General features: G+C 61.3%; 58 protein-coding genes (1 of these 58 only partly in view). 39 read left to right on the top strand and 19 right to left on the bottom strand.

The features are described 5' to 3' along the window. Nucleotides 1-20, bottom strand: the 5' end (the start) of a protein-coding gene (locus tag HMPREF0326_RS17580; protein ID WP_008686247.1) for a hypothetical protein. The gene continues 223 nt to the left of window position 1, outside the view; the window shows 20 of its 243 coding nt (coding positions 1-20); the start codon lies at nucleotides 18-20; the stop codon falls past the left edge of the window. 93 nt (nucleotides 21-113) lie between these two features. Here HMPREF0326_RS17580 and HMPREF0326_RS06310 point away from each other — a divergent pair, with 93 nt between their 5' ends. Both HMPREF0326_RS06310 and HMPREF0326_RS15915 read left to right on the top strand, forming a co-directional pair. Then, nucleotides 114-749 (top strand): S24 family peptidase, encoded by a 636-nt coding sequence (locus HMPREF0326_RS06310; protein WP_008686248.1) that lies wholly within the window; start codon nucleotides 114-116, stop codon nucleotides 747-749. Nucleotides 750-825: 76 nt separating this feature from the next. Further along, complete coding sequence (locus tag HMPREF0326_RS15915) at nucleotides 826-1,350, top strand: TIR domain-containing protein (RefSeq protein WP_020990325.1); 525 nt, start codon at nucleotides 826-828, stop codon at nucleotides 1,348-1,350. A 47-nt stretch (nucleotides 1,351-1,397) separates the two neighbouring features. Here HMPREF0326_RS15915 and HMPREF0326_RS06305 read toward each other — a convergent pair whose 3' ends face one another. Beyond that, nucleotides 1,398-1,820, bottom strand: a complete 423-nt coding sequence (locus HMPREF0326_RS06305) for a hypothetical protein (RefSeq protein WP_035072826.1) — start codon at nucleotides 1,818-1,820, stop codon at nucleotides 1,398-1,400. A gap of 697 nt (nucleotides 1,821-2,517) precedes the next feature. Here HMPREF0326_RS06305 and HMPREF0326_RS16685 point away from each other — a divergent pair. The 19 genes from HMPREF0326_RS16685 to ggt all read left to right on the top strand — a co-directional run bounded on the left by HMPREF0326_RS16685 (nucleotide 2,518) and on the right by ggt (nucleotide 15,418). Next, nucleotides 2,518-2,712 (top strand): hypothetical protein, encoded by a 195-nt coding sequence (locus HMPREF0326_RS16685; protein ID WP_020990324.1) that lies wholly within the window; start codon nucleotides 2,518-2,520, stop codon nucleotides 2,710-2,712. 140 nt (nucleotides 2,713-2,852) lie between these two features. Next, nucleotides 2,853-3,101, top strand: coding sequence for a hypothetical protein (locus HMPREF0326_RS06300; RefSeq protein ID WP_020990323.1), 249 nt, complete (start codon nucleotides 2,853-2,855; stop codon nucleotides 3,099-3,101). Nucleotides 3,102-3,578: 477 nt separating this feature from the next. Continuing rightward, nucleotides 3,579-4,439: a YqaJ viral recombinase family nuclease gene (locus HMPREF0326_RS06295; RefSeq protein WP_020990319.1), complete on the top strand. Its 861-nt coding sequence runs from the start codon at nucleotides 3,579-3,581 to the stop codon at nucleotides 4,437-4,439. Then, the gene (locus tag HMPREF0326_RS06290) at nucleotides 4,436-5,470 is read left to right on the top strand and encodes a hypothetical protein (protein ID WP_008686253.1); all 1,035 of its coding nucleotides are present in this window, start codon (nucleotides 4,436-4,438) and stop codon (nucleotides 5,468-5,470) included. Before HMPREF0326_RS06295 ends, HMPREF0326_RS06290 begins: the two co-directional genes overlap by 4 nt. A 114-nt stretch (nucleotides 5,471-5,584) precedes the next feature. Continuing rightward, a complete protein-coding gene (locus tag HMPREF0326_RS06285) occupies nucleotides 5,585-5,971 on the top strand; it encodes a hypothetical protein (RefSeq protein ID WP_008686254.1) in 387 nt (128 codons plus the stop codon). 24 nt (nucleotides 5,972-5,995) lie between these two features. Further along, nucleotides 5,996-6,718 carry a hypothetical protein gene (locus HMPREF0326_RS06280; protein ID WP_008686255.1) on the top strand — a complete coding sequence of 241 codons (723 nt, stop codon included), beginning with the start codon at nucleotides 5,996-5,998 and terminating at the stop codon, nucleotides 6,716-6,718. Between the two features lie 149 nt (nucleotides 6,719-6,867). Then, on the top strand, nucleotides 6,868-7,314 hold the full coding sequence (locus tag HMPREF0326_RS06275; protein ID WP_020990318.1) for a hypothetical protein: 447 nt from the start codon (nucleotides 6,868-6,870) through the stop codon (nucleotides 7,312-7,314). 195 nt (nucleotides 7,315-7,509) lie between these two features. Next, nucleotides 7,510-7,785: a gp53-like domain-containing protein gene (locus HMPREF0326_RS06270; protein ID WP_008686257.1), complete on the top strand. Its 276-nt coding sequence runs from the start codon at nucleotides 7,510-7,512 to the stop codon at nucleotides 7,783-7,785. 174 nt (nucleotides 7,786-7,959) lie between these two features. After that, the gene (locus tag HMPREF0326_RS06265) at nucleotides 7,960-8,217 is read left to right on the top strand and encodes a hypothetical protein (protein WP_035072813.1); all 258 of its coding nucleotides are present in this window, start codon (nucleotides 7,960-7,962) and stop codon (nucleotides 8,215-8,217) included. 231 nt (nucleotides 8,218-8,448) lie between these two features. Beyond that, nucleotides 8,449-9,018, top strand: coding sequence for a hypothetical protein (locus HMPREF0326_RS06255; protein ID WP_008686258.1), 570 nt, complete (start codon nucleotides 8,449-8,451; stop codon nucleotides 9,016-9,018). Between the two features lie 194 nt (nucleotides 9,019-9,212). Then, complete coding sequence (locus HMPREF0326_RS06250; protein ID WP_008686260.1) at nucleotides 9,213-9,485, top strand: hypothetical protein; 273 nt, start codon at nucleotides 9,213-9,215, stop codon at nucleotides 9,483-9,485. Further along, a complete protein-coding gene (locus HMPREF0326_RS06245) occupies nucleotides 9,482-10,075 on the top strand; it encodes a hypothetical protein (protein ID WP_020990315.1) in 594 nt (197 codons plus the stop codon). The genes HMPREF0326_RS06250 and HMPREF0326_RS06245 overlap by 4 nt, the downstream gene beginning before the upstream one ends. A 154-nt stretch (nucleotides 10,076-10,229) precedes the next feature. Continuing rightward, nucleotides 10,230-10,364 carry a hypothetical protein gene (locus HMPREF0326_RS17485; RefSeq protein ID WP_269545619.1) on the top strand — a complete coding sequence of 45 codons (135 nt, stop codon included), beginning with the start codon at nucleotides 10,230-10,232 and terminating at the stop codon, nucleotides 10,362-10,364. 147 nt (nucleotides 10,365-10,511) lie between these two features. Next, nucleotides 10,512-10,985, top strand: coding sequence for a hypothetical protein (locus HMPREF0326_RS06240; protein WP_008686264.1), 474 nt, complete (start codon nucleotides 10,512-10,514; stop codon nucleotides 10,983-10,985). Nucleotides 10,986-11,002: 17 nt separating this feature from the next. Then, the gene (locus HMPREF0326_RS06235) at nucleotides 11,003-11,797 is read left to right on the top strand and encodes a Rha family transcriptional regulator (protein WP_008686265.1); all 795 of its coding nucleotides are present in this window, start codon (nucleotides 11,003-11,005) and stop codon (nucleotides 11,795-11,797) included. Next, a complete protein-coding gene (locus tag HMPREF0326_RS06230; RefSeq protein ID WP_008686266.1) occupies nucleotides 11,794-12,093 on the top strand; it encodes a helix-turn-helix transcriptional regulator in 300 nt (99 codons plus the stop codon). The genes HMPREF0326_RS06235 and HMPREF0326_RS06230 overlap by 4 nt, the downstream gene beginning before the upstream one ends. 559 nt (nucleotides 12,094-12,652) lie before the next feature. Next, complete coding sequence (locus tag HMPREF0326_RS17360) at nucleotides 12,653-13,216, top strand: EamA family transporter (protein WP_020990314.1); 564 nt, start codon at nucleotides 12,653-12,655, stop codon at nucleotides 13,214-13,216. Next, nucleotides 13,198-13,551, top strand: coding sequence for an EamA family transporter (locus HMPREF0326_RS17355; RefSeq protein WP_020990313.1), 354 nt, complete (start codon nucleotides 13,198-13,200; stop codon nucleotides 13,549-13,551). Before HMPREF0326_RS17360 ends, HMPREF0326_RS17355 begins: the two co-directional genes overlap by 19 nt. A 205-nt stretch (nucleotides 13,552-13,756) precedes the next feature. Further along, nucleotides 13,757-15,418: a gamma-glutamyltransferase gene (ggt, locus tag HMPREF0326_RS06220; protein ID WP_008686269.1), complete on the top strand. Its 1,662-nt coding sequence runs from the start codon at nucleotides 13,757-13,759 to the stop codon at nucleotides 15,416-15,418. Between the two features lie 338 nt (nucleotides 15,419-15,756). Here the strand turns inward: ggt and HMPREF0326_RS06215 are convergent, their stop codons facing one another. The 3 genes from HMPREF0326_RS06215 to HMPREF0326_RS06205 all read right to left on the bottom strand — a co-directional run bounded on the left by HMPREF0326_RS06215 (nucleotide 15,757) and on the right by HMPREF0326_RS06205 (nucleotide 19,543). Beyond that, the gene (locus HMPREF0326_RS06215) at nucleotides 15,757-16,206 is read right to left on the bottom strand and encodes a GlcG/HbpS family heme-binding protein (protein WP_020990312.1); all 450 of its coding nucleotides are present in this window, start codon (nucleotides 16,204-16,206) and stop codon (nucleotides 15,757-15,759) included. A gap of 207 nt (nucleotides 16,207-16,413) precedes the next feature. Beyond that, nucleotides 16,414-18,336, bottom strand: coding sequence for a TRAP transporter large permease (locus HMPREF0326_RS06210; RefSeq protein WP_008686271.1), 1,923 nt, complete (start codon nucleotides 18,334-18,336; stop codon nucleotides 16,414-16,416). 181 nt (nucleotides 18,337-18,517) lie between these two features. Further along, nucleotides 18,518-19,543, bottom strand: coding sequence for a TRAP transporter substrate-binding protein (locus HMPREF0326_RS06205; protein ID WP_009303456.1), 1,026 nt, complete (start codon nucleotides 19,541-19,543; stop codon nucleotides 18,518-18,520). Between the two features lie 865 nt (nucleotides 19,544-20,408). Between HMPREF0326_RS06205 and HMPREF0326_RS06200 the strand changes: the two genes are divergently transcribed. Both HMPREF0326_RS06200 and HMPREF0326_RS06195 read left to right on the top strand, forming a co-directional pair. Further along, a complete protein-coding gene (locus HMPREF0326_RS06200; RefSeq protein ID WP_020990311.1) occupies nucleotides 20,409-22,322 on the top strand; it encodes a sensor domain-containing diguanylate cyclase in 1,914 nt (637 codons plus the stop codon). 89 nt (nucleotides 22,323-22,411) lie between these two features. After that, the gene (locus HMPREF0326_RS06195) at nucleotides 22,412-23,965 is read left to right on the top strand and encodes a helix-turn-helix transcriptional regulator (protein ID WP_020990310.1); all 1,554 of its coding nucleotides are present in this window, start codon (nucleotides 22,412-22,414) and stop codon (nucleotides 23,963-23,965) included. Between the two features lie 177 nt (nucleotides 23,966-24,142). Here the strand turns inward: HMPREF0326_RS06195 and HMPREF0326_RS06190 are convergent, their stop codons facing one another. The 5 genes from HMPREF0326_RS06190 to HMPREF0326_RS06170 form a co-directional block, all read right to left on the bottom strand. Continuing rightward, nucleotides 24,143-24,427, bottom strand: a complete 285-nt coding sequence (locus tag HMPREF0326_RS06190) for a hypothetical protein (protein WP_008686281.1) — start codon at nucleotides 24,425-24,427, stop codon at nucleotides 24,143-24,145. 416 nt (nucleotides 24,428-24,843) lie between these two features. Continuing rightward, nucleotides 24,844-25,077 (bottom strand): hypothetical protein, encoded by a 234-nt coding sequence (locus HMPREF0326_RS06185; RefSeq protein WP_008686285.1) that lies wholly within the window; start codon nucleotides 25,075-25,077, stop codon nucleotides 24,844-24,846. 90 nt (nucleotides 25,078-25,167) lie between these two features. Then, the gene (locus tag HMPREF0326_RS06180; protein ID WP_008686287.1) at nucleotides 25,168-26,700 is read right to left on the bottom strand and encodes a fused MFS/spermidine synthase; all 1,533 of its coding nucleotides are present in this window, start codon (nucleotides 26,698-26,700) and stop codon (nucleotides 25,168-25,170) included. Nucleotides 26,701-26,838: 138 nt separating this feature from the next. After that, nucleotides 26,839-27,330, bottom strand: coding sequence for a tRNA adenosine(34) deaminase TadA (gene tadA, locus HMPREF0326_RS06175; protein WP_009303452.1), 492 nt, complete (start codon nucleotides 27,328-27,330; stop codon nucleotides 26,839-26,841). 11 nt (nucleotides 27,331-27,341) lie between these two features. Next, the gene (locus HMPREF0326_RS06170) at nucleotides 27,342-28,010 is read right to left on the bottom strand and encodes a TIGR00730 family Rossman fold protein (RefSeq protein WP_008686290.1); all 669 of its coding nucleotides are present in this window, start codon (nucleotides 28,008-28,010) and stop codon (nucleotides 27,342-27,344) included. Nucleotides 28,011-28,258: 248 nt separating this feature from the next. Between HMPREF0326_RS06170 and HMPREF0326_RS06165 the strand changes: the two genes are divergently transcribed. The 6 genes from HMPREF0326_RS06165 to HMPREF0326_RS06140 are packed head-to-tail and all read left to right on the top strand — an operon-like array spanning nucleotide 28,259 to nucleotide 33,168. Further along, the gene (locus tag HMPREF0326_RS06165; protein ID WP_008686291.1) at nucleotides 28,259-29,869 is read left to right on the top strand and encodes an MBL fold metallo-hydrolase RNA specificity domain-containing protein; all 1,611 of its coding nucleotides are present in this window, start codon (nucleotides 28,259-28,261) and stop codon (nucleotides 29,867-29,869) included. A gap of 7 nt (nucleotides 29,870-29,876) precedes the next feature. Next, the gene (rsmD, locus tag HMPREF0326_RS06160) at nucleotides 29,877-30,428 is read left to right on the top strand and encodes a 16S rRNA (guanine(966)-N(2))-methyltransferase RsmD (RefSeq protein WP_008686292.1); all 552 of its coding nucleotides are present in this window, start codon (nucleotides 29,877-29,879) and stop codon (nucleotides 30,426-30,428) included. Continuing rightward, complete coding sequence (coaD, locus tag HMPREF0326_RS06155; RefSeq protein WP_008686293.1) at nucleotides 30,425-30,964, top strand: pantetheine-phosphate adenylyltransferase; 540 nt, start codon at nucleotides 30,425-30,427, stop codon at nucleotides 30,962-30,964. The genes rsmD and coaD overlap by 4 nt, the downstream gene beginning before the upstream one ends. Further along, a complete protein-coding gene (gene miaA, locus HMPREF0326_RS06150) occupies nucleotides 30,964-31,923 on the top strand; it encodes a tRNA (adenosine(37)-N6)-dimethylallyltransferase MiaA (protein ID WP_008686294.1) in 960 nt (319 codons plus the stop codon). The genes coaD and miaA overlap by 1 nt, the downstream gene beginning before the upstream one ends. Before the next feature lie 4 nt (nucleotides 31,924-31,927). Next, on the top strand, nucleotides 31,928-32,500 hold the full coding sequence (locus HMPREF0326_RS06145; protein ID WP_008686295.1) for a GNAT family N-acetyltransferase: 573 nt from the start codon (nucleotides 31,928-31,930) through the stop codon (nucleotides 32,498-32,500). After that, a complete protein-coding gene (locus HMPREF0326_RS06140; RefSeq protein ID WP_008686296.1) occupies nucleotides 32,497-33,168 on the top strand; it encodes a B3/B4 domain-containing protein in 672 nt (223 codons plus the stop codon). Before HMPREF0326_RS06145 ends, HMPREF0326_RS06140 begins: the two co-directional genes overlap by 4 nt. A gap of 48 nt (nucleotides 33,169-33,216) precedes the next feature. Here the strand turns inward: HMPREF0326_RS06140 and HMPREF0326_RS06135 are convergent, their stop codons facing one another. The 5 genes from HMPREF0326_RS06135 to HMPREF0326_RS06115 form a co-directional block, all read right to left on the bottom strand. Continuing rightward, complete coding sequence (locus HMPREF0326_RS06135; protein WP_008686297.1) at nucleotides 33,217-34,266, bottom strand: ABC transporter substrate-binding protein; 1,050 nt, start codon at nucleotides 34,264-34,266, stop codon at nucleotides 33,217-33,219. Nucleotides 34,267-34,649: 383 nt separating this feature from the next. Then, entirely contained in the window at nucleotides 34,650-37,034 is a 2,385-nt protein-coding gene (locus HMPREF0326_RS06130; RefSeq protein WP_008686298.1) for a glycyl radical protein, read from the bottom strand. Between the two features lie 248 nt (nucleotides 37,035-37,282). Next, nucleotides 37,283-38,203, bottom strand: a complete 921-nt coding sequence (locus HMPREF0326_RS06125; protein ID WP_008686299.1) for a glycyl-radical enzyme activating protein — start codon at nucleotides 38,201-38,203, stop codon at nucleotides 37,283-37,285. A gap of 8 nt (nucleotides 38,204-38,211) precedes the next feature. Continuing rightward, nucleotides 38,212-39,015, bottom strand: coding sequence for an SDR family oxidoreductase (locus HMPREF0326_RS06120; protein WP_008686300.1), 804 nt, complete (start codon nucleotides 39,013-39,015; stop codon nucleotides 38,212-38,214). A 71-nt stretch (nucleotides 39,016-39,086) separates the two neighbouring features. After that, a complete protein-coding gene (locus tag HMPREF0326_RS06115; protein WP_008686301.1) occupies nucleotides 39,087-39,446 on the bottom strand; it encodes a cupin domain-containing protein in 360 nt (119 codons plus the stop codon). Between the two features lie 209 nt (nucleotides 39,447-39,655). On the opposite strand from HMPREF0326_RS06115, the gene HMPREF0326_RS06110 reads away from it, so the two are divergent. Then, nucleotides 39,656-40,432, top strand: coding sequence for an IclR family transcriptional regulator (locus HMPREF0326_RS06110; RefSeq protein WP_008686302.1), 777 nt, complete (start codon nucleotides 39,656-39,658; stop codon nucleotides 40,430-40,432). A gap of 99 nt (nucleotides 40,433-40,531) precedes the next feature. On the opposite strand, the gene HMPREF0326_RS06105 is transcribed toward HMPREF0326_RS06110, so the two are convergent. The 4 genes from HMPREF0326_RS06105 to HMPREF0326_RS06090 all read right to left on the bottom strand — a co-directional run bounded on the left by HMPREF0326_RS06105 (nucleotide 40,532) and on the right by HMPREF0326_RS06090 (nucleotide 44,935). Further along, nucleotides 40,532-41,698 carry a hypothetical protein gene (locus HMPREF0326_RS06105; protein ID WP_008686303.1) on the bottom strand — a complete coding sequence of 389 codons (1,167 nt, stop codon included), beginning with the start codon at nucleotides 41,696-41,698 and terminating at the stop codon, nucleotides 40,532-40,534. 60 nt (nucleotides 41,699-41,758) lie between these two features. Continuing rightward, complete coding sequence (locus tag HMPREF0326_RS06100; protein ID WP_008686304.1) at nucleotides 41,759-43,042, bottom strand: TRAP transporter large permease; 1,284 nt, start codon at nucleotides 43,040-43,042, stop codon at nucleotides 41,759-41,761. Between the two features lie 261 nt (nucleotides 43,043-43,303). Beyond that, nucleotides 43,304-43,816: a TRAP transporter small permease gene (locus HMPREF0326_RS06095; RefSeq protein ID WP_008686305.1), complete on the bottom strand. Its 513-nt coding sequence runs from the start codon at nucleotides 43,814-43,816 to the stop codon at nucleotides 43,304-43,306. A 90-nt stretch (nucleotides 43,817-43,906) separates the two neighbouring features. After that, nucleotides 43,907-44,935, bottom strand: coding sequence for a TRAP transporter substrate-binding protein (locus HMPREF0326_RS06090; RefSeq protein ID WP_008686306.1), 1,029 nt, complete (start codon nucleotides 44,933-44,935; stop codon nucleotides 43,907-43,909). A gap of 459 nt (nucleotides 44,936-45,394) precedes the next feature. On the opposite strand from HMPREF0326_RS06090, the gene HMPREF0326_RS06085 reads away from it, so the two are divergent. From HMPREF0326_RS06085 to ybgF, 9 genes are all read left to right on the top strand, one after another. Then, nucleotides 45,395-46,378 (top strand): nine-heme cytochrome c, encoded by a 984-nt coding sequence (locus HMPREF0326_RS06085; protein ID WP_008686307.1) that lies wholly within the window; start codon nucleotides 45,395-45,397, stop codon nucleotides 46,376-46,378. A gap of 15 nt (nucleotides 46,379-46,393) precedes the next feature. Continuing rightward, a complete protein-coding gene (gene hmcB, locus HMPREF0326_RS06080; protein ID WP_008686308.1) occupies nucleotides 46,394-47,497 on the top strand; it encodes a sulfate respiration complex iron-sulfur protein HmcB in 1,104 nt (367 codons plus the stop codon). Further along, nucleotides 47,498-48,712: a sulfate respiration complex protein HmcC gene (hmcC, locus tag HMPREF0326_RS06075; RefSeq protein ID WP_008686309.1), complete on the top strand. Its 1,215-nt coding sequence runs from the start codon at nucleotides 47,498-47,500 to the stop codon at nucleotides 48,710-48,712. It begins immediately after the preceding gene. A 16-nt stretch (nucleotides 48,713-48,728) separates the two neighbouring features. Continuing rightward, nucleotides 48,729-48,875 carry a sulfate respiration complex protein HmcD gene (hmcD, locus tag HMPREF0326_RS17175; RefSeq protein ID WP_009303442.1) on the top strand — a complete coding sequence of 49 codons (147 nt, stop codon included), beginning with the start codon at nucleotides 48,729-48,731 and terminating at the stop codon, nucleotides 48,873-48,875. Between the two features lie 309 nt (nucleotides 48,876-49,184). Beyond that, on the top strand, nucleotides 49,185-49,436 hold the full coding sequence (locus HMPREF0326_RS06070; protein ID WP_008686310.1) for a HypC/HybG/HupF family hydrogenase formation chaperone: 252 nt from the start codon (nucleotides 49,185-49,187) through the stop codon (nucleotides 49,434-49,436). 325 nt (nucleotides 49,437-49,761) lie between these two features. Then, nucleotides 49,762-52,605, top strand: coding sequence for an isoleucine--tRNA ligase (gene ileS / locus HMPREF0326_RS06065; protein WP_008686311.1), 2,844 nt, complete (start codon nucleotides 49,762-49,764; stop codon nucleotides 52,603-52,605). After that, nucleotides 52,602-53,132 (top strand): signal peptidase II, encoded by a 531-nt coding sequence (gene lspA / locus HMPREF0326_RS06060; protein WP_008686312.1) that lies wholly within the window; start codon nucleotides 52,602-52,604, stop codon nucleotides 53,130-53,132. Before ileS ends, lspA begins: the two co-directional genes overlap by 4 nt. After that, nucleotides 53,129-53,335: a PLDc N-terminal domain-containing protein gene (locus HMPREF0326_RS06055; RefSeq protein ID WP_008686313.1), complete on the top strand. Its 207-nt coding sequence runs from the start codon at nucleotides 53,129-53,131 to the stop codon at nucleotides 53,333-53,335. The genes lspA and HMPREF0326_RS06055 overlap by 4 nt, the downstream gene beginning before the upstream one ends. Before the next feature lie 12 nt (nucleotides 53,336-53,347). Continuing rightward, entirely contained in the window at nucleotides 53,348-54,334 is a 987-nt protein-coding gene (gene ybgF / locus HMPREF0326_RS06050) for a tol-pal system protein YbgF (protein ID WP_008686314.1), read from the top strand. Nucleotides 54,335-54,354: the final 20 nt, after the last annotated feature.

Below are 54,354 nucleotides of genomic sequence, written 5' to 3'. Positions count from 1 at the left end.
ATCAAATTTGTATATCTCATGACACTTATTGTCTCTAATTAAATACGATAGGTCAAGTTAATAGGCGCTTTTTATCAAGTTTACTTTTCGAGACAGAAGGTTAAGTAAAATCTATGGAAAGTTACGACATTCTCAAGAAGCAGGTAGGGGAATTGTTGGAGCGGATGGGAGGCAACAAGGCTGACCTTATGCGCCTCGCGACGGCTGACCCAGAAAATGAAAAATCAAAATTTTATAAATTCCTGGGGGGACAGAGCATCCCACAGGGAGACGCATTGGTGGAATGGCTCGTCCGTATGGGATTTACGATCACCCCACCAGACGAAAAACTCCAGGGCTATGCCATGATTCCCAAAGTCAGAGCGATAGCTGGTGCAGGTGAAAGTCTTGTCACATCAGGCAAGGTGACGGGACAGTATGCCTTCCGCGAGAGCTTTCTTGAGCGGGAACATATCCACCCTGAAAAATGCGTCCTGATGTGCGTAGCGGGCGATTCGATGGAGCCCTTAATTCGGGAGGGGGACACCATTTTAGTGGACGAATCCGAAAAAGGGAAAGAGTTGCGCGATGGGTATATCTTTGTAGTAGGGTTGAACGATGCCCTGATGGTCAAGCGCCTTGCCAAAATCCCCAATGGGTGGCGGCTTTGTTCTGAAAACAAAGAACGTCCGGATATTGATGTACAGGGGGATGACTTCAATACGTTCCGTGTTTATGGCCGTGTCCGCTGGTTCGGCCGAGTGGTGTAGCAGCCGCGCCATCTGGGCCTGGACGGACATGCGGGAGAAGTAGGCCGCTGGTTTCTTTTCAGGGGGGTATCATAATATGCCATATGGAATTAACGCATTGTTAGGACAAAATTGTCCTTTATTTCGTAAGGTGTTTCCTTCCTATGATTGGGATGAAGATGTTTGGCGCGTCAATCAAATAATCAATCTTCCTCATATCCTAGGCAGAGAAAATATGGGATTTATGAAGAATGTTCCCAATGAGGAAGTCAAAAGAAGTGATATTCTCATAAAAAAATGGATTGATGATAATATGAATGGATGTTCATGCCTTGTCGTATTTGTTGGAGAAAAAACCTATCAGAGCAAATGGGTAAAGTATGAAATAGAGCAGGCGCGTGAACGAGGCATGGGAAGAATTGTTGTCGGACTGGAAGGGATGAATAATCGCTATGGGATACCGAGTGCTGGTGGAATGGACCCATATATTGCACATGGGTTCTATACCTCCACGCCATCACCCCTCAACTACACAATTATGAAGTATTCCTGGATTAATGATAATGGTATAGAAAATATAAAGTTTTGGATTGAGGATGCATGCCAAAGGGCACGAAGATAGCGTACCCCCAATAGTAAGCCCCGGCAAAGTCGGGGCTTACAGTAGTTTCACGCAATCAAAAACAGGATAATTATCATTGCCGGATAGAGTAGCTGCGAAAAGGTAAACATAGTTCTTATCGTAGAAGGGACTTGATAACCGCTTGGGTTAAAATCCCAATCATCAAGGTACGGTTTTGTCCCCAAAACAATAGCTTTATGATGCTCCCGAAATTGACGTTCTAGGCGAAGGTATTTTGCATCCATGATCCAAAATGTTAGGGTGAGGATACAAAACGCAAGATAAGTATGTAAGCCTAGGCACACTACGCCACGGCCTAGCAATGCAAAAAAAATAACACACGCAACTAGAAAATAATTTTTTATTTTCTGCGAGTTATCAGCCATCCTTTTAATAATTTCCTGTGTTACCTTAATAGCCTCTATTTCTTGTGCTGAGAGCTGTGTATTTTTATCACGAACTTGATACATGTTAATCTCCTCATGTTAAGTTTTACTTACCTACATCACAACAAAAGCTCAACCACTTCCCCCCGCTCACTACGCCCCTCTCCCGAGGGGCTTTTTTATGCCCGTTCACTGGGCCGTCATCACGCCGAAATTCCCGGCGTGATTTTTTATATCAAGAGATTCACGACAACCGATTTTTTTCGCCTCAAAATCTCTTTGAGGCGATTTTTTTATATTTCAATTGTATAAAATAATCAACTTTTGGCTTGACAGTTTGTTTCTAATTAGAGACATTGGCTTTGCCAACGAGGAAGAGCGGCGAACACGGGCCACGGCCCAGAGTAGCACGAAAGCCCTGACCCGGAGGCGACCGCCTGGAGCAGGATTCCAGAGGCCCGAACGACGCGGAGCCCTATACGGAGGACGTGGATCAGTAGGAAACCGCGAGAGAAGCTCAGGGAGGCGGAAGGATCGGAAAAGAAAGCTGGCCCGGCAGGAAGGGGCACCCGCAAAAATGGCGCTCTATGAGAGTGCAGGCCGAAAGGCGGCGGGCGATGGCGACGAGAGCGCCGCACGGCCAAGGGCACGATGACCAGGCCGTGAAACCGAGATCAACAATAAATTTTGTTTCTGACCACCATTTTGCAGACACCAGCAAGATGGTGGGAATGGAGCGAAACTTACTAGGAGAACGCCATGAAGATCGCAAGGGGAAAACATGCTGAAAGAAGTAAGTAAGAAAGAATTTTTTGAGGTGATAGGCCCGCTTGACGTGAACCCCTACCCGCAAGGGAGATACGACGACTTGGGAGGATACAGAAATCTCTGGAAGTTACGAGACGGCACCCTTGTAGGTGTATCCGAACCGAAAACTTACGGCTCCCAGGAGAATAAATATTTTTTGAATCGTTAAGCCAATCAAGGCCGGGGGCATCGGATTTCCGGCCTTTTCTTTTGCCCCCCCCAACCCGGCAGCCCATGCTGCCTTCATCATACCGCCCCGGACTCCGGTCGGGGGCGGGATTGATGAAATTTTAACCAATGGAGGCGAACATGCCCTATGATTACTACGTGCTGTATGAGCACGGCGATGAGAAGTCTTTCCGCTCTTTCCCCACTTGGCCGCAGGCAGAATCATTCGCCGCCCGCATGAGCGACAATGGCTATTACACGATCACAACCCGCCAGTGCGCCCCGGCGTTGGAGCCTGTCACGGAAGACGAATCCAGGACAGCGGAAGACGAAAACGAAGGCATCTTCTGCCCGGCGACCATGACCCCGCCCGCTCGCGAGGCCGCGTGATGTGGGCCGAAATATCACCGTGCCGCAACTGGCGCGGCTGGCTTTGGGCCGTTGGCACTGTTCTGGTGCTGGCGGCCTTCAACTTTTTGGAGGCTGTGACATGGCCGTAATCACTCATTTCAGCTTCAGGTGCCGTCGCGTGATCGGCGTGCTGCCTATGCCAGATGGGGCGCGCAGGGCTTTTCAGGGAACCAGTGTGGCCCAGGTGTTACGCCTGTGGAATGAAGCGAGGTCGCGGCATGCGTTACGCTGTTTACGATAGGGCGGACAGGCTGACGGCACGTGCAAGGAACGCCGCATACATGCGCGAGCGGTATCAGGCCTTGCGCAGCGCCGGGATCTGCGTCCGCTGTAAAAATGCCGAGGCAATCCCCGGAATGTCTCTTTGCTGGGCATGCCGCCTGTACAACAATCAGCGGCGCAGCGGGGCGGACACGGCTCCCAAGAGTCCGTACAGCGACGGACGGAGGCAATGACATGACCAGGATGGAATGGCTCGAACTTCGCCGCTCCGGCATCGGCGGCTCAGACATGCCGTCACTGCTCGGCATCTGCCCATACGGCGGCACTCCTTACGGCGTTTGGCAAGCCAAGGTTTACGGGGCCGCCGACAAGGAGCCGACGCCCGACATGCAGCGCGGCAACTTCCTTGAGCCGATCATCCGCGATCTGTACCGGCAGGAAACAGGCTTCGAGGTGCAGACTCCGGGCCTGCAACGGCATCTGCTGGAGACATGGGCTATCGCCAACATCGACGGCCTTGTGACCCCCGGCCCTGATGAAAACGGACTTCCCCGGCCCCCCGGTATTCTCGAAATTAAAGCCCCACGAGCCAGGAAGTTCTACGCGCTGGAAGACGAAGGCGTTCCGGCGAACTATCAGGTGCAGATGCAGCATTACATGGGCGTTACCGGCCTCAAATGGGCTGATTTTTGCGCCTGGAACGCCGATGCCTTCCGCCTGCTGATTGTCCGCATCGAGCGCGACGACGCCATTATAAGCCTCATGTGGGACATTGCCCGCAACTTCTGGACCAAGCATGTGCTGACCGGCATTCCACCGGCTGCCGGTCCTGCAAAAGTCATCCACCTCCCGCCCCTTGAGCCGCGGCTGTGCGTCATGGATCCCCCGGAATGGACGGAGGCAGCCAATACGTGGCGGGAAGCAAAAACAATTTTCACGGAGGCCGAAGCCTATGAAGGGCAGTGCCGTGAGCGCCTTGTGCGCTTGGCGCTGGACTCCGGCAAGGCCAGAGTCAAAGGAAACGACGTGTCCGTAAGCATCGACAAAAACGGCGTTCCGCGTGTGCGGGACAGCCGAAAGGAGCAGGCAGCATGAGTGCTTTATCACCTGAAATCATGGACAGCGCCCCGGTTGTCCCGGGCGGCCCGGTTCCGGCGCTGATTGATCCGGCCGCCGTGGCCGCCGCAGAAGAGGCAAAGGCTCTGGTGCAGGCCGCCTATACGATGGCCATGCACCGCCCCCGCAACTATATGCAGGCCCGCCAGCGTATTCTGGACGCCTGCAAGCGCCCGGCGTTCGCGGGAACAGTGGAATATTCCAAGCCAGTGGGTAAAAACCGCCAAGGCCAACAGCAGTATATCAAAGGCCCCTCGATCCGGTTCGCGGAACTGGCAATTCAGCAGTGGGGAAATATCCGCGTGGATACGACCACCACCTTTGAAAACGATACCTTCCGCAAGGTGCGCATTCAGGTGCTGGACCTCGAAACAAACTCCAGTTTCGGAAAGGTCGTTTCCATTACAAAAACTGTTGAGCGCAGGGACAATAAGGGCCGTGAGGTAGTGGGCCAGCGCAAAAATTCCTACGGCGACACTGTCTATATCGTGGTTGCCACCGACGAAGAGCTTGCCATCAAGGAGGCGGCCGCAGTCTCCAAGGTGGTGCGTAATGAAGGATTGCGCCTGATCCCCCAAGACATCATCGACGAGGCCCTTGAGGTGGCGAGGGCCGCCCGGCGCGGCGACGTGGCTGATCCGCAAGAGCGTATTCGCAAGGTTTGTGATCTGTTCGCCGCCGTGCGCGTGACCCCGGAAGATCTCTCGCAATACCTCGGCTGCCCCGTTGACAAGGCCAGTCCGGCGCAGATTGATGATTTACAGACCGTCTACGCAGCTATCAAAGGCGGTGAGGCGAAGTGGAGCGACTACGTGCAGCACGATGACGACAAGCCCGACGCCGCGAGCACTGAAACAGCCGCCAAGCTCAAGGACAAGCTGCAAGGCGCGAAGGCCGCCAAGACGGCCGCCGACGTCAAGCAATACGCCTGCCCGCGCAAGAATGGCGACCCGGTAGAAAATGAAGACTGTTTCCACTGCCCTGAACGTGACGGCTGCCTGGCACGATAAATCCCCTCTCCATCCCCTCAGCCCGCGCCCGCCCGCGAAAGGCGGGCAAAATACCATATAGCGATATTGCCGCCTCCGGGCGGCTTTCTTTTCACCTAAAATCTGGAGGAACCCATGATTGAACTGAACGTGTCCACCTTGTCCGGCGGCGCTCTTGTCGAGCGTATTCAGGACGAAATTAGCAAGGCCATTGCAAACATTACCGATCCCAACACTCCGGCCAAAAAGGCACGCACGGTCACGATGAAAATGACCATCAAGCCCAACGAGCAGCGCAACATGGCCGAGGTGTCCGTGGCGACTTCTTCCACTCTCTGCGCCCCCACGCCGATTGAAACAGGCATCTACATCGGCATGAACCCCAAGACAGGAGAAATCGGCGCTTCCGAAATGACCAGCGGCGAAGACCCCATGCAGAATATCTTGCCCAATGTGGAGTCGGCCCTGCCGGGCAAGATCACCCGCTTCCCCGACGGCAAAACAGCCAGTGCCGGGAACTAATCTTAAAAAGGGAGAATTTTTATCATGCTCAAAGAACTGTATAAGGCTATCCGTGGTGATGCTGCCCCCACTATCATTGAGGTCAATGGTCGCCAGTATTCGGACTCGGAACTCTGGTCCGTGCGTACTCCGACGCCCGACACGATTGAGGTTAAAACTCTCACGGCTCTGGTGGACTATCTGAAAAACAATGTGGATGGCTTGGCCCTTGATAAACTCCTTTGCCATGTGGAATCCCCGCATGCGGTTTCCGTACAGTCCGCTCTTTTGGGAGACTTCGATGACCGCAAAATCTATATCAGGGCAGAACTGGATCAAATCAAGCTTCCCTTCAACAGTTGGACCGACGCCGAAGCCTTCAATATCGCTTTGCAAGCCTGCTTTGTGGATCCGGACGACGCCTTGCAGACAACTGACAAAGGGCTTGTGCTGAAATATGTCTCCAATATCAAGACCACCGCCGAAGCCGGGATTTCCGACGATGGGGTGAGTCAGGCCGTCACTATCAAAAAAGGCATTGCCAGCGTGGAAAATTCCGTGCTGCCGAATCCCGTCACCTTGCGGCCTTTCCGCACCTTCACGGAAGTGGAACAGCCCGCCAGCCGTTTTGTGTTCCGCGTTCGGCACGAGGACGAAATGGAATTCATGCTGGTCGAAGCTGATGGCGGAGCTTGGCGTGGTGAGGCCATGAAAAATGTGAAGGCCTTTATGGAAAAGGAAGTTCCTGGTCTGAGCGTCATCGCGTAATCATTTCCCGCTCCCGCGGCCGTGGAGGCACCGGCGAGGCTCTAGCCTTCCCTCTCCGACCCGCCGGGAGGAACAGAAGTCATGTATCATGGCCCGTATCGGCCCACAGAAGCGCTAAACGGCAAACCATATAGCATTAGGAGACAGAAATGAATCAGCAACCTTCCATGATAAACTGCGCATGTGCCATGCCCGGCATCCCGTATACCGGCATGCTCAGCTTTGCCCAAATCGCGCATGCGGCCATGCCGGACACGTCCCGTGCCATCCCGGTTCAGGACATTGCCATTGCCGAGACCCAGGAGGATCTCTATACCCCTTACACCCCGAAATATGATGGGTATCTCTCTGTTTTGGGACTTTCTGGTCCGAGCCCGAATGAAGGAGTCATCTCCATTTCCAAGGGCCTATCCATTGCCGATAATGATATAATCCAAAATGTACGGACCTGCACAACAGTTCGCCAAGGTCTTTTTGTCCCCCTGCTTGCGGGTGTGACCTACCACATCCGGACCCACAACATCAAATCCATCCGTGCGCAATTCTTTCCGCTGGTGGCCTATGCCATGGACGGGCGCTGGGTTATGGGTGTGTAGAGTTTCTCCGCAGAATCCCTTTTGAGCTCCCGCCGCGTCAAGTCACACGGCGGGAGCCGGACTTTTTAACCCACAGGAGATAAAGATGCCCGAAAATCAGGACCATCCCTGCCGGAGCTACTCCATGCTTCCCATCAAAGGCTTTGGCCTGGCGGTGGACACCAGTGCCCTGGGCGGTGATCTCCCTTCAGGCGATTGGAACAAAAGCTCGAAGACAACGGATGGGTCAAATTTCCCAATGGCCTGATCCTGCAATGGGGATGCTACACCGGCAATAAGATGGGCATGGTGTCAGTACCGTTCGAAAAGCAATTTGCCCAGCGAGCCTTCACTGCGGTGGCTACGTTCCTGAACGCCGATGGAAACGCAGATATTGGCGTACCTGAACTGGCTGTCGATCATATGGTGGTAAATGTGGATACAGGCAAGGTGGGAGTGTTGAACTTCCGATGGATTGCCTTAGGCCTGTAGCCCCGCCAAACATGTAAGCAGCCATGCCGGGCGGCGTTGTAGCCCGGCTTTACGGCAGGCGCGGCGCGGGCGAACCGCGATAACGTTGCAGCGTTTAGGACGGTTAAGCTGCATCCCGTCTTATGCCCGGTGCGAATCCGGGGCCTGCCATTCACAATCACATAGGGAACAACCATGCGAGGCGCAATTGAACAATGGAAGGACGCTGCCGAGTTCGAGGCGCGAGTGGCGGAAAAGATGGCAGGTGGGGAACCCTTCTGTCCACCACCTAGCGAGCCGGTTAAATGCGCCTGGGATATCTGGGGGGAGTCATACGAAAAAGACTTCCCCGAAGAAAAAGCAATACAGGTTTGCAGATGGTGCTCGCTTAGAGCTGGCCGCCTTGCGGTGGAAGCAGAAATGGATGCAGAAATGAAGGAGGTGGCGCAATGAGAAAGCCCAAATGGAATCCCCACGATGTTGAGAGCCTCCGCAGACAGTATCGGATTCCCCTGAAGAAGCATGCTCCTGTTGAGTATCAAGGGCGACGCGGTCAGGTAGTTGGAACAGACGGGCCATATATCTGGATTCAGCTTGACGGCGAAGCGCAGCCAATCGGCCCTTGTCATCCTACATGGGAAATGAGGTGGCTTGATACCGCCCACGCCGCCACGGAGGACCGCCATGACCAACCCTGACTTTTCCACAGAGGCCCTACTAACCCGCAAAACGGTAGCTGAGATCGCGTTGTGCGAGAATTCGTGTCAACATGATTTGACCCCCTACCTCATAGACACAGAACTCAGCCTGGAATGCATAGGGCACATCGCCGCCAACTCCCCAGATGTGGTCATCGCTACCATCGACGAACTGCTGCGGCTGCGGGAAGAGAACGAAAGGCTGAAAGAGGGTTTGGAGAATGCGTTGCATGTCAATGAACTCCGCCTTGCAGAGATCGCCAAGACACTAATCACGGGGCTGGCAGAAGGAATCACGGGAGATTCTAAAAGCGTCACGTCTCAGATTCGCGCGACATGCGTGCACTGCAATGCCAGCTTCACCAGAGCGGAAGAAGCAACCGCGCATGACAATGTGTGCCCCAAACATCCGGCAAATATCAGGGCGGGACGGCTGGAGAAAGAAATAGACTGGCTCGCGCAAGCCGCCGCAAACTGTGAATGGATGGGCCGCAGAGTGTCCCCAAAATTCATGCGCGAAGCCGCCCGCAGAGCTGTGGAGAGCGCTGATGAATAATCTTACGGAGGGCTGGACATGGCTGCGCAACTCTCGGAAGTGGCATTACTTCCGCAATAAGCAATCGTTATGCAATAAGTACATGCTGCTCAAAAAACCTTCTGAGGGATATGAGATGGACGTGGAAAGTTCTGATAACTGCGCTATCTGTGCCCGCATAAGAATTAAAGAGATAAAGAACGCTGGAGCATGGAATGAAGAAAACGCGTAAATTCTATGCTTCCCCGCCTAAAGTCTTACCTAACGACGAGGTGTACGTGCTGAACACGCGCTATAAAAATACCAGATGGGAACATGGGACAGTCATGCGTGTTGAGGCGCGCGTTGTCCCTGGCACCCGAGAAGACACGTACACGCTGTCGTACTGCTACGCCGTGAGAATCGATCTCAAAAACACAAAAAGTGGTTTCCGCATTATGCACGTCAGCGGAGAAGAGATCGAGCCCTGCACTGTGGAGGAAGTATGAAAGAGCGCCCCATCCTGTTCAACAGCGACATGGTTCAGGCTATCCTTGGCGGTCGGAAGACGCAGACGCGGCGGCCGGTGATGCGGACGGTTGCGCCTCCCACTAGATTGAGAGGGAATCATGTGCCCCCCTGCCCACTCGGGCAACCAGGCGACCGCTTGTGGGTCAAGGAAACTTTTTACAAATACTACCCGGAAGAAGGATGGCCATCGCCCAAAGCCCTTTACAAGGCTGACGGGCTTACTCTCGCCAAAGTGGACAGCGAAGGCAAAAAACAGCGCTGGACGCCCTCCATCCACATGCCCCGCATCCTGTCCCGCATCACCCTGGAGATTACCGATATCCGCGTGGGGCGGCTGAAGAAGATGACAAACGACGATGCAATTGCCGAGGGCGCATATGAGGTCAGCCGCGTCGGTGATGGACCGGCAAGCGCCACATGGACAATGGGCGCGAGTCAGGAATGGCGCTATGATTCCCCTTTGCAAGCATTTGAGGCCCTGTGGAATTCTATTTATGCTCAGCGCGGTTTTGGCTGGGACGTAAACCCGTGGGTATGGGTCATCACTTTTAAGCGTGTGGAGGATTAGAAATGCCAGAAGAATTGAAACCATGCCCGTACTGCGGTAATGATTATCCCGCCAAATGTTTCGATCCATCCTTGGGCTGGAAGTACTCCATCATATGTAATGTCTGCGGGATGCAAGGGCCACGAACGAAAGCCAGCGACGAAGCACATGCCGCATGGAACGCCCTTCCCCGCTCCCGCGCATCACCCCCAACGACGCCGACTGCGTCGGGCTGCCCCGAGCGCCGCGACCAAAGTCTGGTGTGGACGAAGGAGCCGCCGACGGTGCCGGGGTGGTACTGGCTTTATGAAGAGTCCAGTCCTTCCCGCCCAGTTGAGGTTGTGCCGTTTGGTCCAAAAGGCATCATGCACATACACGGGTACACGGAAATGCAGCCGGTAGCCAGCATTATGGGCTGGTGGGCTGGCCCCCTCCTCAGGCCGGAGGAACTCGTATCATGACCTACGCGCCCACCTACCCCAATCCCGGCGTCCAGCACACGCGCGCCGTCTTGGCCTTGACAGCCACCCAGGCTTGCCTCGAAGTCTTCCGGCCAGCTGCGAATTGCGGAATAGCCCTCAAGCGTCAGCTGGACAAGATCAGCCGGTGGATCGCGGCCTGCGCCCGGCAGACCAGAAAAAAGCCGCTGTCCGCAGGGGCCAAGCGCGATTTGGACAAGAAATTCCGCGTCCTCGAAGGGTACATGATCACCGAGAACATGGACGACGAGACGCGCTTCCGTCGCTGGGCCGCTCTGATCTGGGCGGCCCTCACTTTTATTGAGGACGTTTGCAACACCTGTCCGGTCTATGCCCGGTGCCCTCAGTGGAGATACCTACGCCAGACGGTCAACACACTGGCCGAACGGCTTCGGGAGCTGGATCCGGGCATGGATGAGGAAGGGACACGAATCTATGAGGAGGCGGCGTAGACGCCGAAGGAGATATAATGAACATTGGAATCGCGCTGAAAGAAGTCAACGGCAAGGAAATCCCCGCCGTCACCAGTCTCCAGGTAGCGGATGCGTTCGGAAAAGAACATAAGAACGTGCTGGCAGACGTACGTAAAATTTTGGATGAAGACAGCGACGGATTCGGAGCGCTGAATTTTGAGCGCTCCTCCTATCTGTCTGAACAGAATAAGGAAATTCCCATGTACGTCATGAGCAAGGACGGTTTTATCCTCCTTGTCATGAGCTACACCGGGCCGGAAGCCATGCGGGTGAAGAAGGCCTACATCGCCCGCTTCAACGAGATGGAGGAACGGCTCAGAAACAATGTCCCCGGTCTGCCAAACTTCCAGAATCCCGCCCTGGCCGCCAGGGCCTGGGCCGAGCAGTTCGAGCAGCGCCAAATCGCAGAATCCCAGAGGGACGAAGCCCTCAGGACCAAAGCCTGGATCAGCGACAAAAAGACGGCCACGGCCATGGCAACGGCTTCCGCTGCCGCACGCAAGGTCAGCGCACTTGAAGACGAATTGGGGCGCGGCAAGCGCTACAAGGCCGTCAAAGCCATTCCCTGGCTGCGGGACGTGTTCATTCCCAGCAAGGGCATGTATTCCATGGTCGGCAAAGCGCTCAAACGCTTGTCGCTGGATCTTGGGTACTCTGTGGAGAAGCTCGCCGCGCCTGAATACCCCGATGGCGTTAACGCGTATCACGTGGACGTGATTGCGGCTTTTGACCGTGAGCTGAACCAGAACCCCGGCATGCTGGACCGCTACCGCAGGAGGGATGCCGCATGACCGATCACCTGTTACGACGCAAAGACATCGCGGCCATGCTGGGCACAAGCCCCGGTGTGGCCGCTTCGATTTATATGGAGGATAAAATGGATGATCAAGGTAAAACCGAAAAACGTCTTATCCGCGCGGCGGAATTTATGGCGAGGCTGGGCATCAAAAAAACCAAGTTTTACGACGCTAAAAAGGCTGGGATCATCCCCCCTCCCGTACACGTTACTAAAACGGTTATCGCATGGCCCGCGTCAGTCGTCGAGCAGACGATAGACGATATCAGCCACGGACGGCTCTCTCTTTGAGGGCGTCAATATGATCCCGCCCAAGCCTGCACATGCGCCGCCTATCTTCGAGGTAGGCGGCGCGGGGGAGGGGACGGGGTCAGGATCATAAAAAGAGAGTAACCCCGCACAGTAGGGCAACGAAAGAAAAAAGGGGCAACTTTGGGGGCAACTATTTTCCATTTAAATTATATTTCATTTTATATCAATAAATTAGATATATTATTCAAGAGGTGGTGGGCCACCAATGCACATTCCGCCAAAGCCCGCCGAGGTTCGCAAAACCACGGCGGGCTTTGCTTTTGGGGGAATCAGTCTCCGGCACTGCTCATAACGCTCATTGACAGCCGAAAATTTTCCGGGCTATTGCCCAAGGGGCTGGCTGCGTTCACATCCCTGACGCCAGAGGCCCTGCCCCGCTGGAATGCCGCCCCGTGCGACAAGAGCCACGGGACAACAGCTCATATGCGTCCGCACGTCGGCGGCGCTCCGCTGCCGCACCGACGAGGAGCCCCCTTTCTTCCCCCACCTCCGAAAACATGCTTGCCAAGCCCCCGACGGCAAAACGACGGGAGACTACATGGGTTTTTTCTACAGCCTGCTGGCTGCGGCCACCTTCGGCCTGACGCCCTTTTTCAGCATCCCGCTGATGCGCAGCGGCCTCAGCCCGCAATCCGTGCTGTTCTACCGTTTTCTGACGGCCACCGTCATCATGGCTCTCATCCTCCTGCCCCGCCGCCGTCTTCTCCCGCCCTGCCGCAGCGACATCGCCAAGCTGGCCGGGGTGAGCCTCATGTACATGCTGGCGGCCCTGACCTTTTTCTGGAGTTTCGCCTATCTGCCCAGCGGCGTTGCGGCCACCATCCATTTTCTCTATCCGGTCATAGTCATGCTTTTCATGGTGTTCTTCTTCGGCGAGCGCTTTTCCCCATCCACCGCGCTGGGCGTGCTCCTGGCCCTGGGTGGAGTCTTTCTGCTGGGCAACGCCTCCCCGGACAACAGGGGCATCACGGATACGGGGCTGCTTCTGGCCCTGCTCTCGGCCCTGTGCAACGCGCTCTACATCACCGGCATCTTTGCCGCGCGCCTGCGCTGCAAAGACGGCCTGATCATCCCTTCTGGCTGTTGCTCTTCAGCACCCTGACCTCGCTGGGCAACGCCCTGGTCACGGACAACCTGCAATGGCTGGAAAGCCGCTGGCAGGTGGAACAAATCTGTCTCCAGGCCCTGGTGACGGCCGTCATTTCCAATCTGGCCCTGGTTCTGGCCGTGCAGCGCATCGGCTCCACCCTGGCCTCGGTGCTGGGCGCCACGGAACCGCTCACCGCCGTGCTGGTGGGCATCCTGGTCTTTGAGGAAGCCTCCACCCTGACGGTCTGGTGCGGCGTGGCTCTGGTCTGCCTTTCCGTGGCCGTGGTCATGCTCGGTCCACAGTGGCTGCGGCGGTCCCCGGCCCCGGACGGCGGGGCTCAGTCCTGAACCGGAATGCCGTCGTAACGGACAGCGGGCGCCCGCGCAACGCACCGGCCCGGAGATGCGGGTCAACGCCTTTACTGAGCCGGACGGATGAGCTATAGAAACGGGATATCTTCACAACCGGCCGCAATGGTTGAAAAATCGTCCTTCGAGGGCCTCCGGCCCACCAGAAGGCGTAAAACGCGGCGCAAGACCGCCTGAGGTGCGCATGAACACCACCGTCCGCTACTCCGCCACAATTCCCTCCGGCATCAATCCTCTGGGGCGTAAAGGCATGGTCAGCACGCCCCACTATCTGGCTTCCCAGGCTGGGCTGGACGCCCTGCGCCGGGGCGGCACGGCGGTGGACGCGGCCATTGCCGCTTCAGCCGTGCTGTCCGTGGTCTACCCGCACATGTGCGGGCTGGGCGGCGACAGTTTCTGGCTGATTTACGACGCCGCGCGCGGCGAACTCAAAGCCCTGAACGCCAGCGGCCGGGCGGCCGCCTCGGCCAGTCCGGAATTTTACGCGGCCAGGGGATTCAAAGCCGTGCCCGCGCGCGGCTATATGGCGGCCTGCACCGTGCCCGGCGCGGTGTCCGGCTGGGATGAGGCCTTCAAACTGAGCAAGACAAGCATGGGTTCGCCCCTGTCCTGGGCGGAGCTGCTGGACCCGGCGCGCGGCTACGCGGAAGACGGCTTTCCCGTGGGTCATTCCCTGGCCCACTGGCTGGCGGTGGACACCAGCGGGCAGGGCGCGGGGCGCGGCCTGCATCAGTTCCCGGCCTTTCTGGACGTTTTCTGCAAGGAAAACGGCCGTCCCTACACCCTGGGCGAGACCCTGCGCCAGCCCGATCTGGCCGACAGCCTGGCCCGTCTGGCCCAACACGGCGCGGACGAATTCTACCACGGCTCGATTGCCCGCGCTATTGCGGACAGCATGATGCTGCACAGCGGCCTGCTGACCGTGGGAGACATGGACGATCACCAGGCCGACTGGGCCGAACCCCTGCGCGTGCCCTACCGCGACCTGACGGCCTGCAGCGCGCCGCCCAACAGTCAGGGCATGGCCGCGCTGGAGATTCTGAACATCTGCAACAATCTGGATCTGGCCGCGCTGGGCGAAGGCAGCGCCGACTACTATCAGGCCATGGTGGAAGCCGTGCGCCTGGCCTTTCAGGACCGGGACCGCTGGCTTTCGGACCCGGCCTTTGGGGATATTCCCCTGGACCGGCTGCTCTCGCCGGAATACGGCCGGGAGCAGGCCAAGCGCATCCGTCTGGAACAAAGCTCCGGCCCCCTGCCGCCCCTGGCTCCGGGCGGGGATACGGTCTGGCTGGGCGCGGTGGACGCGGCCGGCAACGCGGTTTCCATGCTCCAGAGCATTTATCACGAATTCGGCTCGGGCATGGTGGCCACGGGCACCGGCATTCTGTTGCAGAACCGGGGCTGCGCCTTCTCGCTGGACCCGGCGCACGTCAACTGCCTGGAACCGGGCAAGCGCACCATGCACACCCTGACCCCGGCCATGCTGCTCAAGGACGGCAGGCCCCGGCTGGTCTACGGCAGCATGGGCGGCGAGGGCCAGCCCCAGACTCTGGCGGCCCTGACCACCCGCATTGTGGATTTCGGCCTGGCCCCGCAGGACGCGGTCAATGCCCCGCGCTGGCTTCTGGGCCGGAGCTGGGGCGCGCCCGACAACGACCTCAAGCTGGAAGGCCGCGTTCCCGAAAGCGTGGCCGAGGAACTGCGCCGTCGCGGCCAGCCCGTGCTCATGGTCGAGGACTATACGGAAATCATGGGCCACGCCGGGGCCATTCTCTGCGACGAGGACGGCCTGCTGCAGGGAGCGTCGGACCCGCGCGGCGACGGCCAGGCCGTGGCGCTGTAAGCCCGCATACGGCAAAAGAAGCCTGGAGGCGTGCGACCTCCAGGCTTCTTTCAGACTGATGACGAATCCCGCTTGCGCGATATGCGCGCCGCCATCGGCTCGTTTTCAGAAAAAACTCGCCGGGCGGAAAGGCACAAAAATCAGTCGGCCACGGCACGGCAAAGCCGTGATCTGCTTCTGATTTTTGGTCGCGTTGACAACATCAACGCTCTGTAAAGGAGCCTGGAGGCGTGCGGCCTCCAGGCTCCTTTTTTATGCGCGCCGCCAGGAATCCGGCGTGGATGGAAAGCGGGACATTGCCCGGATCAACATCTTCCCGCCTTTCGTGCAGGGGGATTTCAGTCTCTTGCTGTTGGATTGCCCTCTCCCAGCAGCGCGGCTGCCAGCCGCCCGGCCAGCACCTCGTCCTCCGCAGGCTTGCGGCCGCTGACGCCCACGCCGCCCACAGTCCGGCCCTCCAGGCACAAAGGCACGCCGCCCGCCAGACTGGTCAGCCGGTGTTGGGGGCCGTCGCAAAAATCCGCCAGGCTCAGATGCTCGCGCTCCAGACGGGCGTGCAGGGCACTGGTGGGCGTCTCCAGCACGGCGGCGGTATAGGCCTTGGCCAACGCGATGGGCGTGCCGCGCCGTTTGGCCCCGGCCATGCGCGTGTAGTGCAGCAGATCCCCCACCGCGTCGCAGACCGCGATGCAGAGAGGCGCCTGGCCGTCTCCTTCCGCCTCAGCGGCCAGATCGGCCACGGCGCGCAGGATGCGGGCATGATGCGGCATATCGGGCTGTCCGGACATATCGGATTCTCCTTCAGGCAATGAGGATGCCCGCCATTAAGTGGGAATCAAGCGTAGTGCGCTCCAGGGTCTGTTAACACTATAGCATTTTTGTTCGCCTGCAAGGAAGATAAATCTGCTTTGAGGGAGTGTACTCTTCTGGTACTCGACCGAAAAAGCAGGTGAAATCTAACGCAGCAGGCGGGCAAAAAGGCATAGTGTTACCCCTTACAGGAGGAAGAGCGACAGGCTCGGCCAATACGTCACCAGCAGCAGGATGACCAACATGGTCAGAATAAAGGGCACGGCCGCCCGCGAAACCAGCTCGATCTTCTGCTTGGTGATGCCGCAGGCCACGAAGAGGTTCACGCCCACCGGCGGCGTCACGAAACCGATGGCCAGGTTGACCACCATGATCACGCCGAAATGGATGGGATCCACACCCACCTTGGTCACCAGGGGCAGCAGGATGGGCGTGAGAATAACGATGGCCGCCAGGGCCTCCATGAAGGTGCCCACCCAGAGCAGCAGCACGTTGATCAGCAGCAGAATGGCGATCTTGTTGCTGGTCAGGTCCAGGATGGCCGCCGCGATGCGTTCGGGCACCTGCTCCAGGGTCATCACATTGCCGAAAATGGTCGCCATGGCCATCAGCATGATAATGACCGCCGAGGTCTGGGCCGACTCCACGCAGCACTTCCAGAGCGAGGCCAGGGACAGCTCCCTGTAGACGAAGAGGCCCACCAGCAGGCCGTACATGGCGGCAATGGCCGCCGCTTCGGTGGGGGTCATCAGGCCGCCGTAGATGCCGCCCAGCACGATGACCGGCACCAGCAAGGCCCATTTGGCTTCCCACACGGCGCGGCCGACGGTCTTCAGGCTGCGGGGGCGGGCCTCGCCGCGCCAGCCGTTTTTACGGGCAATGACATACGCCGTGGCCATCAGGGCCAGGCCGGTGAGAATGCCCGGAGTGATGCCCGCCAGAAAGAGCTTGCCCACCGAGGCCTGACCGGCCACGCCATAAACCACGAAGGGATTGCTGGGCGGGATCATCACGCCGATGGCCCCGGCTGCGGCCACCACGGCGGCGGCAAAGAGCTTGTCGTAACCGCGCTCGACCATGGCCGGGATGGTCAGGGTGCCGATGGCCGCCACCGTGGCCGGGCCGGAACCGCTGATGGCCGCGAAGAACATGCAGGTGGCGATGCTGGCGAGGGCCATGCCGCCGGCAAGGCCGCCCACCAGTTCATCGGCCAGGGACAGCAGGCGGCGGGAAAGGCCGCCCGCGCCCATGAACACCCCGGCGGCGATGAAGAAGGGGATCGCCATGATGGGGAAGTTGTCGATGGAGGTGAAGGCCACGCTGGCGATGTAGCTCACGGGCAGGGTGCCCGCGCCCACCACGGTCATCAGGGCCGCGATGCCCAGGGAGAAGGCGATGGGCACGCCGATCAGCAGCAGAACCACGAAATAGCCGAAGAGCAGCGCAATGGCGTTCAGATCGTCAAACAGCAGCACCGGCGCGAAAAGCAGGGCCGTGAAGGCCGCGCCCGCCAGCGCGTCCCGCCAGGAAGAGGCCCGCAGTTGGCGGACCAGGTCCTCCAGGGCGCGCAGGGTCATCAGGCCGAAGCCCAGAGGCAGGATCAGATAGGGAACGGCATAGGGAATGCGCAGGGCCGCCGTCACCTGGGGCATGGCGAGCTGCATGCTGATGTGTTCCACGCCCTCCGTAAAGACGAACGCGCTCAGGATCAGCAGACAGAGATCCACCACGATCCAGCTCAGGCCCTGAACGCGGGGCGGCAGCCGGTCGTAAATGATGTCCACCCGGATGTTGCTGCGCTGGCGGATGGCCAGGGGAATGGCCAGATAGGAGATCCAGATGAAGATATAGCGGGACAGTTCCTCGGACCAGACCGACAGGCCCACATAGTGGGAAACGGTTTCGCGGATCCTGCCCACCGGCAGGAAACTTCCCAGCCAGGCACTGAAACGGGGGCCGTCCAGCAGGGCCAGCAGCTCGGTGATGGAATAGCGGTAGACGGTCTGGTAGGTGATGATCCCGATCATCAGGAGCATGCCCACGACCAGAAAGGGTTTTTCCAGATTGGCGTCAAGCAGACGCAGAAGTTTACGGGCGGATGAGGACATGGGATACTCCGTACGGCAAACAGCCGGGAAGAACGCGCCGGATCGCCGGAAGAGCCGGTTGGTGTGAGCAGGCCCGCTCCGCCGCGCCGTGCGGACGCAGGAAATCAGGCGACATCATCAGAGGACCGTCGGGCCGGGTCCGAAAGCGCGGCCGCGCTCCCGGACCCGGCGGCACGGATGTTTACTTCTGGGTTTCGAGCACCATTTCCACCAGTTCGGGCGGGAACTTGTCCTGGAACTTGTCCCAGACCGGACGGGTGGCCTTGCGGAAGGCGTCAAGCTGTTCGTCGGTCAGATCCACGATCTTAATGCCGGCCTTGATGAAGCCTTCGCGGGCCTCAGCCTCGTTCTTGGGGTAGAGCGTGGCACGCTGATAGGCCAGGGCTTCGGCAGCGGCCTCGCGGATGACCTTCTGGGCTTCGGGGGGCAGCTTGTCCCACCAGGCCTTGTTGGCCATCATGACCTGCATGCCGTAGTTGTGGGCCGTGGTCACGGCGTACTTCAGCACTTCGTGGTGCTTGGCGCCGTACATATGGGGGAAGGTGTTGCCCTCGCCGTCCACGGTACCCTGCTGCAGGGCCGTGTAGGTTTCGCCCCAGGCCACGGGCGTGGGATTCATTTTCAGAATCTTGGCCACTTCCACTTCCACGGCGGAATCCGTGGTGCGCATCTTCAGACCGGCCAGGTCTTCCACCTTGGACACCGGGCGGTTGATGGTCACGAAGTTGCGGTAGCCGTATTCGGCGTACATGATCGGCTCCAGGCCGATGCTGTTGGCGACCTTTGTGAAGTACTCGCCCAGCTTGCCCGAATCGATGGCTTTATACAGCTTTTCCTGATTCTTGGGGCTGGTGATGTACGGCAGGTCAAAGACCTGATAGAGAGGAGAGAAATTGGCCATATTGGGAGTGGAACTCACGGCCATTTCCAGGCTGCCCTTCTGGGCGCCCTCCATCAGCACGCGGTCGCTGCCCAGAATGGCGTTGGGGAAGACCTGGACTTTGATCTTGCCGCCGCTCTTCTGCTCCACCAGTTCCTTGAACTTTTCAAAAGCCAGGGTGATGTGATTGCCCGGAGGCGTGGTATGGGCCACCCGGAATTTGATTTTGGGACCGTTGTAATCGGCGGCATGGGCCGTAATAGCCGGTCCCGCCATCAGGGACAACGCGGCCGCGAAGCCCGCTGCGAGGGAAAACATCCTGTTCATGGCAACCTCCTGCCTTTGTTCAGGTTATGGCGTGCGATAACGCCCAGGGCCGTATTCTCAAGCGCATGCGGCGGCGCGTCGCAAGGACGTGTTCCGGTCCTCCGGCGCGCGGCCCCCGGCCCGGAGGCCGACGCCGCACGGCTCGCCGACGCTTCCGGCGCCGGTTTTTCCGAGCGTGTTCTTTTCAGCACAAAGCCCGGAAGCCAACAATCGTTCAGGGAAGTAATTTGCGGCAAAAAGACGGAAATCCTTTTTGCGCGTAGCCCGCAAACAGCCTCATACCTAAAAGGATGACATGGATATCTCATTGAATTTCAAACAAAAACCAACTACAGTATGATCACGACGCCTGCGCGCCCTGTTCAGCGCCGAACGCGCAAGCTGAAAAATTCCGGCCCAGGCCAGGGGGCGGCATGCTGCTCGCAACGCCGGAAAAACATCCGAGGAAAAGCAACGGAAAGCGTCGGCAGTCCCGCGCCGCCGGACCCGCGGAAGTGAGGCCGCGGTAAGGGCCTTCCCATTTCCTAGTGTCTTCCTCAGGATTGGAGCCGTGCCCGCGTGATTCACGGCAGCCGGGCGCCGTGCTATCAGGATGTGGAAGACATGATGAACTGCTTGCGCGCCTGCGCGCGGCAGAGCATGGTCCGCGTATTTTCCGGGCTTTGTGCAATTTATCGCGAGAAGGGGTCCACTCGCCCGCTGCCGCCGCTACGCGGCATGGATGTTCCGCGCCGGGCCGCGGACATGCCCACCGGCTTTGCCGGGTCCGGTCCAGGGGCAGTTGCTGTTCAGAATTCCGGATGGAGATGCGGACCGCTTTTCCGGCCGACAGTGCCGGGTGGAAGCGGCGGGAGGGAAGAAAATATTGAAAAACGACCGCCTGCTGAAGATCAATTTCAACATCACGCTGGTTCTGGTCATCGGATTCACGCTGACCGCCATACTCAGCTATCGGGCCAATTACCAGGCGTCTCTGGACAATATCGAACAGGTCTCCTCCCTGACCGCCGAGGGCATCTACTATCGGCTGACCACAAAGTTCACCAAGCCGGTCAACATTTCACTGACCATGTCCCACGACAATCTGCTGGCCAGGCATCTCTCCGAGGAAAAGGAGCATCTGAAGGACAAGGCCTACACGGAAACCACGCGAGACTACCTGGAAACCTACCGGGAAAAATACGGTTTTGCTTCCGTCTTCCTGGTCTCAACGGCCACGCGGCGCTATTACACCTTTCAGGGCATCGACCGCATTCTGAACAGGGACAATCCGGAAAACGCATGGTACTTCCGCCTGATGGACAGCCCCCAGGACTATGCCTTGCACGTGGACAACGATGAGGTGTGCGGCGCGGACAATGAAATCACGGTGTTCGTCAATTGTAAGATCAAAAATCCGGATGGCAAGGTGCTCGGCATAGTGGGCGTCGGCATCCGCATCGATTCCCTGAAAGAACTGCTCAGGGGCTATGAAGAAAAATACCATGTAACGGCAAGCCTCATCAGCGAGAGCGGCGAGGTCGAAATCTCCACCAGCCACAGCGGGTATGAAAAAAAAGACTGGTTCGAGCTCCACCATCAGGAGGACATCCGGCGGGAACTCCTGAACTGGCGGGAAGATGCTTCGAGCCTGGAGCTCTGGACGCCCTCCGCGCCCCAGAGCGGAGAAAAAAGCTTCATCGTCGCCCGCTATATCCCGGAATTGTCGTGGTATCTGATAGTGGCGCAAAACACCGGGCTGCTGATCAGGGAAATGCAGACCCAGCTCTATCAGACCTGCGCGGTTCTCGTTGCCGTCATCCTTGGCGTGCTGCTCATCATCACCACCGTCATCCGCAATTTCAACAGGCAGATCACGCAATTGATGGAAGAACGGCAGGCTTTGTTCCAAAAGGCCACGGAACAGCAGTATGACAATATCTGCGAGTTCAATATCACCGGCAACCGCCCGGAAGGACGGCGGACCGAGGAATATTTCGCGCGCCACGGCGCCGGGGGTCTTCCCTATGACCAGGGAATGCGTATTCTTGCGGAGAAATATATTCTCAAGGAACATCAGGCGGAGTTTCTGGCAATCTTTGCATCCCGCAATGTTCTTCGGGAATATGAGGCCGGAAACAATCACCTTCGCTATGAGTTCATGATGCGCCGGGACGAGACCCCCTGCAGCTGGATGCGGATCGACGCGCATATTTTTTATTCGGCGGAAGATGCCTCCGTCCACATGTTCACCTACAGGAAAAATATCGACGGGGAAAAGAAAAACGAATGGCGGGCAGTGACGGATGAAATGACCGGCTTTTACACCAGGAAGGCCGGCGAGCGCATCATCGACGGCATGCTTTCCGAAAAACCGGATGCCGGATATGCCTTTTTCATCCTTGATATCGACAATTTCAAGCAGGCCAACGACCGCTTCGGCCATGTGTTCGGCGACCATTGCATCAGAACCTTCACGGCGATCATCAGACGGCATTTCACGGACAAGGCTGTGCTCGGCCGGATCGGCGGGGACGAGTTCATGGCCTTTGCTCCCGGCCCGGACAGGAAATGGGCCGAAGCCAGGGCCGGGGCGCTGTCCGAAGCGCTGCGCACGGTCTGCACGGACGGCACGGCGCGCTGGGACATGTCCGCGAGCATCGGCGTGGCCCTGGCTCCGCAGGACGGCACGGATTTCAACAGCCTGTATCAAAACGCCGACGCCGCCCTGTACCAGACCAAGAAAAAGGGGAAAAACGGCTTTTCCATGTACGACGGCCGCAAGGACGGACCGCATTGAGGCCCGCGGCGCGCGGACCCGTCCCCTGCGGCGGCCGCTCCCCGCAAAGAACGGCGGGACGTGGAACTTAACTCTGCCCGAGGTACGCCTTGAAAGAGCTTCGCTATATCCTGGGCGCGGGCTGCCTGAATGCCTGGCTCTGGCTGGTCTTCCGCAGCTACGGCGACCCGGAGCCGTTCCTTTTCAATGACGAATTCGGGCGGCTGTTCGCCGTGCTGCCCTGCGCCGCGCTGTTCCTGCTGCTGTTCGGCCTGTGGCGGGAACGCCTGCGCGCCGACGGCATGCTGGCCCGGCTCTGGATCGCGGGCTGCGCGGGCCTGATCAGCCCGCTGCTGCTGAGCCTGGATCTCGCCCTGTTCGACAATGCCCCGGCGGGCGCGGTGATCAGCGCGCTGGCGGGTTTCGGCTTTGCCGTGGGCTTTACGGTGCTGGGCATGGGGGTGGCTTCGCTCTCGCACGCGGGCATTCTGGTGGTGGTCAGCGGCGGCATCATCGCCAGCCGCGCCCTGATCCACGGCCTGCTGAGCCTGCGGCCGGAGAGCCTGCTGCTTCTGCCCGTGGTCTTCGCCCTGGCGGCCAAACTGCTGCTTGAGCCGCCCCCGGCTCCGCCCGCGCCGCCGGAAGCGGCGGGCAACCCCGCCCAAGGCGACCGGAGCGGCGCGCCGGAATCCGCCGCAATGCCCGCTCCGCCAGGCCTGACGGGCCCGGCGGGCCTGGCGCCGATCTACGCCGTCTACGCCCTGACCGGCCTCAGTCACGGCCTGTACTACAGCCTGCTGGCCGTCATGGAGCCCCTGCTGCCCCGTCCCAAGCCGCACCTGCTGCTCATTGTGGTGCTGAGCTGCCTGATCTCCCCGCTCTGCATCCACCTGGCGCGCCGGGCCTCCCTCTGGCGCACCATCCTGCTCATGGGCCCGCTGCTGGTGGTGGGCTATACGGCCTGGCCGCTGCTGCACCGCGAATCCCCGGCCCTCTCCCTGGACAGCCTGCACTTCGCCTATACCCTGCTGGGCGTCTACAGCTACACCACGCTGTTTTACGCGGCCTCCTGGCTCAACGCGCGCCGCCGGGGCAACGGCATCCGGCTGATCGGCTTCGGCGGGGCCACGCTGCTTCTCAGCCTGCTGCTGGGCACATACGCCCTGCCCGCCATCCGCGCCAGCCTTTCCCACGGCACCACGGTCAACTACCTTTTCGCCCTGCTGGCCGTCACCATTCTGCTTTCCAGTTCCGCTTACGTCTTCCTGCTGGAGCAGATGGGATTCTGGGAGGCCGCGCCGCCCGGCCGCCCGACCCGCCCCACCCGGCCCCTGCCGGGCGCGTTCTCGCCCGTGATCCAGATCGAGACAGCGGCGCAGGGCTCGCAGGAGGCACAGGAGGACGGCCCGCTTCCGCCGGAGGCCCTGAATCAGGAAGACTGCGAACGGCTTTTCCGCCAGCTCGGGCTGACCCGCCAGCAGGCCTGCATCGCGGCCATGCTGGCCCGGAAGCGCCATGACGCCGATATCTGCGCCAGCCTGAACATTTCGCCCAGCACGCTGAAAACCCATATCCGCAATATCCTGCGACGGCTGAACATCAACAGTCGTCACGAACTGCCCTGGCTGGCCTGCCGCGCGGCGGGCGGCCAGGGCGAAGAGTGAACGGGGAGGAAGGGACGACGCGACCGCGCCTCCCCTCGCCCGCCTGACGGAATGTACCACGGAAGACGGCGGAGCGCCCCTTCCCCGAACGGGAAAAGGGGCGCTCCCTGAAGCGGATCACTCTCGCCCCGGCCGGGTGGGCCGTCGCGCAGCCCCACCGAAGACAAGGGGAAAAGCTTATTTTTCGATCCAGGACAGCAGGGCGTCCACGATCTTGCGGGCCTGCTCGGCGCTGGAAATGGTGAATTTGGACTGCTGGCGGTATTCGCCGCCCGATTTTTTATAGCGCCGGATCACATATTTATCCGGGCCGTAATCGTCGGTTTCCGGCCGCCACTGCTGATAGCGGAACAGGATGGTGGTCCAGGCGCCCTTGCTCAGCACCACCTTGTCCAGTTCGTTGATCAGAACCTGGCCGTTTTCCTCATACTGTACGGTAAGATCGTCGATGGATTCGTTCAAAACATCCTCGCAATGGGCGCGGCGGGACCGCCTGTCCCCGCGCCGCGCTGTTTAAACCCATTTGAAATGCTCTGACGAGGCTGCGGGAGCAGCCCCGCGCTCTCAAGCCGTAAGCGCATTATTTGCTCTTTTGCCTCTCCCGCCGGCGAGCCTTCACGCTTTGCGGCGAGGACGGCACAGCGGCGTGCCGCGAAGACCGACCCGACGGGCGGCCCATAGGGCCGTGCCTGTAGCCCAAAGGGCGTACAGGCATCGAGAGCAACGCGGCGTGGATTCCGGCGAAACGACCGAAGGCAGCCCCAGGGGCTGTCATCGTTGGCGACAACGGAACCATACGGGGATCGACAGCAACGATAACCACGTTTTTCGCCGGAATGCCGACTTTGAAATTTGTAAAATTTCAAAGGTAATCCGCTCTAGACGCCGGTAAAGTTCGCCAGCACGCCCTTCACGGTTTCGGGCAGCTCGGGCTGCTGCACCACCATGTCCGCCGGGCCGGGGCCGTAACGGTTGGAGGTGGTCTGCGCCGTGGCGGTCATGGCCATCAGCCGTTCGGACATGGTCAGATCCCGTCCGCTGCTCATTTTCCGCCCCAGCATGGTCAGCACGTTTTCCGTGATGTCCACGGGTTTGACGTTGTTGTGTTCCATAGCACGGCCTCCTTCTGTGAATGCTAAACTACAGATTTCATCGGCATACCGCAAGACGGCTTTTGGGACGCCGGGGGAAAGCGCCCCGGCTCACTGCCGCAGCAGCATCAGGGCGTAGCGCTCCACCGGCGCGAAGTCGTCGGTAAGCGCGGGAATGTCCGCCGGTATGACCCCGGCGTAGCGCACGGCCAGCATGGCGTCCGTTTCCGGGGCCGGGGGGTCTGTCGCCCCAGCCGCTGCGTCCGCCGCCGGGGGCGCGGCATCGGGAACGGCTTCCGGAAACGCCAGCAGCATCAGGTTCTGCACCTCGCCGGGCCGGTCAGGTCTGCCCACGCAGTACACGCCCACCTCGGCAAAGGCGGCGGCCAGCGCGTGGCAAATGCCCCGGAACAAGCGCCCGTCCGGCCCCTCCACCGCCGAAATCACATTCATCAGCAGGGCTCCCCCCGGAGCCACGGCACGGCGCAGAGCCCGGGCGGCCTCCACGGTACCCATCTGGAAGGGTACGGAATAGTGCGAATTGAAGACATCCACGAAAACCAGATCATAGCGCTCGTTCTGCCGGTTGAGAAAGGCGCGGGCGTCCTCGTGCCGCACCGTGAGGCGGGGATCGTCCCTCAGGCCGAACCAGCGCCGGGAACTTGCGGTCATGGCCGGGTCCAGCTCCACCACGGTCAGGCGCAGACGCGCGGCGTCCAGCCCGCTTTTGCCCGACAACAGCCACTTGGGCACGGAATAGCCCCCGCCGCCGAGCATCAGCACCTTGCGCGCGCCCGGCACATGGCGCGGCCCCAGGGCGTAAAAACGGGTATAGTCGAAATACAGTTCGTCCGGGGCGTCCAGCAGCATGCCCGACTGGCTGTAGCCGGGATCCGTGGCCATCAGGCGCACGGCCCGGCCGTCCCGGGCGCGGTCCACGCCTTCCATGATCCGGATGCTGTTGTACGGGCTCTCCACCAGGCGCACGCCGCCCTTTTCCGCCAGCCATTGCCCGTAAAGCCCGTCCTGCCAGGCCAGCAGGATACAGAGGATCAGCAGCAGGAGACGCGGCCAGGGCCGGGCCGGGGCGTTGCAGAGGGAAAGCAGCAGCATGCAGAGGGCCACGCCCCAGAGAATGACCGTGCTGCCGAAAAAGGAAATCAGCACAAAGCCGCCCAGAAAGGTGCCCAGAATGCTGCCCGCCGTGGACAGGGCATAGAGCCGTCCCACCGTGGCCCCGGCGGTGTCCACGTCCGCGATGCGCAGGCGGATTACATAGGGGGTGATCATGCCGAAGAAAAAGGCGGGCAGGGCGAAAATGCCCAAGGCGGCGGCCACGGCGGCCAGATACAGGTTGCCCACGGCCTGGGTCACGCCCGCTCCCAGCGCCGTATGGCAAAAAGCCGTAAGCGCGCAGCCCAGTCCGGCCCCGGCCAGGGCCTGGCCCAGCCCCCGGCGGGAGAGAGTCTTGTCCGCGAAGCGGCCCCCGGCCCAGGCCCCCAGCGCCAGACAGGCCAGCACCACGCCGATGAGGCTGGTCCAGACAATGGCCGAGGTGCCCACGTGCGGGGCCAGCACCCGTCCACCCACCATTTCCAGCACCATGACCAGCGCGCCGCTCAAAAAAACCGTCAGTTCCAGCATACCCGGTCCTTTTTCCGGCGGGGGGCGTTCAATCAGGAGAATACGCCGCCCGCCGCGCTCCGGAAACGCCGATTACCGGCCTTTTTGTCCTCCGCCCGCGGTTCGCCGTCCTTGGCGGGGAACAAAAACCTTTATTACTCAGCGTTTCCTTTCGAAAAAATCACGCAGCAGGGCCGCGCAGGCCTCGGCCCGCACCCCGCCCATATGCCAGACCCGATGATTGCAGAAGGGAGCGTCCAGATATTCGGCGCGGGAAATCACGGCTCCGGCCAGATCGTCGGCCGCGCCGTAAACCACTCCGGCCAGACGCGCATGCACCAGGGCCGCCGCGCACATGGCGCAGGGCTCCAGGGTGACCGCCAGCACGCAGCCGGCCAGGCGGTAATTGCCCAGGGCCGCGCCCCCGGCGCGCAGGGCCAGGATTTCGGCGTGGGCCGTGGGATCGTGCCGCCGCACGGGCGCATTGCCGGTCCGCGCCAGGATATGCCCGCCGGGCCCGGCCAGAACCGCGCCCACCGGCACTTCCCCGGCCTCGGCCGCCAGCCGGGCCTGATCCAGGGCCTGATCCATCAGCCCTTCCCAGCTCAGTCCCGGCGGCGGGTCGGGCACGGGCCCGGCGGGCGCGAACACGCGCGGGGCCGCTACAAAATAATGATCTTGCACAAGTGATTGACCACTTCCTCGGGCGTGTCGCAGACCGTGACCAGCTTGTCGATCTCCGTCTCATGGATGAAGCCGCCGGCCGCCATGCTTTTGCGCAGCCACTCCAGCAAGCCGCTCCAGAAACGCGAATCGTACAGAATGATGGGGAATGGCCGGGTGCGGCCGGTCTGGGCCAGCACAAAGGCCTCGGAAAGCTCGTCGATGGTGCCCATGCCGCCGGGCATGACCACATAGGCCATGGCGTATTTCACGAACATGAACTTGCGGATGAAAAAATAACGGAAATTGCAGCGGGTTTTCACATACTTGTTGCAACCCTGCTCGTGCGGCAGTTCGATATGCAGGCCCACGGACTCGCCCCCGGCCTCGAAGGCCCCCTTGTTGGCCGCCTCCATGATGCCGGGGCCGCCGCCGGTAATGACGCCGAAGCCCGCGTCCACCAGCATGCGGGCGATTTTTTCGGCATCCTGGTATTCCTGCATGTCCGGCGTGCAGCGGGCCGAACCGAAAATGGAGATGCAGTTGACCTTCAGGGCATTGAGCTCGTCCAGAGCGTGCACCATTTCCGACATGATCCGGAAAGTGCGCCAGGATTCGGTGGTCACGGAGCTCAGGTCATCCACTATGTTCTGTCGTAGTTCTGGCATGGTTGTTCCTTACTGGAGATTAGGGCATTTCACATTGAAAATGTGTAACTGCTTTGGCGGTAGCGTGAGCTGGCGCCCGCGCGTAAAACCGGTTTCACTATATGTGAGCCGGGGCGCGGCGGCAAGAGCGCGGCGAACCGGCGTCAGTTTGACACGGCGACGGGCTTGCGGCTATGTGAAGCATTGCCGCAATGCCGTGCCGACGCACGCTGCGGCCTCTGCCCATCCACCACCCATTCGGAGTGCATATGAAAGTACAGTTTCTGGGCGCGGCCAAGACAGTCACCGGTTCCTGCTACATGATCGAGGCCTGCGGCAAGCGCTTCTGCGTGGACTGCGGCATGCACCAGGGCAACAAGGCCATTGAGCAGCGCAACCGCGACATCAAGCCTTATCTGCCCGGCAATATTGATTTCATCCTGATCACCCATGCCCACATCGACCACTCGGGCCTGCTGCCCCTGCTGGTCAGGGACGGCTTTGACAAGCCGGTCTACTGTACCAAGGCCACCAGCGACCTGCTGGAAATCATGCTTCAGGACAGCGCCCACATCCAGGAAATGGAAGCCCAGTGGGAAGCCAAAAAATACGACCGACGGGGCCTGAAAAATCCCCCGGCCGCGCTCTACACGGTGGAGGACGCCCAGAAGGCGGCCACCCTTTTCCAGCCCGTGGACTACCACAAGTCCTTCGAGCCCGCGCCGGGCATCCGGGTGACGTATTACGACGCCGGGCATATCCTGGGTTCCGGCTCCCTGCGCCTGGAAGCCGAGGAAAACGGCAAGACCACCAGCATGATCTTTTCCGGCGATATCGGCCGTCCCCAGTCCCTGATCGTCCGTGATCCGGAAAGTCCGCCCAGGGCCGACTACGTGTTCATGGAATCCACCTACGGCGACCGCAACCACAAGAACGAGAGCACCAGCGCCGAGGAACTGGCCGATGCCGTGGCCTACAGCTACGCCAAGGGCGAAAAGGTCATCATTCCGGCCTTTGCCGTGGAGCGCACCCAGGAAGTGCTCTACTGTCTGCACATGCTCAACAGCCAGGGGAAGTTGCCGGAAAACATGCCGGTTTTCGTGGACAGCCCCCTGGCCATCCGGGCCACGGAAATTTTTGAGCGCAACCGCGAACTTTTCGACGAGGACGCCAAGGCCCTGCTGGGCAACGGCGACGATCCCTTCTCCCTGCCCAACCTGCACTACACGTTGAGCACCGCGGAATCCCAGGCCATCAACGAGTTCAGCGGCCCGGCCATCGTCATTTCGGCCAGCGGCATGTGCAATGCCGGGCGCATCAAGCACCACCTCAAGCACAACATCTGGAAGCCCGGAGCCAGCGTGGTCTTCGTGGGCTACCAGGCCGTGGGCACACCGGGCCGCAAGCTGGTGGAGCACGCCAAAAAGATCACCCTTTTCGGCGAAGACATAGAAGTGGCGGCGCGCATTTTCACCATCAACGGCTTTTCCGGCCACGCGGGCCAGAGCCAGCTGCTGGACTGGCTGGCCCCGCTCGCCGGCGACGGCACGCAGGTGGTGCTGGTGCACGGCGAAAATTCCGCCCAGACCACGCTGGCCGGATTGATCCGGGAGCGCTTCAAGGTCACGCCGCTGATCCCCGGCTACCTGGAAGAACTGGTCCTGGAAGGCGGGCGCGTGGCCCAGACCGTGCTGCACGAGCGCGAGGCCCATCCCAAGGTGGACTGGGATTTCCTCACCGGCGAAGTGGAGCGCAAGTGGGACATGTTCAAGGGCAAGCTGGCCGATGTGGAACGCCGCCCCTGGGTGGAACAGACCGAATTGCAGGAGGCCCTGGCCAAGATGGATTACGCCATGACCCGCCTGCTTTCGCGCATGTAGGCGCTGTATGCGGATCATTGCCGGCGGCCTGGGCGGCCGCGTGCTGAAAACAGTGGAAGGCGAGGGCTACCGCCCGGCCATGGGCCGCACCCGCGAGGCCCTCTTCTCCATGCTGGCCGCGCGCGGTCTGGTCTGGAGCGAGGCCCGCGTGCTGGACCTGTTCGCGGGCAGCGGCAGCCTGGCCTTCGAGGCCTTGAGCCGGGGCGCGCCCAATGCCCTGCTGGTGGAAAACGCGGCCCCGGCCATGCGCTGTCTCCAGGAAAACGTGGCGGCCCTGGGCCTGGAAGGGCGGGCCCGCCTGTCCAAGGAGGATGTGCTGCGCTTTCTCAAACGCCAGCCGCCCGAAGGCTTTGACCTCGTCTTCATGGACCCGCCCTACCGCAAAAATCTGGCGGAACCGGCCCTGCGCGCCCTGGCGGACAGGGGCTGGCTCGCGCCCGGAGCTTTTGTCACGGCGGAAATAGAAAAGGACGTCGCGCTCACGCCGCCCGCTTCCTTCAACCTTCTGGCCGAGCGCCTTTTCGGCCAGACGCGCATCTGCATCTGGACGGCATCATGAAAACAGCCCTCTATCCCGGCACCTTCGACCCGCTGACCAACGGCCATCTCAGCCTGATCCGGCGCGGCTGCGACGTCTTTGACCGGATCATCGTGGCCGTGGCCGACAATACCCCCAAATTCCCGCTGTTCAGCCATGAGGAACGGGTGGAAATGGCCCGCGAGGCCCTCAAGAACGAATCGCGCGTGGTGGTGGAGCCCTTTTCGGGCCTGACCGTTGAATACGCGGCCCAGCGCGGGGTCTGCGCCCTGTTGCGCGGCCTGCGCGCGGTGTCGGACTTCGAGTATGAATTTCAGCTGGCCCTGATGAACCGCCGTCTTCAGCGCCATATCCAGACCGTGTTCATGATGACCGACTATCAGTGGCTGTTCATCAGCTCGACCATCGTCAAGGCGGCGGCCAGCCACGGCGCGGACGTCAAAGGCCTGGTGCCCGAAAACGTGCGCCGCAAGCTGCTGGAAAAATACGCCAACGGCGAAGTGCGCCGGGCCACGCCCTGTCTGGCCGCGCCGCACGGGGGCTTCCGCGTTTCGTAATGGCCGGGGAATCCACGCCGCCCTTTGCCGCGCCGGTCATTTGTCTGGCCGGTCCCACGGGTTCGGGCAAAACCGCCGCGGCCCTGGCCCTGGCCCGCGAGATGGACGGGGAAGTGATCAATGCCGACTCGCGCCAGGTGTACGCCGACTTTCCGCTGATCACGGCCCAGCCCTCGCCGGAAGAACGCGCCTGTTGTCCGCATCACCTCTATGGTTTTCTGCCCGCGCGGCAGAAAATCAGCGCCGGGCAGTGGGCTGAGCAGGCGGCGGCCAAGGCCCGCGAACTGCTGGCGCGCGGCAAGACTCCGTTGCTGGTGGGCGGCACGGGCCTGTATTTTCAGGCCCTGCTGCGCGGCATTGCCGACATCCCGCCCCTGGACCCGGCCATCGGCGCGCGCCTGGAAGCCCGCCTGGACGCTGAAGGCGCGCCCGCCCTGCATGCCGAACTGCGCAAGGCGGACCCGGCCTATGCGGCGCGCATCCACCCCAACGACCGCCAGCGCATCGCCCGCGCCCTGGAAGTCCGGGAAGGCACGGGCCGTCCTTTCAGCTGGTGGCATGAAAACGCCATGGCCGCCCCGCTCTGCCGGGGGCCGCTGCTGGTGCTCAACGCCGACCTGGCCTGGCTGGAGCCGCGTCTGGCCCGCCGTCTGGACCTGATGCTGGCCGCCGGGGCCCTGGAGGAGGCGGAAAAGGCGCGCGCTCTCTGCGACGACCCGGCCGCGCCGGGCTGGTCGGGCATCGGCGCGGCCGAAGCCCTGGCCCATTTGCAGGGCCGGATCAGCCTTGAGGAATGCCGCCGCCTCTGGCTGCGCAATACCCGCGCCTATGCAAAACGCCAACTGACATGGTTCCGGGCCCGGCCCGAAGCAATCTTTCTGCCGCCCGACGATGTGGCGTCCATCGTGGAGCAGGCGTGCCGCAGCCGGGCCGGCAATTCCGCCCTGTGCGTATCATAATCGTATGAACGCGCGTCTGATTCTGGAAACGCCGCGCCTGATCCTGCGGGAAATGACGCCGGACGACTTCCCCGCGCTCTGCGCCATGCTGCGCGACCCTGAGGTGATGTACGCCTACGCCCACGCCTTCAGCGAGGCCGAGGCCCGGCAATGGCTGGACAGGCAGTTGCAACGCTACCGTGAAGACGGCTTCGGCCTCTGGGCCGTGACGCTCAAAACGGAAGGCGGCCTGCCCGGCGAAATGATCGGCCAGTGCGGCCTGACCCGGCAGGACTGCCCGCCCGTCTCGCGGGAGCGCGTCCTGGAAGTGGGCTATCTGTTCCGGAAAAGCCGCTGGCACCAGGGCTATGCCACGGAGGCCGCCCGGGCCTGCCGGGATTACGCCTTCACGGTTCTGGACGCCGGGGAAGTCTTTTCCATCATCCGGGACAACAACGCCGCTTCCCAGGCCGTGGCCCGCAGAAACGGCATGAGGCCCGGCGCGCGCTTCATCAAGCGCTATTACGGCCTGGACATGCCGCATGTGGTTTTTTCCGTCACTCGCTCCCACCGGCGGGAACTAAAGGAAGGCAGATGATCTCTCCCCAAATCCGCATCGACCCCGCTCTCAAGGCTCTCTGGCCCGAGGCCCGTCTGGCTTGTCTGACCTGGCGCACCCTGCCCGCTCCGGAAAATCCGGCGCTCTGGAGCTTTTTTACTCAGGAAATCCTGCCCGGCCTGAACGCGACGCTTCAGGACACGCCCCTGGCCGAACTGCCCAACCTGGGGGCATCCCGCCGGGCGTACAAGGCCTTCGGCCGCGACCCGGGACGCACGCGCGTCTCCTCCGAAGCCCTTTACCGCCGCATCCGCCAGGGCAAGGACCTCTACCGCATCAACAGCGTGGTGGACGCCAACAACCTGGTTTCGCTGGAAACCGGCTTTTCCCTGGGCTCCTACGACCTGGCCCGCCTGGAGGGCGGCCTGCTCTTCCGCCTAGGCGAAGCCGGGGAAATGTACGCGGGCATCGGCAAGGACGGCATCGACCTGGCCCGCCTGCCCCTGCTGGCCGACGCGCGCGGCCCCTTCGGCAGCCCCAGCAGCGATTCGCAGCGGGCCATGATCTCGTTGGAAAGCCGGGATATTCTGACCGTCATTTACGGCTTTTCCGGACAGGAGGAAGTTGAGGCCGCCCTGGCCCTAGCGCGGAAACGCCTGACGGATTTCGCCGAGGCCGAGAACTGCGCTGTTTCCACGGTTTGCTGAGCAAAGCCCCCCCGCGCGAACCGGCCGGGAGGGCCTGTGGGAACATCGTCAGGGTAAAAAACGGGGCGTTACGAGGGGCAGGCTTTCCAGCTCTCCGGCCTCCCTGCTGCTGAGCGCTCCGGTTTTTTTGTGAAAGGCGATCACGTCTTTCAGCCAGTCCCGCAACGTCCCTTCAGGCCGCGCGGCGTCGGCCTCCACGCCGCCCAAAAGCGCCTTCTGCTTTTCCAGGGGGAAAAGCAGGTGCGTTTCCAGCTCCCGGCGGGCGTTGGCGGCGGACAGGGCCTTACCGGCAAACTCCCGCTGGAAGCGCTGGTACAGAAGCGCGAGTTCTTCCACGGGCATCTTCCCGAAGCTCTCGACGGCTTGCAGATAGCTGCGCAGATAGGCCGTGATTCGTTCCGGGTGCTTATCGGCATAGCCGCGCTCCGCGAGCAGCAGCACGGGCTGCGCGATGCCGCTTTTCCGCCCGTCCGTGATCCTGAACAGACCGAGCTCTTCCGCCGCATAGGTCGCCGGAGCCCAGAGGGCCGCCGCTTCGCCCAGGCCCTTGGCCAGGGCCCGCACAGCCTCGTCGGGCTCGGCGTCCACAATGGTCACATCCGTGTCCCGCAGGCCCATGCCGTCCAGCCAGGCCAGCAAAAGCTGGTGCGCGCTGGTACCCAGGGGACAGAGCACTGTTTTGCCGCGCAAATAGCGCGCCGCCCCGCCGCCGTTCAGCCGCGCCAGGGGACTGGATGCGCGCGCGTACACGGCGTTGAACGCGGCCTCTTCCGTGCCGACGCCCACCACATAGACATCCTTGCGCAGCAGGGCGCGCAGGGCGGGCACGCCGCCGCAGGCCCCCAGATTCCAGCCGTAGGCGTGCATATTGTCCACCAGCAGCCTGCCGGTGGGAAAAGGACGGAGTTCCACGGCCGGGTTATTTTCCCGGTCCCATTGGCGGTCATGGGCGTACCAGGCCGCAAAAGCCTCGAATTCAGCCAGCCAGGCGGTGCGCAGAGGCGCGGGCCGCGCATGATCCGCGGATTGCGCGGGCGCCGCGGAAATCAGGAGACAGGAAATCGCCAGACAGGCCCACAGCGGGCGGACAAACTGCATGATCTTTCTCTCCTGCGGTCCGCCTCCTGCCGGAAACGGACCGCGAAAAACATATGGTCGCGAGATTCTATAGTATTAACAGTATGTTGGAGCTGTTTCTAAATTAGGATTTTCGCTCTCTGCCAAGGGCGCTAGCCGTTGCCGCGCCGGCGGCTTGCTTGAGCCGTTCACGGCGAAACCGTGTTACAGATTAAGACTGCATCGCTACGGATAGTGACAGCAATTTCCCTGGATCACATTTTGCGTAACCAATTGCTGTCATTATCCGTAGCTTCCTTCGTCGCAACGGCTAAAGCAAGGCGAGCCCTGGGCGGAGGGAGTATATTCAAACATATTCGGCCTTCGCACGGGGCGAGCCCGAAAGCACAATTTAGAAACAGCTCCTAAAGTTCGTGCGCGGTACGGCTCAAGATATCCTCCTGGATCTCGCGGCTCAACTCCACGAAATAGGCGCTGTACCCGGCCACGCGCACCAGCAGGCTCTTGTAGTCCTCGGGCCGGACCTGGGCGCAGCGCAAGACCTCATGGCTGACCACATTGAACTGCACGTGGAAGATGTCCAGGTCCAGAAAGGTCTTCAAAAAGGCGGAAAGACGCTTCCTGCCCTCCGGACCGGCCAGCACCTGCGGCGTGAGCCTGATGTTCAGCAGCGTGCCGCCGTCAATGCTTTCGTGCGGCATTTTGCCCAGGGACTGCAAGATGGCCGTGGGGCCCAGACGATCCTGCCCCTGGGAGGGAGAGCAGCCGTCGGCCAGGGGCCGCCCGGCCCTGCGTCCCGAGGGCAGGGCCGCCACGGCCATGCCCTGCGGCACATTGGAGGAAACCGGATACAGGGCGGGCAGCTTGTGATTGCCGAGCTTGCCCCGGTAGGAATCAATCTCGTTGATGATGACGCCGCACAGTTCGATCATCACGGCATCGGCTTCGTCGTCGTTGTTGCCCCACTTGGGCGCGTCCTCCTCCAGGATGCGCCGAATGCCCTCATAGCCCTGGAAGTCGGCCTTGACGGCCGCCACCAGTTCGGCCATGCCGAAACGCTGTTCCTCAAAGACGATCTTTTTCACCGCGGCCACGGAATCCACGAAATCGCCCACGCCGTTGCCGTTCATGCCCGGCCCGGTGTTGAATTCCGCGCCGCCGTGGGTGAGATCCCGCCCGCTTTCCAGGCAGCCCAGGGTGAACATGGAAGCCACAGGATTGGGCAGGTACTGATAGTGCAGCTCCTCCAGCACGTTCTGGGAGATGGAGAACCGGCGCAGCAAATGACGCAGTTGGGCATTGAGAGCGGACCTGAATTCCTCGTAGGTCTCGAATTCCGCCGCGTCGCCCGTTTCCAGACCGAGCCGCTTGCCGCTTTTCAGATGCACGCCGTTGGTCAGGGTGAACTCCACGGCGCTGCCCAGGTTGTAGTGTCCCGCCGAACTCCACTGGTAATGCCGCCCGGCCAGTTGCGCCTCCACGCAGCCGATGGGGGCCCAATCCCGCGCCAGGTGGGCGGGAATGCCCTTCTTGAGCAACATCTTGTAGCCCACGTCGTCGCTGAAGACCGCCGGAAAGCCGGAGCCCGTCTGTACCAGTTCGGCCACTTTCAGAAAGAATTCTTCCGGATTCTTCTTGCTGATGCGCACGGACAGGGAGGGTTGGACCATCCGGACGTCGATGCTCGCCTGAAGCATGAGATAGGTCAGCGTATTGACCGCGTCCCGGCCGTGGGTGTCCAGGCCGCCCAACGCGATGTTCTGGAAGGCGCAGAAGCCGGAATAATGCTTGGCGGCGGGCTCGTTCCAGTACCAGATCTGCTCGCCCATCTTGACCCACAGGCATTCGATGATTTCCAGGGCTTCCTCGTCGCAGAGGCCCCGCTGCCGGTCTTTTTCATAGAAAGGCAGCAGATATTGGTCCAGCAGGCCGGGGGAATACCCGCCCGCGTTGCCCTCGATGAACAGGCCCACAAAGACGAAATAGACCATTTGCAGCGCCTGATGCAGGGTTTCCGGCGGGTTGTGGGCCAGGTGCGCGCAGACCCGCGCGATGCGCTCAAGATCCGCACGGCGTTTTGGCCCGGCTCCGGACATCCGCGCTTGGGCTTCCCGGGCGTGGCGCTCGCAAAGAATGGAAAAGCCTTCGCAGCAGATAATCACCGAACGCCAGAAATCCCGCCGGGAGAAATTTTCGATCGTATTGAAGTCCAGTTCGGCCAGCTTTTCCTCGGCCCGGCGTCTGATGCCGTCAAAACCCAGGGGCAGGATCAGCTGCGGCAGGGCGGGTACCATGTCCCCCGGCACGCATTCGATCTTGACGTCATTATCGCACACGCCGCCCACGGCCACCATTTCGCGCACGTCCTCCGGGGCCCTGGCGTTCCAGAAATCCCGCAGGGTCTTGCCCCGCCAGTAGGGGTACACCTCCTCCCGGTAGCATTTTTTCTGCTCCTCGCTGATCTGGTAAGGATCCTGAGGACGGGTGCTCATGGTGTCCAGTTCATCGTAAAACCAGTTGTTGGACAACTCCGGATTGACGTGGATGCTCCGCGCCACGGCCCCGGCATTGCCCACAATGAGTTCGTCGGGCTGGATGGTGATGGTTTTTGTGGCACAGTGCTCCTTGAAGGCCACGGCTCTGCGGATGATCATGGGTTCGCTTTCCGTGGCCTTGAAAATCCGCGTCTTGGACAGGGCCCCTTCAATGCAGACGCCGGGCCTGTGGGAGAAAAACTGGCTCTTGAGCCGCCCGATCCGTTCCAAGCGTGCTTCCTTGGTGAGTGACATGGCCGATCCTCCTTAGAGCATTTCAACTTTGAGAATACGCATTCTCAAAGTTTTTAAGACGCCCACTCCAGCACTTAACCGCGCAAATAAATTGCGCTTACGCCTATCTCTGCTGTCGTCATCCGTAAGGCGGCATAGCCGCCAACGGCTGCCGCTCGTAGCGGGCGTCTGCTTACACAGCCGCCAGGGCAATTCCAAAGTGAATTGCCCTAACGGAAGAAAAATGCAGGGCGCGCCGCCCCCGAATATCAGGCGGCGCAAAAAATCTTCAATCCCCCGGCGCGGCCGCGCAGCCGCCGCACGGCCGCCTCCGCCTCATCACGGGGCATGGGCGGCGTATCCCCGAGGCCGTACTCCCGGCCGAGCATGGCATATTTGTCCTTGCCCAGGCGGTGGTAGGGCAAGACCTCCAGATCCACCGTTTCCGGGCCGCCGGGCAGGCCGCCCAGATACGCGCCGTAGGCTTCGAGATGCGCGGCATCGTCGTTCAGGCCCGGCACCAGGGGCAGGCGGACATGCACCGGCTTGCCCGTCTCGGCCAGAAAACACGCCAGATTCTCCAGGATCAGGCGGTTGTCCTGCCCGGTGAGCCGCCTGTGCCGCACGGGGTCCAGATGCTTGATGTCGTAAAAAATCACGTCCGCGGCCAGGGCCAGAGCCCTGAAATGCTCATAGGGAGCGAAACCCGAGGTCTCGATGGCCGTATGGATGCCCAGAGCGGCGCAGCGGCCGCACAGTTCCACGGCAAACGCGTGCTGCGACAGGACCTCCCCGCCGGAAAGGGTGACCCCGCCGCCGGAATTGCGGTAAAAAAGCATATCCTTCTTGATGCGCACAAGGACCTCGTCCAGGCTGTATTCGCGCCCGGCCATAAGCAGAGCTTTGCCGGGACAGGCTCCGGCGCATCGGCCGCAGGCGTCGCACAGGGCCCGGTCGAGAAGCGCCGGGCCGGACTCCGCGCGTATGGCCCCGCGCGGGCAGAGATCCGCGCAGCGGCCGCAGCCCAGGCAATCGTTTCTCTTTTGCAGCAGCTCCCGCCCAGGATTCTGGGTGGTGGGATTGGAGCACCAGCGGCAACGCAGGGGGCAGCCCTTGAAAAAAACAGTGGTCCGGATACCCGGCCCGTCATGCAGGCTGTAGTGCTGGATATTTTCAATCAGGGCTTTCATGGCCGCGCCTACAGAACAAGGTTGTCGAACTCTTCCCGGTGCCGGTCCCGCAGGGCATACAGCTTGGCCAGTTCCACGCTGGCCCGGCGCTCCACGTCCCCGGCGCACTCCAGAAGCACGTCCATGACCCGCACGGAAGCCCCCAGGGAAAGCAGCCAGCGCACGGTGCAGGCGATGTCCTCGGGCTGAATCATCTTTTCCGGCGCCAGGGAGGCGCCCTCGCCTGCGGCCATATCCGTATTGACCCAGCCGGGGCAGATGGTGGTCACGCTTATGCCCCCGGCCGAAAGCTCCCGGTAGGCGGACTCTCCCAGGCCCATGAGCCCGAACTTGGAGGCCGAATAGCCCCCCAGCCCGGCCACGGCCACCTTGCCGTTGCGCGAGGCCACATTGATGATCCGCCCTTGTCCCTGCCTGAGCATCACGGGGATGATCTCGCGCATGAACAGAAAGGGCGCGCGCAGATTGACCGCCAGAAGTCGGCTGAAAACGGCCTCGTCCAGATCAAAGCTGCCGGGGATGCTGATGCCCGCCCCGTTGAAGAGCAGATCCACACGGCCGTGCCGGGCGACAATGGCCGCGGCGGCGAGACGCACGGCTTCGGCGTCGGCCAGGTCCACGGCCTCAATGTCCGGCAGGTGCGCCCCGGCCAGGAAGCGTTGCGCGGCCAGTTCCGCGCGGGCCGCTTCCAGGTTTTCCCGGCTGCGCGCCACAAGCACCAGCCGATATCCCCAGCCCGCGAGCTCGCGGGCCACAGCCTTGCCTATTCCCCGGCTCCCTCCGGTCACCACGGCTACAGGAGTTTCTTTCATATCCGCCTCCACGTTGCTGCATGCTGAAATTTTTTCGCCGCGCTCACGCCCGTCCTCGGAATTGATCCTCTTCAGGACCGCGCGGGCACGGCACAGACAAAGGCTTTTTTGACATAGTTCGCCACATGCCAGATTGTGCGCGTGCCGTAGGGGATGAGAAAGCTGTCGCCGGGGCGCACCGTGACCCGCGTGCCGTCGGCATGTTCAATGACCGCCTCGCCCTCCAGAATGCTGCACATCTCGTCCGTGGCATGGGAAGGAATGGCGAAACTGCCCTTTGAGCAGTCCCATATGCCGGCCGCAAGCGTGCCGTCAGGCCGCGCGAAACAACGCCAGACGTTGGCGCGGGGCTTTCCGTCCACAGGATTGGGCGCGGGCCCTTCCGAATGCCCGGCCGGAGCGCTTTGATCAAAAAGAATAATGGTGCTCACGGCGGCATCCTTTGTTCATATATTATCAACTTTTTTCTATTATTATATACTACTTTTCCCTTTGTCAAACCCTGAATCAAGAAAAAGTCGACGCCGGGAAAAAAATAGAGTAACCTTAATTAAGCTGAGATTCAGCCCCAAAGACCCTGGTTTGCGGCACGGCCGCCCGGCGTGGATTTTCCGCGTCCAACTTTGCTTGTGAGAAGAGTATGGCCCAGAACAGCAACGCTTTTGTCCAGACGTTTGAAAAAGGCCTGCAAATACTTGAATATCTGGTGGAGGAAAAAACCGTTTCCGTGACCGGCGTGGCAAAACGCATGGGCATTCAGAAAAGCGCCAGCTATCGTTTTCTCAACACGCTCCGGCTCCACGGCTATGTGGACAAGGATCAGCACAACAGCTACCGCCTCACGGACAGATTGAGCAAATTGGGCAAGGGCATGGTGCCCAAGCGGGAATTTTACAATATCGTCGCGCAGTTTCTGGACAACCTGGCAAAGAAGAACAAAGAGAACAACGGCATCTGCAATCTGGGCATGTGGAACGGCAAGGAAATCGTCTACATGGTCCAGAGCGCCAACGACAAATATATGCTCCTGACCGTGGGAAGCACGGTTCCGGCCTACTGTTCCGCGCTGGGCAAGGCCGTATTGGCCTATCTGCCCGACGAGGCCTTGGAAAATTATATCCAGCGCACCGAATTCGTCACCTTCACGGAAAGCACGGTGAACAGCGCCGAACGCCTGCGCGCGGATCTCCAGGCCGTGCGCGAAAAGGGCTATGCCCTTATGGACGACGAGCTCTACCCCGGCCTCAAAGGCCTGGCCATGCCGGTCATCAACGGCAGCGCGCCGGTCCGCTACGCGGTCAGCGTCACCCAGACCATCTACGGTCCCGCGGGCCAGCTGGTGGAGCAAATGCTCAAGCCCCTGCAGGAAACAGTGCAGGACATCGTGGCCTGCATGGAGATCCATGCAGGCCAATAGCGCATTGCACGTATTTCAAAGGCGAATTGTCCAGGGCCTGTCCGTTGCGGGATCAGAGCAGGAGCGCCCCACGCGCGGGACCGTTGAGGCGCTCCGGGTTCAGTGCGTTGCGATCCCTTTTCTTTCCAGCAGGGCCGCGAAAGCGTCAGTGATCTCCCTGAAGGCCTCAAGCATGGTGTCGGGTCTGAACTCCTTGTAGCGCCAGTTGATGCCGAAAACCTCCTCCACCACGCGGATGCAATGCTCCGTGGCTCTGGCCGCGCCGTCCGCTCCCGTGGGCTCAAAGCCCTCGCAACGGTTGGCCCCGTACATGATTTCCAGCATGCCCTCCCGGCTCAGATCCGGCGGAGTCACGGCCCGCGCGCCGGCAGCGTCCACCCATACGGGGCAGCCCGCCGGAAGCCCTTCGGGCCCCGGCGCGTGCAGCAGCGCGCCCGCGTCGTAGAGCATGGCCTTGATCACCTGCATGGCCGAGGCCGCCACGCACTGCTGGTTGACTTCGGAAAGCAGGGGCATGCGTTCGGGCACGCGGGCCCAGAGGTCCTTATCCACATCCAGTTCGACGGTAATGTCCCTTTTGTTCTCCTCGACCTTCAGATAATAGGGGATGCCGGGAGCCAGCGCTCCCTCCTGGAAAATCTGCATGCACATACAGTGATGCCCCACCAGGGTGATGTCCACGGCTTCGGGCCGCGTACCGCGCTTTTCGGCCACAACGGCCTTGAGCATGGGTTCGAAAAGCGAGACGTTGCCCACGCCCACTGTGGGGGCCAGGCCCACCTTGCCCAGAATCTCGTGCAGATAGTCCGGGCCGGACACGTTGACCACATGCGCGCCGGGCAGAACCTGTTTGACCGTCTTCATAAGATTATAGAGCAGCACGCCGTGCCCCGGCGCCCAGGGCCGAAGGCCCGAGCCCTCCGGCGCGCCGTAGTAAATCCGCCGCGCCAGGTCATGGGGCAGGCGGTGCAGATGCCACCAGGAAAGCAAGGTGGTGGCATTGAAGATCACGTCCGGCCGGTAGCGTTCCAGGGCCTCGGCAATGGCCTCCGTATCCAGCATGTCGATGCCGAAGCCGGCCACGTCGGGAAACCGCCTGTATTCCTGCAGAAAATAACTGTCCGCGATCAGGCTGTTGGCGACCCGTCGGGCGTGGTCCGCGCGAATGTCCCCAACCGCCACCCGGACGCCGGGCAGCCTGCCCGCCAGATGGGCCGCGTAGGTGCCGACCCCGCCCAGCCCCAGAATCATCAGCGTCTTGTCCATGAAAAACCTCCTCGCCCAGCACGGGTCGGAACTCTCATCCTTATGGGAACAAACAAGCCCCTAGCGGACAAAATGCACCAGAAAAAGCGATATTTGCGGGAAAAACGTGACCAGGATCAGGGCCAGTACCTGCACGCCGAGAAAGGCCCAGGCCTCGCGCATGATGTTGCCGATTTTCTCCTTGCAGATGGGCGCGGCGATCCAGAGCTGCGGGCCCATGGGCGGCGTCACCTCGCCGATGATGGAACAGAACACGGCCAGCGCGCCGTACAGGGCGGGGTCGATGCCCAGGCTCATCACGCTGGGCAGAAAGAGCGGCAGCACGATGACCACCATGGGGAAGCTGGAGAAGAAAAAGCCCATGACCAGAAGCATGGCCTGCACGGCAAGCAGAAAGCCGGTGGGCCCGAGCTCCAGGTCGATGACCCACTGGCTGATCATCTGCGGCAGGCCCACATAGCCCAGCACCCGGCCGAAAAGCTCGCCGCCGATGACCAGGAAGTAAATCATGCTGCTCAGGCGCACGGTCTCCGCCAGGGAGTCCATGAAGACCTGCCGGGTGATGCCCTTGTAGACGAGCGTCCCCAGGGCCAGTGAATAGATGCAGGCCACTGCCGCCGCCTGGGTGGGGCTGAATATGCCGGAGTAAATGCCGCCGAGCACGATGAGCGGCATGAGCAGAATGGGGAATGCCTTGCGGAAGGCCTCCAGGCGCGCCGCCGGACCGGCTTTTTCTCCGCCCCGGTAGCCCCGTTTGATGGAAAGGTACACGGTGAGCAGGCACATCAGGACCGCGGCCAGCAGGCCCGGCCCCACCCCGGCCGCGAACAGGTCGGCGATGGAAATGCGGTTGCTGGCCCCGAAAATGATCATGAACACGCTGGGCGGGATGACGGCCCCCAGCCCGGCGGAGGTCACGGCCAGGCCCGAGGCGAAGGCGCGCGGATAGCCCGAGGCCGCCATCATGGGCACGAAAATGGTGCCGATGATGGCCAGACAGGCCGTGGCAGAACCGGAAATGGAGCCCAGGAAAGCCGCGAAGATGCAGATGGCCACGGCCATGCCGCCGGGCAGATGCCCCACCAGGCGGTTGATGCAGTCCCGCAGATGCCCCATGCCGCCGCTGGAAAGAATCAGATTGCCCGCAAAGATGAAAAAGGGCATGGCCAGCATGGGATAGCCGCTGATGGTGGTGAAGAAGATCTGGGAAATGTTGCCTACCGGGAAATCCATGACGTGGATCATGATGGCTATGGAGCCGATGCTGAACGTCACGCACAGCGGTGTTCCCAAGAGGAAAAGGATGACAATGGTCAGCAGGGCGAAGTAGACGAAAGTGTCCATGCCGTTCTCCTAGAGCATTTCAACTTTGAGAATGTACATTCTCAAAGTTTTTAAGACGCTCACTCCGGCGCTTAACCGCGCAAATAAATTGCGCTTACGCCTTCGTGGCGTGCGTCTGCTTACGCAGGATCGTCAGCGGAAAAACGTGGTTTTCGCTGAGCCCCGGCGTCTGCGCCGCCGCAACACCTTACGTTTTTTGTGTGTCTATTTTTTTAAATTAGACACCGGATTGAAACGGATAGCAGGCGGGGATTGCGGGGTTTATTCCCCCGGCTCTTTTTCTTCAGGCGCGTATTTGCCGCGGACCACGACCCAGAGCCGGTACACGGCGAATACGGTGAACATGGCCATGCCCAGGCCCACGCAGCTTTCCACCAGCCAGCGCGGTACGGGCACGCAACGGACAATATTCATATTGAATTCAATGCATTGGGAAATGAAGACAAAGCCGCTCCAGCTGATGACCACGCCGAACGCGATGGTGGCGAAGCAGCTGATGATATCGCAGGCCTTGCGGGCGGGCCCGGGCAGGGCGTTGCGGAGCATGTCCACTGAAACGTGGTCTCCGTCGGGCAGAATGGGCCCGGCCACCATCATGACGGCCCAGATGGTCAGCCAGACAGGCAGGTCGTACATGAGGTCGATGGAAAAATGGAAAAGGGTGCGGCAGACGATTTCCGCGAAATTGACAAGAATGCCCGCAAAGAAGACCAGACCCCAGAATTCGATCCAGCGGTGCTTGAGTTTGGCCCCGGCATGGCTGTGTTGTGACATGGCTCTTCCCCTTTCCGCCGCATTGCGGCGGACGGGCCGGGCGCGGCCGGTACGGGCATGCCGTCCCCGCCGCGCCCGGCCGTAAACGGGTTATCCGGCGGTGGTCCTGATGGCCTCCAGCAAGGCGGGGTCCACGCCCCTGACGAATTCGTCCGTGGCCTGCCGCAGGACGGCTTCCCACTCGGCGCGGGCCTCGGGGATCATCTTCACCAGGATGGTGTCCGGATTTTCATCCCACCACTTGAGGATGCGCTGCTCCTCGTCCTCGAAATACTGGTGCACGTCCGTGGCCGCGATGACGAATTCCAGGGCCTTGCGTTCGCTTTCGGGCAGGGAATCCCACCACTTGCGGTTTACCATCAGAGCCTGCGGGCAGAAGCCCAGGGGCACGGGAAGCATGTACCTGGTCTGGCGGGGCAGATCATAATAGGTGTAGCCGAAGATATCGTTGGTCAGGCCCTCGATCATGTTGGTCTGCAGGGCGGAAACCACCTCGGTATACGGCAGGGCCACGCCCACCAGGCCGAGGGCCTTGAAGGCATTGGCGTAGGACTGCTGGCCGGAATAGCGGATCTTCTGATTCTTCATGGCCGCCAGAGAGTCCGCCGGGCCGTTCTTGGTCCAGATCCAGAAGTGGCCGATGGAATTGGTCCACTTGAGAATCCTGAAGCCCTTGGTTTCAGCCAGGCTTTCCTGCTTGGCCTTCCAGGCCGGGGTGTCCATGGCCCGCAGGAAGTGGGCCATGTCCTTGAAGACGCCCGGCGCGGTGATCACCCGCCAGTCCGGGTCGAACTGCTCGATGAACTGGGGCAAGGTGTAGGTGAACTGCCCCGCGCCCGTGGCCACGGCGTTGATCGCGTCGGCCGGGGACTTCACCACGTCGCCCACCCAGCGCATCTTGTATTTGCCGCGCAGGGCGGGGTGATTCTGCATATTGAAATCAAGCGCGCCGTAATAGATGCCCACGGCCTGCCCTTCGGCATAGGAAGAGGCGGAGCTGTAGGGCTCGGGAAAAAGCAGTTTCACCTCCTTGGCCGCGGCCGAGGCCGGGCGGGCGGATCCACACAGGGTCAGGGCGCACAGCGCCAGCATGCAGGCCATGGTTTGCAACAACTTCATCGCACTCTCTCCTTGATATGGTCACTGCCGGTTATGGGGACTCCGCCCCGTGAAGCACATCGGTATCACTTGGAAAGGAGGCTGCCGGGCAGGGCCGGAATGGTTGTGGATTGCGGTTCATGACAGGGCGCATTATGGGTTTTGTTATTTTTAAAGTAAAACAATTCATTTATTGTGAATAATAGGTCAAGCCGAACCGGGTGTCAAGCCAGCTTCCCGGCCCGTTTCCTGCCTGCGCGGGGAAATGCGGTTTTTTTGCGAAAACTTTCTCAAAGCCTTGCCTTTCAGGCGCGAGAAGCCTTCCCAATGCGCGCCCCCTCCTTGACGTATCTCCCGCCCTGAGCTAGCTTTGCCGCAATCTAAGTGTTTGTCCCCCGCTGGAGGGCGGGGGCCGGAGGTGACCCGCGCGCTTGCCGCGCCGGGAATTGGGGTAATGTCTGTATGCAAAAGGACAAGCACATGAGGAATGGCACAACACTGCTTCTGCTGGCGGCTATGGCCCTGGCTGGCGCGGCGTGTCTGACGTCCTGGGGGGCGGGGTCTGCGTCCGCGGCTTCCCTGGAACCCACGGACAGCGGCGCGCCGTCGGCCATGGTCATCTTTCCGGTCGGCGAAAAGCCCAATCCCAAGGGCGCGGCCATGAAACCCGTGGTTTTCAACCATCTCGTCCATGAGAAAAAAGTCGAAAACTGCGAGTCCTGTCACCACACGGGCGATACCGTGGCCTGTACCACCTGTCATACGGTGGAAGGCAAAGCCGAGGGCAACTTCATCACCCTTGAGCGGGCCATGCACGCCCCCAAGATCGCCAAGCGCGCCAAGGGCAACACGCCCCAAAGCTGTGTGAGCTGTCACGAGCAGCAGCTCAAGCGGCGTGAATGCGCAGGCTGTCACGTGCTGGTCAAGCCCGTGCGCAACGACGCATGGTGCGCCGTCTGCCATACGGTGGCTCCGTCCATGACCAAGGAGCAGATGCAGCAGGGCATCGCCGGGGATCTGCCCGCCGAACAGAACGAGGAACTGGCCGCCGAAACCGTGCTGGCCAAGAAGCCCGTGCCCTATCTCTCGCCCATGATGGCCCCCTACAAAGTGGTCATCGACGCCCTGGCCAAAAAATACGAGCCCAGCGTCTTTACCCACCGCCGCCATGTGAACTCGCTCATGGAGCGCATCAAGGACGACAAGCTGGCCCAGGCCTTCCACACCAAGCCGGAAACGCTCTGCTCCGCCTGTCACCACAACAGCCCGCTGTCGGCCACGCCGCCCAAGTGCAGCAGCTGCCACACCACGAGCATTGATCCCAAGAATCCGGACCGTCCCCGGCTCAAGGCCGCCTATCATCTGCAGTGCATGGGTTGCCACAAGGCCATGAAGGTGGGCCGTCCGAAAAATACCGACTGCACCACCTGCCATAAGCAACGCGCCCCGCAGCGCGCCGACTAGTACGGAGAAACGCATATGAATCGCAGAAAATTCCTGACCATTCTGGGCAGCGCGGGCGTGGTTTCGGCATTGGGCACGGCGAAGGTGGCCGAAGCCAGCGTGCACACCTTCCCCTACTATGACGACAGCTACGGGGTGCTGCACGACACTACCCGCTGCATCGGCTGCCGCCGCTGCGAAGCGGCCTGCAACGAGGTGAACCACCTGCGCAAGCCGGCCAAACCGTTCAGCGACCTTTCGGTTACTGACACCCGCCGCCGCACCTCGGCTTACGAGTGGACCGTGGTCAACAAATACGAGATGAACGGCAAGCCGGTGTTCCGCAAACTGCAGTGCTTCCACTGCAACGACCCGGCCTGCGCCTCGGCCTGCTTCGCCAAGTGCTTCCAGAAACTGCCCGACGGCACCGTGGCCTATGACGGCTCGCAGTGCGTGGGCTGCCGCTACTGCATGGTGGCCTGTCCCTTCTATGTGCCCGGCTTCCAGTATGACGAGGCCTTTGACCCGCTGGTGCAGAAGTGCACCTTCTGCGAGCCCCGCCTCAAGGAAGGCAAACTGCCCGGCTGCGTGGAAGCCTGTCCCGTGGACGCGCTGACCTTCGGCAGGCGCAGCGACCTGATCAAGGTGGCCCGCGCCCGCATCGCGGACAATCCCGGCAAGTACGTCAACTACATCTACGGCGAATTCGACGCCGGCGGCACCGCCTGGATGGTGCTGGCCCCGGCCGCCGAGGGAGCGCCCGTGCCGCCGGATGACCCGACACTGGCCAGCCCGGATCTGAAACAGCTCGGTCTGGACACCCACCTGGGCAACCGGCCCATGGGCGAACTGACCTACGGGGCGCTGGGCGCCGTGCCCATGATCGTGGCTTTCTGGCCCGTGCTCTTCGGCGGGGCCTACGCCATGACCAAGCGTCGCGAGGCCATGAGCAAGCTGGAACAGGACAAAATGGCGAAGGAGGCCAAGGAAGACGTGGCCGCCGCCGTGGACGCCGCCGTGCGCAAGATTGAGGAAACCGAAGGCGAAGGCGCGGCCGAGCGTGCCCGCCGGGCCATGACCGAGGCCCTGAAGGCCCGGGAAGCCGAGGCGGCGTGCTCCAAGCACGGGGAGGATAAGTAGATGGAAAACCACAGCATCGTCATTCCCACCAAGGACAAACTGTTCAATCTTGATCCGCTGCTGCGGCGGACTCCGGGCAATATCCTGACGTGGATCATCCTCACTGTGGGCCTGATCATCACCATCATCCGCTTCACCCAGGGCATCGGCTCGGTGACCAACCTGGACGACAACCAGCCCTGGGGCCTGTGGATCGGTTTTGACCTGCTCTGCGGCGTGTGCCTGGCCGCCGGCGGCTACTTCACCACCGTGGCCTGCTACGTCATGGGCATGAAGCATTTCCACTCGGCGGTGCGCCCGGCCGTGACCACGGCCTTCCTGGGCTACGCCTTTGTGGTGGTGGCCCTGCTGTACGACCTAGGCCATCCGTTGCGTCTGCCCTACATGTTCTTCTTCCCCGGCACCACCTCCGTGCTCTTTGAAGTGGGCCTGTGCGTGGCCACCTACGTCACGGTGCTCTTCATCGAATTCTCCGTGGCGCCCATGGAATGGCTGGCCCAGAAGTTCCCCTGGCTGATCAAGTGGCGCAAGCTGGTCATCCGCTGCACCATCCTGCTGACCATCTTCGGCGTGACCCTCTCCACCCTGCACCAGTCCTCACTGGGCTCGCTCTACCTCATCGCGCCTGAAAAGCTGCATCCGCTCTGGTACTCGCCCTTCATGCCCATGTTCTTCTTTGTCAGCTCCATGGCGGCCGGCGCCTCCATGGTCATCTTTGAAGGCATGTTCGCGCACAAGGGCGTGCATCAATACATGGACGCCACCCACCTGCGCGAGGCCGACGGCGTGGTGCTGAGCTTCTCGCGGGCCGCGTCCTTCATCCTCTTCGCCTACTTCATGCTCAAGCTCATCGACATGCTGGTGCAGGCCAATCTTCCCTATCTCTTCACGGGATACGGGGTCTGGTGGCTGGTGGAGATGCTCTTCTTCGTGCTGATGCCCGCCCTGCTCTACGCCAAGGGTGCGCGCGACGGCAACGTCAGCCTCTGCCGCTTCGCCTCGGCCAATGCGATCATCGGCATCGTGCTCAACCGCTTCAATGTCTCCATGATCGCCTTCAACTACAACCTGCCTCCGGCGGAACGGTACTTCCCAAGCATCTGGGAAATCTGCATCTCCATCTTCGTGGTGACCATGATCGTGACCGCATACCGCTTTATCGTCTACAATATGCCCGTGCTCTACGAACATCCCGACTTCAAGGATGCCCACTAGACACAAGGAGAAGACCATGGAATTCCACACCTTTTATGACTACTTCCTGTACACCAAGAGTTGGGCTTACGTCATGATGTTCGTCGTGCTGCCTCTCTACGTGCTGTACTGGAACTTCGTGCTCTTCCCGGACAAGAAGAAAGGCAACAACAGTCCCAAGTAGCAGGGCGCAAGCAAGGCGGGGCCGCAAGGCCCCGCCTTTTTTCATGCCGCGCGTGCATCACGGGCGCGGATGTCCTTCCTTCACGATTGATGCGCAATCGCGGTTGGGTAAAACGATACCTATAAGCATATGCTGACAGCATGTTTTTGATGCGCCTGTCCCGCTGAGGTTCGCCGCCGCCCTTGCTTCGCCATTGCTCCCCTGCTATGCTGATATTTCTCCCGGCCCGACAGCTTTCCGGCGGCGCGCCCGGCGCGTCTTGCCGTTACGCCATGAATGCTTATTCTTCAGTGCAGTGAGGTCCCCGCCATGTGTCTAGCCATTCCCGCCCAGATTGTGGAACTTCAGGAAGAAGGCATGGCCCGCGTGCGCGTGGGCGAAAGCCAGACCTTTCTGACCGCTTCCGTCATGCTTTTGCCTGAACCGCCGCAGATCGGCGATTATGTCATTCTCCACGCCGGGTTCGCCCTGCATACCATGACGCCCCAGGAGGCTCAGGACAGCCTCGCGGCCCTGCGCGAACTGGCCGAAGCCATGGAGGGCACGCCGGCCCCGTTCTAGCCCGGATTAACGTTGGGAATTATCATTCTCAACGTTGGCGCTGCCTTCAGCCTATCTCTGCTGTCGTCATCCGTAAGGCGGCATAGCCGCCAACGACTGACGCTCGTGGCTGACGTCAGCTCTCGCAGCCGCCGGAGCGATTCCAACGTGAAATTGCTCTGAGGCCGCCTCTCCGCACAGTGTATGCCGACAAGCCCACGCCCGGGAAGGCCGCAGAAAAGCGGCCTTCTTGACTTTAGGGCGCTCTTTGCCCACACTAGAGCGATTTTTCTTTCGCCCGCATCCTCTTCTGCCCTCGGGCCGGGCACAGCCGCTGGGAGCCAGCATGAGTGACTACAAAAAAACCCTGAATCTTCCGCAAACCGCCTTTCCCATGAAGGCCAATCTGGCCCAGCGCGAGCCGGAAACCCTCAAGAAGTGGGACCAGATCAACGCCCGCGAAGCCATGGTCGAGGCTTCGGGCAGCCGTGGCGCCTATGTGCTGCACGACGGGCCGCCCTACGCCAACGGGCACATTCACATGGGCACGGCACTGAACAAGATTCTCAAGGACATTGTGGTCAAATCCCGCAACATGCAGGGCTACGCCTCCCGCTATGTGCCGGGCTGGGATTGCCACGGCCTGCCCATCGAGCACAAGGTGGAGCAGGAACTCAAGGAAAAGAAAAAGACCCTGCCCGCCCATGTGGTGCGCAAGCTCTGCCGCGACTACGCGGCCAAGTGGATCGACGTGCAGCGCAAGGAATTCAAGCGGCTGGGCGTGCTCGGGGACTGGGACGATCCCTACATGAGCATGAAGCCCGCCTATGAGGCCACCACGGCGCGCGAACTGGCCGATTTTGTGGAAAAGGGCAGCGTGATCCGCGCCAAGAAGCCCATCTACTGGTGCTGCTCCTGCCATACGGCTCTGGCCGAAGCCGAGGTGGAATACTACGACCACACTTCCCCCTCCATCTACGTGCGCTTTCCCCTGCCCGACGCGGGCCTGGGCAAAGTCTTCCCGCAGGCTGACCCTTCCCGCGCCTATGTGGTCATCTGGACCACCACGCCCTGGACCCTGCCGGACAATATGGCCGTCTGCCTGCATCCGGAATTCACTTACGTGCTGGTGGAGGCCGGGGGCAGCCAGTATCTGCTGGCCGAGGAACGCCTCGCGCCCTGCGCCGCCCTGTTCGGCTGGAACGATCCCAAAACTCTGGGCCGGGCCACGGGCGCGCAGCTCGAAGGTCTGGTGGCCCGCCATCCCTTCTACGACCGTCCCTCGCCCCTGACCCTGGGCCTGCACGTGACCCTGGACACGGGTACCGGCTGCGTGCACACCGCGCCGGGCCACGGCCGCGAGGACTACGAAGTGGGCCTCAAGTACGGCCTGGACATTTATTCTCCCCTGGACGACGCGGGCCGTTTTCTGCCCACAGTGGAATTTTTCGCCGGGCTCACGGTCACCGAAGCCAACCCCAAGGTCATTGAAAAGCTCAAGGAAAAGGGCGCGCTGCTCCAGGAAGGCAAAATTCAGCATTCCTATCCGCACTGCTGGCGCTGTAAAAATCCGGTGATCTTCCGGGCCACCACCCAGTGGTTCATCAGCATGGAGAAAAACGACCTGCGCAAGCGGGCCCTGGAGAGCATCGACAAGGACGTGCAGTGGATTCCGGCCTGGGGCCGGGACCGCATCTACAATATGATCGAATCCCGGCCGGATTGGTGCATTTCGCGCCAGCGCCAGTGGGGCGTGCCGATCCTGGCCCTGCGTTGCGAGGACTGCGGCGAGGCCTGGAACGATCCCGCCTGGATGCGCGACATCAGCGACCGCTTCGCCAAGCACCCCACGGGCTGCGACTACTGGTACGAGGCGGACCTGAGCGAGATCGTGCCCGACGGCCTGAAGTGCCCGCACTGCGGCGGCAGCCACTGGACAAAGGAAAGCGACATCCTGGACGTCTGGTTCGACTCCGGCACCAGCTTCGCGGCCGTGCTGGAAGCGCGGCCAGAGCTCTCCTACCCGGCGGACCTCTACCTGGAAGGCTCGGACCAGCATCGCGGCTGGTTCCACAGTTCCCTGCTGGTGTCCGAGGGCACGCGCGGGCGGCCTCCCTACCGCTCGGTGCTGACCCACGGCTACGTGGTGGACGGCGAAGGCCGCAAGATGTCCAAATCCATCGGCAATGTCATCGCCCCGCAGGAACTCATCGAGAAGTTCGGGGCCGAGATCGTGCGCCTCTGGGTTTCCTCGGTGGAATACCGCGAAGACATCCGCATTTCGGACCAGATCCTGGGCCGTCTGGTGGACGCCTACCGCCGCATCCGCAACACCTGCCGTTTCATCCTGGGCAACATCGACGGCCTGAGCCAAGCGGACCTGCTGCCCCTGGAGCAATTGCTGCCCCTGGACCGCTTTGCCCTGGACGTGGCCGCGCGCATGCACGAGCGCGTGCAGCAGGCCTACACGGACTTTGAATTCCACAAGGTCTACCACAGCCTGCACAATTACTGCGTCACGGATCTCTCCTCCGTCTATCTGGATATCCTCAAGGACCGCCTCTACGCCTCGGGCGCGACCAGCCGGGAACGCCGCTCGGCCCAGACGGCCCTGTGGCACATTCTGCGTCTGCTGCTGCGCGACATGGCTCCGGTGCTCTCCTTCACAGCCGAGGAAATCTTCAGCCACCTTCCGGCGGACCTGCGCGGGCCCGAACCCACGGTCTTCGCCCTGCAGGCCGTGTCCGGCGAGGAATTTCTGCTGCCCGAAGGCCGGCGCGACGACTGGAACGTGCTGCTGGCCGTGCGCGGCGCGGTGACCAGGGCCATTGAACCCCTGCGCCGCGACGGCGTGGTGGGCCATTCCCTGGATACGCGGGTCACGCTCTACCTGGCCGACGAGTTGCGCGAGCGCCTGGAAAGCCTGAACACGGACCTGCGCGCGGTCTGCATCGTCTCCCAGTTGGAACTGGCCCCCCTGGCCGAGGCTCCGAAAGATGCCTACAGCGACAGCGAAGTGTCCGGCCTGGCCATCGGCGTGGAAAAGGCCCACGGCGAAAAGTGCGAGCGCTGCTGGATTTACAGCACGGAACTGGGCACGGACCCGGCCCATCCCACGCTTTGCCCGCGTTGCGCGGCGGTGCTCAAAAACCTTCCCCTCGGGGAGCAGGAAGGACGCGCGGCCGAATGAGACGGCGCTATCTGATTTTGGGCGGCCTGGCCGCGCTGGCCTTTGTGCTGGACCAGCTCAGCAAATGGTGGGTCATGACCGCCATTCCCGAGCACCGGCCCGTGGTGGTGATCCCCGGTTTCTTCGACCTGATCAACATCCGCAACCGGGGCGCGGCCTTCGGTTTTCTGAACCGCTCGGACATTGAATGGCAGTTCTGGCTCTTCCTGGCGGCCACCGTGGTGGCGGCCTGGGCCATCATCGCCCTGGTGCGCGGCTCACGCCATCAACCCTGGCTTTTCGCCGGGCTGGGCCTGGTGCTGGGCGGTGCTCTGGGCAACCTGGCGGACCGCCTGCGCTTCCGGGCCGTGGTGGATTTTCTGGATTTTTACTGGGGCGACTGGCACTGGCCCGCCTTCAATGTGGCGGATATGGCCATCTGTATCGGCGCCTTTCTGGCCTGTCTGGTCATCTGGCGCAAATCGCCGGAAAACGCGCGGGACGGCGCGTCCGACCGCGGCACGTCCGGCACGGGGAGAAAAGCATGACCTTTGCCTGGTGGCATCCGCTGGTAGCCTTGATTCCCATGCTTCCCAGCTTCTGGAGCATCTGGCACATCTGGAGTCATGAGTTCGAGACGCCCCAGCAACGTGCGCTCTGGCTGGTGCTGGTGGTCTTTCTGCCGGTACTGGGCGGCATCATCTACATATTTACGGGCCGCACCAAGGCCTGTGGAAAAATTCAACGCTGAAACGAGGCTATCATGAACAGATCCCGTTCTTCCCATCTCCTGCTCCTGGGCTGCGCCAGTCTGTTGCTGGGCGCCTGCGTGCAGAGCGGCTCCGGCGGCGGCAGCACCCTGAATCTGGAACAGCAGGTGCAGCAGCACGACATGCAGCTCAGACAATTGCAGCCCGCCCAGGCCGACGCCTGGAACCAGCTCCAGGCCATGCGGCAGGAGTTGAACACCCTCAAGGGCCAGATGGACGATCTGCAGAATGTGGGCGGCGCGCGCGCCCTGGTGGAACGCGTCAATCGCCATGATGCGGCCCTGCGCCAGGTGGAGAGCAGCATGGCCCTGAATCTCAATCTGGGCGATCCCCTGCCGTCCACGCCCGTGTCGGCGGCTGCGCCGACGACTCCGGCCGTGCCCATGACCGGGACGGCGAACACGCCGTCGTACGGCCAGCCCGAAGCAACCTACGGCCAACCGGCCCAGGGCGGCATGCCCGTGGGCAGTCCCGGCTACACGGCGGCCGTGCCTGCGGGCACACAGCCCTATCAGGGCCAGCAGGCGGCCCAGCCCGCCCAGGCTCCCAACGCCGGCACCTGGGGCCAGCCCTCGCCCCAGCCCGTGGTGCAGGCCCCGCAGAAGGACATTTCCCTGGCCCTCTTCGACGCGGGCGTCAATGCCTTCAACGCCCGCAAGTACGAGGAAGCCCAGCGCTCCTTCACGGACTTTCTGAAAAATTACAAGGACCACAACCTGGCCCCGGAAGCCCAGTACTACCTGGCGGAGTGCTACTTCCAGCGCAATCAGTTCGCGGACGCGGCCCTGGCCTATGATACGGTGATCAAAAAATATCCCAAGTCCACGCGCACGCCCGGCGCCTATCTGAAGCAGGGCATCAGCTTCAGCAAAATCAACCAGGGGGCCGCGGCCAAAGCCCGGATGCAGGAACTGATCAAGAAGTTCCCCAATTCACCGGAAGCCGCCCGCGCCAAGAGCTTTTTGAAGACCAACAAGTAAGCGGTCATTTTCGTCCGGAG

The organism is Desulfovibrio sp. 3_1_syn3 (assembly GCF_000145315.2).
In the GTDB taxonomy this organism is placed as follows: Bacteria; Desulfobacterota; Desulfovibrionia; order Desulfovibrionales; family Desulfovibrionaceae; genus Desulfovibrio; species Desulfovibrio fairfieldensis.
This window is presented reverse-complemented; position numbering and strand designations above follow the sequence as displayed.

Excerpts from the sequence above, each read along its gene's own strand:
- lspA (WP_008686312.1), top strand. The coding sequence starts at position 52,602 with ATGAGACGGCGCTATCTGATTTTGGGCGGCCTGGCCGCGCTGGCCTTT.
- HMPREF0326_RS06120 (WP_008686300.1), bottom strand. The coding sequence starts at position 39,015 with ATGAAAGAAACTCCTGTAGCCGTGGTGACCGGAGGGAGCCGGGGAATA.
- rsmD (WP_008686292.1), top strand. The coding sequence starts at position 29,877 with ATGCGGATCATTGCCGGCGGCCTGGGCGGCCGCGTGCTGAAAACAGTG.
- coaD (WP_008686293.1), top strand. The coding sequence starts at position 30,425 with ATGAAAACAGCCCTCTATCCCGGCACCTTCGACCCGCTGACCAACGGC.
- HMPREF0326_RS06070 (WP_008686310.1), top strand. The coding sequence starts at position 49,185 with ATGTGTCTAGCCATTCCCGCCCAGATTGTGGAACTTCAGGAAGAAGGC.
- HMPREF0326_RS06295 (WP_020990319.1), top strand. The coding sequence starts at position 3,579 with ATGACCAGGATGGAATGGCTCGAACTTCGCCGCTCCGGCATCGGCGGC.
- hmcB (WP_008686308.1), top strand. The coding sequence starts at position 46,394 with ATGAATCGCAGAAAATTCCTGACCATTCTGGGCAGCGCGGGCGTGGTT.
- HMPREF0326_RS06085 (WP_008686307.1), top strand. The coding sequence starts at position 45,395 with ATGAGGAATGGCACAACACTGCTTCTGCTGGCGGCTATGGCCCTGGCT.
- HMPREF0326_RS06305 (WP_035072826.1), bottom strand. The coding sequence starts at position 1,820 with ATGTATCAAGTTCGTGATAAAAATACACAGCTCTCAGCACAAGAAATA.
- HMPREF0326_RS06135 (WP_008686297.1), bottom strand. The coding sequence starts at position 34,266 with ATGCAGTTTGTCCGCCCGCTGTGGGCCTGTCTGGCGATTTCCTGTCTC.
- HMPREF0326_RS06275 (WP_020990318.1), top strand. The coding sequence starts at position 6,868 with ATGAATCAGCAACCTTCCATGATAAACTGCGCATGTGCCATGCCCGGC.
- HMPREF0326_RS06105 (WP_008686303.1), bottom strand. The coding sequence starts at position 41,698 with ATGGACAAGACGCTGATGATTCTGGGGCTGGGCGGGGTCGGCACCTAC.
- hmcC (WP_008686309.1), top strand. The coding sequence starts at position 47,498 with ATGGAAAACCACAGCATCGTCATTCCCACCAAGGACAAACTGTTCAAT.
- HMPREF0326_RS06280 (WP_008686255.1), top strand. The coding sequence starts at position 5,996 with ATGCTCAAAGAACTGTATAAGGCTATCCGTGGTGATGCTGCCCCCACT.
- HMPREF0326_RS06095 (WP_008686305.1), bottom strand. The coding sequence starts at position 43,816 with ATGTCACAACACAGCCATGCCGGGGCCAAACTCAAGCACCGCTGGATC.
- HMPREF0326_RS06250 (WP_008686260.1), top strand. The coding sequence starts at position 9,213 with ATGAAGAAAACGCGTAAATTCTATGCTTCCCCGCCTAAAGTCTTACCT.
- HMPREF0326_RS06100 (WP_008686304.1), bottom strand. The coding sequence starts at position 43,042 with ATGGACACTTTCGTCTACTTCGCCCTGCTGACCATTGTCATCCTTTTC.
- HMPREF0326_RS06125 (WP_008686299.1), bottom strand. The coding sequence starts at position 38,203 with ATGAAAGCCCTGATTGAAAATATCCAGCACTACAGCCTGCATGACGGG.
- HMPREF0326_RS06240 (WP_008686264.1), top strand. The coding sequence starts at position 10,512 with ATGACCTACGCGCCCACCTACCCCAATCCCGGCGTCCAGCACACGCGC.
- HMPREF0326_RS06265 (WP_035072813.1), top strand. The coding sequence starts at position 7,960 with ATGCGAGGCGCAATTGAACAATGGAAGGACGCTGCCGAGTTCGAGGCG.
- HMPREF0326_RS06255 (WP_008686258.1), top strand. The coding sequence starts at position 8,449 with ATGACCAACCCTGACTTTTCCACAGAGGCCCTACTAACCCGCAAAACG.
- HMPREF0326_RS06130 (WP_008686298.1), bottom strand. The coding sequence starts at position 37,034 with ATGTCACTCACCAAGGAAGCACGCTTGGAACGGATCGGGCGGCTCAAG.
- HMPREF0326_RS06165 (WP_008686291.1), top strand. The coding sequence starts at position 28,259 with ATGAAAGTACAGTTTCTGGGCGCGGCCAAGACAGTCACCGGTTCCTGC.
- hmcD (WP_009303442.1), top strand. The coding sequence starts at position 48,729 with ATGGAATTCCACACCTTTTATGACTACTTCCTGTACACCAAGAGTTGG.
- ileS (WP_008686311.1), top strand. The coding sequence starts at position 49,762 with ATGAGTGACTACAAAAAAACCCTGAATCTTCCGCAAACCGCCTTTCCC.
- HMPREF0326_RS06180 (WP_008686287.1), bottom strand. The coding sequence starts at position 26,700 with ATGCTGGAACTGACGGTTTTTTTGAGCGGCGCGCTGGTCATGGTGCTG.
- miaA (WP_008686294.1), top strand. The coding sequence starts at position 30,964 with ATGGCCGGGGAATCCACGCCGCCCTTTGCCGCGCCGGTCATTTGTCTG.
- ybgF (WP_008686314.1), top strand. The coding sequence starts at position 53,348 with ATGAACAGATCCCGTTCTTCCCATCTCCTGCTCCTGGGCTGCGCCAGT.
- HMPREF0326_RS06245 (WP_020990315.1), top strand. The coding sequence starts at position 9,482 with ATGAAAGAGCGCCCCATCCTGTTCAACAGCGACATGGTTCAGGCTATC.
- HMPREF0326_RS16685 (WP_020990324.1), top strand. The coding sequence starts at position 2,518 with ATGCTGAAAGAAGTAAGTAAGAAAGAATTTTTTGAGGTGATAGGCCCG.
- HMPREF0326_RS06215 (WP_020990312.1), bottom strand. The coding sequence starts at position 16,206 with ATGTCCGGACAGCCCGATATGCCGCATCATGCCCGCATCCTGCGCGCC.
- HMPREF0326_RS06235 (WP_008686265.1), top strand. The coding sequence starts at position 11,003 with ATGAACATTGGAATCGCGCTGAAAGAAGTCAACGGCAAGGAAATCCCC.
- HMPREF0326_RS06300 (WP_020990323.1), top strand. The coding sequence starts at position 2,853 with ATGCCCTATGATTACTACGTGCTGTATGAGCACGGCGATGAGAAGTCT.
- HMPREF0326_RS06140 (WP_008686296.1), top strand. The coding sequence starts at position 32,497 with ATGATCTCTCCCCAAATCCGCATCGACCCCGCTCTCAAGGCTCTCTGG.
- HMPREF0326_RS06310 (WP_008686248.1), top strand. The coding sequence starts at position 114 with ATGGAAAGTTACGACATTCTCAAGAAGCAGGTAGGGGAATTGTTGGAG.
- HMPREF0326_RS06230 (WP_008686266.1), top strand. The coding sequence starts at position 11,794 with ATGACCGATCACCTGTTACGACGCAAAGACATCGCGGCCATGCTGGGC.
- ggt (WP_008686269.1), top strand. The coding sequence starts at position 13,757 with ATGAACACCACCGTCCGCTACTCCGCCACAATTCCCTCCGGCATCAAT.
- HMPREF0326_RS17360 (WP_020990314.1), top strand. The coding sequence starts at position 12,653 with ATGGGTTTTTTCTACAGCCTGCTGGCTGCGGCCACCTTCGGCCTGACG.
- HMPREF0326_RS06205 (WP_009303456.1), bottom strand. The coding sequence starts at position 19,543 with ATGAACAGGATGTTTTCCCTCGCAGCGGGCTTCGCGGCCGCGTTGTCC.
- HMPREF0326_RS06210 (WP_008686271.1), bottom strand. The coding sequence starts at position 18,336 with ATGTCCTCATCCGCCCGTAAACTTCTGCGTCTGCTTGACGCCAATCTG.
- HMPREF0326_RS06285 (WP_008686254.1), top strand. The coding sequence starts at position 5,585 with ATGATTGAACTGAACGTGTCCACCTTGTCCGGCGGCGCTCTTGTCGAG.
- HMPREF0326_RS06185 (WP_008686285.1), bottom strand. The coding sequence starts at position 25,077 with ATGGAACACAACAACGTCAAACCCGTGGACATCACGGAAAACGTGCTG.
- HMPREF0326_RS06145 (WP_008686295.1), top strand. The coding sequence starts at position 31,928 with ATGAACGCGCGTCTGATTCTGGAAACGCCGCGCCTGATCCTGCGGGAA.
- HMPREF0326_RS15915 (WP_020990325.1), top strand. The coding sequence starts at position 826 with ATGCCATATGGAATTAACGCATTGTTAGGACAAAATTGTCCTTTATTT.
- HMPREF0326_RS06110 (WP_008686302.1), top strand. The coding sequence starts at position 39,656 with ATGGCCCAGAACAGCAACGCTTTTGTCCAGACGTTTGAAAAAGGCCTG.
- HMPREF0326_RS06290 (WP_008686253.1), top strand. The coding sequence starts at position 4,436 with ATGAGTGCTTTATCACCTGAAATCATGGACAGCGCCCCGGTTGTCCCG.
- HMPREF0326_RS06170 (WP_008686290.1), bottom strand. The coding sequence starts at position 28,010 with ATGCCAGAACTACGACAGAACATAGTGGATGACCTGAGCTCCGTGACC.
- HMPREF0326_RS06055 (WP_008686313.1), top strand. The coding sequence starts at position 53,129 with ATGACCTTTGCCTGGTGGCATCCGCTGGTAGCCTTGATTCCCATGCTT.
- HMPREF0326_RS17485 (WP_269545619.1), top strand. The coding sequence starts at position 10,230 with ATGGAACGCCCTTCCCCGCTCCCGCGCATCACCCCCAACGACGCCGAC.
- HMPREF0326_RS06090 (WP_008686306.1), bottom strand. The coding sequence starts at position 44,935 with ATGAAGTTGTTGCAAACCATGGCCTGCATGCTGGCGCTGTGCGCCCTG.